At 53.5% G+C, this 57,010-nt stretch carries 52 protein-coding genes and 1 pseudogene (2 of these 53 only partly in view); 24 read left to right on the top strand and 29 right to left on the bottom strand.

Annotated features, from left to right (window positions below):
• Positions 1-86, bottom strand: partial view of a Holliday junction branch migration DNA helicase RuvB gene (gene ruvB, locus H3L93_RS08630; protein ID WP_003794064.1) — the beginning only. The gene continues 946 nt to the left of window position 1, outside the view; the window shows 86 of its 1,032 coding nt (coding positions 1-86); it begins with the start codon at positions 84-86; its stop codon lies beyond the left edge, outside the window.
• A gap of 101 nt (positions 87-187) precedes the next feature.
• Positions 188-2,650, bottom strand: a complete 2,463-nt coding sequence (dnaX, locus tag H3L93_RS08625) for a DNA polymerase III subunit gamma/tau (protein ID WP_003794065.1) — start codon at positions 2,648-2,650, stop codon at positions 188-190.
• Positions 2,651-3,018: 368 nt separating this feature from the next.
• Between dnaX and H3L93_RS08620 the strand changes: the two genes are divergently transcribed.
• Positions 3,019-3,306 carry an SPOR domain-containing protein gene (locus tag H3L93_RS08620; RefSeq protein WP_040558118.1) on the top strand — a complete coding sequence of 96 codons (288 nt, stop codon included), beginning with the start codon at positions 3,019-3,021 and terminating at the stop codon, positions 3,304-3,306.
• Positions 3,307-3,660: 354 nt separating this feature from the next.
• Here the strand turns inward: H3L93_RS08620 and xth are convergent, their stop codons facing one another.
• From xth to H3L93_RS08600, 4 genes are all read right to left on the bottom strand, one after another.
• A complete protein-coding gene (gene xth, locus H3L93_RS08615) occupies positions 3,661-4,428 on the bottom strand; it encodes an exodeoxyribonuclease III (protein ID WP_003794069.1) in 768 nt (255 codons plus the stop codon).
• Positions 4,429-4,523: 95 nt separating this feature from the next.
• The gene (locus H3L93_RS08610; protein WP_003794071.1) at positions 4,524-5,198 is read right to left on the bottom strand and encodes a YiaD family glycine zipper/OmpA-like lipoprotein; all 675 of its coding nucleotides are present in this window, start codon (positions 5,196-5,198) and stop codon (positions 4,524-4,526) included.
• 191 nt (positions 5,199-5,389) lie between these two features.
• Positions 5,390-6,607: a multidrug effflux MFS transporter gene (locus tag H3L93_RS08605; RefSeq protein WP_003794076.1), complete on the bottom strand. Its 1,218-nt coding sequence runs from the start codon at positions 6,605-6,607 to the stop codon at positions 5,390-5,392.
• 165 nt (positions 6,608-6,772) lie between these two features.
• A complete protein-coding gene (locus H3L93_RS08600) occupies positions 6,773-7,207 on the bottom strand; it encodes a peroxiredoxin (protein ID WP_003794079.1) in 435 nt (144 codons plus the stop codon).
• A gap of 28 nt (positions 7,208-7,235) precedes the next feature.
• Between H3L93_RS08600 and H3L93_RS08595 the strand changes: the two genes are divergently transcribed.
• On the top strand, positions 7,236-7,391 hold the full coding sequence (locus tag H3L93_RS08595; RefSeq protein ID WP_155802951.1) for a hypothetical protein: 156 nt from the start codon (positions 7,236-7,238) through the stop codon (positions 7,389-7,391).
• A 4-nt stretch (positions 7,392-7,395) separates the two neighbouring features.
• Here H3L93_RS08595 and H3L93_RS08590 read toward each other — a convergent pair whose 3' ends face one another.
• Both H3L93_RS08590 and H3L93_RS08585 read right to left on the bottom strand, forming a co-directional pair.
• On the bottom strand, positions 7,396-8,670 hold the full coding sequence (locus tag H3L93_RS08590) for a PilT/PilU family type 4a pilus ATPase (protein ID WP_003794084.1): 1,275 nt from the start codon (positions 8,668-8,670) through the stop codon (positions 7,396-7,398).
• A 19-nt stretch (positions 8,671-8,689) separates the two neighbouring features.
• A complete protein-coding gene (locus H3L93_RS08585; RefSeq protein ID WP_050755560.1) occupies positions 8,690-9,730 on the bottom strand; it encodes a type IV pilus twitching motility protein PilT in 1,041 nt (346 codons plus the stop codon).
• Positions 9,731-10,026: 296 nt separating this feature from the next.
• Here H3L93_RS08585 and H3L93_RS08580 point away from each other — a divergent pair, with 296 nt between their 5' ends.
• The 3 genes from H3L93_RS08580 to H3L93_RS08570 all read left to right on the top strand — a co-directional run bounded on the left by H3L93_RS08580 (position 10,027) and on the right by H3L93_RS08570 (position 12,111).
• The gene (locus tag H3L93_RS08580; RefSeq protein ID WP_003794088.1) at positions 10,027-10,329 is read left to right on the top strand and encodes a LapA family protein; all 303 of its coding nucleotides are present in this window, start codon (positions 10,027-10,029) and stop codon (positions 10,327-10,329) included.
• 8 nt (positions 10,330-10,337) lie between these two features.
• Positions 10,338-11,510, top strand: a complete 1,173-nt coding sequence (gene lapB, locus H3L93_RS08575) for a lipopolysaccharide assembly protein LapB (protein WP_003794090.1) — start codon at positions 10,338-10,340, stop codon at positions 11,508-11,510.
• Positions 11,511-11,577: 67 nt separating this feature from the next.
• The gene (locus tag H3L93_RS08570; protein ID WP_003794091.1) at positions 11,578-12,111 is read left to right on the top strand and encodes a DUF3465 domain-containing protein; all 534 of its coding nucleotides are present in this window, start codon (positions 11,578-11,580) and stop codon (positions 12,109-12,111) included.
• Positions 12,112-12,185: 74 nt separating this feature from the next.
• Here H3L93_RS08570 and H3L93_RS08565 read toward each other — a convergent pair whose 3' ends face one another.
• Positions 12,186-12,494 carry a hypothetical protein gene (locus H3L93_RS08565; RefSeq protein WP_003794093.1) on the bottom strand — a complete coding sequence of 103 codons (309 nt, stop codon included), beginning with the start codon at positions 12,492-12,494 and terminating at the stop codon, positions 12,186-12,188.
• A gap of 87 nt (positions 12,495-12,581) precedes the next feature.
• On the opposite strand from H3L93_RS08565, the gene rsgA reads away from it, so the two are divergent.
• Positions 12,582-13,448: a ribosome small subunit-dependent GTPase A gene (gene rsgA / locus H3L93_RS08560; RefSeq protein WP_003794095.1), complete on the top strand. Its 867-nt coding sequence runs from the start codon at positions 12,582-12,584 to the stop codon at positions 13,446-13,448.
• 234 nt (positions 13,449-13,682) lie between these two features.
• On the opposite strand, the gene gltX is transcribed toward rsgA, so the two are convergent.
• The 3 genes from gltX to trmA form a co-directional block, all read right to left on the bottom strand.
• A complete protein-coding gene (gltX, locus tag H3L93_RS08555; RefSeq protein WP_003794097.1) occupies positions 13,683-15,086 on the bottom strand; it encodes a glutamate--tRNA ligase in 1,404 nt (467 codons plus the stop codon).
• 263 nt (positions 15,087-15,349) lie between these two features.
• The gene (locus tag H3L93_RS08550; RefSeq protein WP_003794102.1) at positions 15,350-15,973 is read right to left on the bottom strand and encodes a Smr/MutS family protein; all 624 of its coding nucleotides are present in this window, start codon (positions 15,971-15,973) and stop codon (positions 15,350-15,352) included.
• Between the two features lie 168 nt (positions 15,974-16,141).
• The gene (trmA, locus tag H3L93_RS08545; RefSeq protein WP_003794103.1) at positions 16,142-17,227 is read right to left on the bottom strand and encodes a tRNA (uridine(54)-C5)-methyltransferase TrmA; all 1,086 of its coding nucleotides are present in this window, start codon (positions 17,225-17,227) and stop codon (positions 16,142-16,144) included.
• A gap of 299 nt (positions 17,228-17,526) precedes the next feature.
• On the opposite strand from trmA, the gene H3L93_RS08540 reads away from it, so the two are divergent.
• Positions 17,527-19,125, top strand: coding sequence for an L-lactate permease (locus tag H3L93_RS08540; protein ID WP_003794107.1), 1,599 nt, complete (start codon positions 17,527-17,529; stop codon positions 19,123-19,125).
• A 211-nt stretch (positions 19,126-19,336) separates the two neighbouring features.
• Here H3L93_RS08540 and H3L93_RS08535 read toward each other — a convergent pair whose 3' ends face one another.
• The gene (locus tag H3L93_RS08535) at positions 19,337-19,561 is read right to left on the bottom strand and encodes a hexameric tyrosine-coordinated heme protein (RefSeq protein ID WP_003794109.1); all 225 of its coding nucleotides are present in this window, start codon (positions 19,559-19,561) and stop codon (positions 19,337-19,339) included.
• Positions 19,562-19,751: 190 nt separating this feature from the next.
• Here H3L93_RS08535 and hrpA point away from each other — a divergent pair, with 190 nt between their 5' ends.
• The 7 genes and pseudogenes from hrpA to H3L93_RS08490 all read left to right on the top strand — a co-directional run bounded on the left by hrpA (position 19,752) and on the right by H3L93_RS08490 (position 29,500).
• A complete protein-coding gene (hrpA, locus tag H3L93_RS08530) occupies positions 19,752-21,146 on the top strand; it encodes an ATP-dependent RNA helicase HrpA (protein WP_003794110.1) in 1,395 nt (464 codons plus the stop codon).
• 70 nt (positions 21,147-21,216) lie between these two features.
• The gene (locus H3L93_RS08525; RefSeq protein WP_003794113.1) at positions 21,217-21,822 is read left to right on the top strand and encodes a hypothetical protein; all 606 of its coding nucleotides are present in this window, start codon (positions 21,217-21,219) and stop codon (positions 21,820-21,822) included.
• 83 nt (positions 21,823-21,905) lie between these two features.
• Positions 21,906-23,873: pseudogene (locus H3L93_RS13500) on the top strand (GNAT family N-acetyltransferase); the annotation flags it as partial.
• 114 nt (positions 23,874-23,987) lie between these two features.
• Entirely contained in the window at positions 23,988-26,138 is a 2,151-nt protein-coding gene (locus H3L93_RS13495) for a GNAT family N-acetyltransferase (RefSeq protein WP_425484986.1), read from the top strand.
• Positions 26,139-26,243: 105 nt separating this feature from the next.
• Positions 26,244-27,989: an AAA family ATPase gene (locus H3L93_RS08500; RefSeq protein ID WP_155802955.1), complete on the top strand. Its 1,746-nt coding sequence runs from the start codon at positions 26,244-26,246 to the stop codon at positions 27,987-27,989.
• A gap of 56 nt (positions 27,990-28,045) precedes the next feature.
• Positions 28,046-28,897, top strand: a complete 852-nt coding sequence (locus H3L93_RS08495; RefSeq protein ID WP_081446079.1) for a DNA adenine methylase — start codon at positions 28,046-28,048, stop codon at positions 28,895-28,897.
• Between the two features lie 210 nt (positions 28,898-29,107).
• The gene (locus H3L93_RS08490) at positions 29,108-29,500 is read left to right on the top strand and encodes an SWIM zinc finger family protein (RefSeq protein ID WP_003794123.1); all 393 of its coding nucleotides are present in this window, start codon (positions 29,108-29,110) and stop codon (positions 29,498-29,500) included.
• Between the two features lie 2 nt (positions 29,501-29,502).
• Here H3L93_RS08490 and H3L93_RS08485 read toward each other — a convergent pair whose 3' ends face one another.
• Positions 29,503-30,156 (bottom strand): IS1595 family transposase, encoded by a 654-nt coding sequence (locus H3L93_RS08485; RefSeq protein WP_003794124.1) that lies wholly within the window; start codon positions 30,154-30,156, stop codon positions 29,503-29,505.
• Positions 30,157-30,248: 92 nt separating this feature from the next.
• Here H3L93_RS08485 and H3L93_RS08480 point away from each other — a divergent pair, with 92 nt between their 5' ends.
• The 4 genes from H3L93_RS08480 to groL all read left to right on the top strand — a co-directional run bounded on the left by H3L93_RS08480 (position 30,249) and on the right by groL (position 33,662).
• Complete coding sequence (locus H3L93_RS08480) at positions 30,249-30,554, top strand: MGMT family protein (protein ID WP_003794126.1); 306 nt, start codon at positions 30,249-30,251, stop codon at positions 30,552-30,554.
• Between the two features lie 103 nt (positions 30,555-30,657).
• A complete protein-coding gene (mutM, locus tag H3L93_RS08475) occupies positions 30,658-31,476 on the top strand; it encodes a bifunctional DNA-formamidopyrimidine glycosylase/DNA-(apurinic or apyrimidinic site) lyase (RefSeq protein WP_040558122.1) in 819 nt (272 codons plus the stop codon).
• Between the two features lie 196 nt (positions 31,477-31,672).
• Positions 31,673-31,960 (top strand): co-chaperone GroES, encoded by a 288-nt coding sequence (locus H3L93_RS08470; RefSeq protein ID WP_003794132.1) that lies wholly within the window; start codon positions 31,673-31,675, stop codon positions 31,958-31,960.
• A gap of 58 nt (positions 31,961-32,018) precedes the next feature.
• Positions 32,019-33,662 carry a chaperonin GroEL gene (groL, locus tag H3L93_RS08465; protein WP_003794134.1) on the top strand — a complete coding sequence of 548 codons (1,644 nt, stop codon included), beginning with the start codon at positions 32,019-32,021 and terminating at the stop codon, positions 33,660-33,662.
• A gap of 208 nt (positions 33,663-33,870) precedes the next feature.
• Here the strand turns inward: groL and leuS are convergent, their stop codons facing one another.
• Positions 33,871-36,504 (bottom strand): leucine--tRNA ligase, encoded by a 2,634-nt coding sequence (gene leuS, locus H3L93_RS08460; RefSeq protein ID WP_003794136.1) that lies wholly within the window; start codon positions 36,502-36,504, stop codon positions 33,871-33,873.
• A gap of 174 nt (positions 36,505-36,678) precedes the next feature.
• Here leuS and H3L93_RS08455 point away from each other — a divergent pair, with 174 nt between their 5' ends.
• Positions 36,679-36,828 carry a hypothetical protein gene (locus H3L93_RS08455; protein WP_003794139.1) on the top strand — a complete coding sequence of 50 codons (150 nt, stop codon included), beginning with the start codon at positions 36,679-36,681 and terminating at the stop codon, positions 36,826-36,828.
• A gap of 76 nt (positions 36,829-36,904) precedes the next feature.
• On the opposite strand, the gene H3L93_RS08450 is transcribed toward H3L93_RS08455, so the two are convergent.
• From H3L93_RS08450 to H3L93_RS08430, 5 genes are all read right to left on the bottom strand, one after another.
• A complete protein-coding gene (locus H3L93_RS08450) occupies positions 36,905-37,402 on the bottom strand; it encodes a cupin domain-containing protein (protein WP_003794141.1) in 498 nt (165 codons plus the stop codon).
• A 223-nt stretch (positions 37,403-37,625) separates the two neighbouring features.
• The gene (locus H3L93_RS08445; protein WP_040558315.1) at positions 37,626-38,621 is read right to left on the bottom strand and encodes an SPFH domain-containing protein; all 996 of its coding nucleotides are present in this window, start codon (positions 38,619-38,621) and stop codon (positions 37,626-37,628) included.
• Positions 38,622-38,851: 230 nt separating this feature from the next.
• Positions 38,852-39,238 (bottom strand): hypothetical protein, encoded by a 387-nt coding sequence (locus H3L93_RS08440; RefSeq protein WP_003794146.1) that lies wholly within the window; start codon positions 39,236-39,238, stop codon positions 38,852-38,854.
• A 2-nt stretch (positions 39,239-39,240) separates the two neighbouring features.
• Complete coding sequence (locus H3L93_RS08435) at positions 39,241-39,645, bottom strand: DUF350 domain-containing protein (RefSeq protein WP_040558124.1); 405 nt, start codon at positions 39,643-39,645, stop codon at positions 39,241-39,243.
• Between the two features lie 90 nt (positions 39,646-39,735).
• Entirely contained in the window at positions 39,736-39,987 is a 252-nt protein-coding gene (locus H3L93_RS08430; RefSeq protein ID WP_040558317.1) for a putative hemolysin, read from the bottom strand.
• Positions 39,988-40,155: 168 nt separating this feature from the next.
• On the opposite strand from H3L93_RS08430, the gene metG reads away from it, so the two are divergent.
• Positions 40,156-42,222 carry a methionine--tRNA ligase gene (metG, locus tag H3L93_RS08425; RefSeq protein ID WP_003794152.1) on the top strand — a complete coding sequence of 689 codons (2,067 nt, stop codon included), beginning with the start codon at positions 40,156-40,158 and terminating at the stop codon, positions 42,220-42,222.
• Positions 42,223-42,386: 164 nt separating this feature from the next.
• Here the strand turns inward: metG and H3L93_RS13020 are convergent, their stop codons facing one another.
• The 3 genes from H3L93_RS13020 to scpC form a co-directional block, all read right to left on the bottom strand.
• Positions 42,387-43,097, bottom strand: coding sequence for an energy transducer TonB (locus H3L93_RS13020; protein ID WP_003794154.1), 711 nt, complete (start codon positions 43,095-43,097; stop codon positions 42,387-42,389).
• Between the two features lie 114 nt (positions 43,098-43,211).
• On the bottom strand, positions 43,212-43,505 hold the full coding sequence (locus H3L93_RS08415) for a TonB family protein (RefSeq protein WP_003794157.1): 294 nt from the start codon (positions 43,503-43,505) through the stop codon (positions 43,212-43,214).
• A gap of 274 nt (positions 43,506-43,779) precedes the next feature.
• Positions 43,780-45,303: a succinyl-CoA:acetate CoA-transferase ScpC gene (gene scpC, locus H3L93_RS08410; RefSeq protein WP_003794158.1), complete on the bottom strand. Its 1,524-nt coding sequence runs from the start codon at positions 45,301-45,303 to the stop codon at positions 43,780-43,782.
• 705 nt (positions 45,304-46,008) lie between these two features.
• Here scpC and H3L93_RS08405 point away from each other — a divergent pair.
• Together H3L93_RS08405 and H3L93_RS08400 are read left to right on the top strand one after the other, a co-directional pair.
• Positions 46,009-46,536, top strand: coding sequence for a redoxin family protein (locus H3L93_RS08405; protein ID WP_003794163.1), 528 nt, complete (start codon positions 46,009-46,011; stop codon positions 46,534-46,536).
• On the top strand, positions 46,533-46,733 hold the full coding sequence (locus tag H3L93_RS08400; RefSeq protein WP_003794165.1) for a hypothetical protein: 201 nt from the start codon (positions 46,533-46,535) through the stop codon (positions 46,731-46,733). The genes H3L93_RS08405 and H3L93_RS08400 overlap by 4 nt, the downstream gene beginning before the upstream one ends.
• 100 nt (positions 46,734-46,833) lie before the next feature.
• Here the strand turns inward: H3L93_RS08400 and H3L93_RS08395 are convergent, their stop codons facing one another.
• Positions 46,834-47,136, bottom strand: a complete 303-nt coding sequence (locus H3L93_RS08395; RefSeq protein WP_003794169.1) for a hypothetical protein — start codon at positions 47,134-47,136, stop codon at positions 46,834-46,836.
• Between the two features lie 322 nt (positions 47,137-47,458).
• Between H3L93_RS08395 and H3L93_RS08390 the strand changes: the two genes are divergently transcribed.
• Both H3L93_RS08390 and H3L93_RS08385 read left to right on the top strand, forming a co-directional pair.
• Positions 47,459-49,756: a Tex family protein gene (locus H3L93_RS08390; RefSeq protein WP_003794173.1), complete on the top strand. Its 2,298-nt coding sequence runs from the start codon at positions 47,459-47,461 to the stop codon at positions 49,754-49,756.
• An 86-nt stretch (positions 49,757-49,842) separates the two neighbouring features.
• Positions 49,843-50,262: a S24 family peptidase gene (locus tag H3L93_RS08385; protein WP_003794176.1), complete on the top strand. Its 420-nt coding sequence runs from the start codon at positions 49,843-49,845 to the stop codon at positions 50,260-50,262.
• A 70-nt stretch (positions 50,263-50,332) separates the two neighbouring features.
• On the opposite strand, the gene H3L93_RS08380 is transcribed toward H3L93_RS08385, so the two are convergent.
• From H3L93_RS08380 to H3L93_RS13170, 5 genes are all read right to left on the bottom strand, one after another.
• On the bottom strand, positions 50,333-50,938 hold the full coding sequence (locus H3L93_RS08380; protein WP_003794178.1) for a biliverdin-producing heme oxygenase: 606 nt from the start codon (positions 50,936-50,938) through the stop codon (positions 50,333-50,335).
• Positions 50,939-51,031: 93 nt separating this feature from the next.
• Positions 51,032-53,359, bottom strand: a complete 2,328-nt coding sequence (locus tag H3L93_RS08375) for a TonB-dependent hemoglobin/transferrin/lactoferrin family receptor (RefSeq protein ID WP_003794179.1) — start codon at positions 53,357-53,359, stop codon at positions 51,032-51,034.
• Between the two features lie 238 nt (positions 53,360-53,597).
• The gene (gene purF, locus H3L93_RS08370; protein ID WP_040558125.1) at positions 53,598-55,130 is read right to left on the bottom strand and encodes an amidophosphoribosyltransferase; all 1,533 of its coding nucleotides are present in this window, start codon (positions 55,128-55,130) and stop codon (positions 53,598-53,600) included.
• Positions 55,131-55,570: 440 nt separating this feature from the next.
• Positions 55,571-56,350 (bottom strand): CvpA family protein, encoded by a 780-nt coding sequence (locus tag H3L93_RS08365; protein WP_003794187.1) that lies wholly within the window; start codon positions 56,348-56,350, stop codon positions 55,571-55,573.
• A 38-nt stretch (positions 56,351-56,388) separates the two neighbouring features.
• Positions 56,389-57,010, bottom strand: the 3' portion of a protein-coding gene (locus H3L93_RS13170) for an SPOR domain-containing protein (RefSeq protein ID WP_246314019.1). Its footprint extends 317 nt past the window's final position; the window shows 622 of its 939 coding nt (coding positions 318-939); the start codon falls outside the window, past its right edge; it ends in the stop codon at positions 56,389-56,391.

The following is a 57,010-nucleotide window of genomic DNA, read 5'->3' as shown; positions in this document are numbered from 1 at the left end:
TCTAGCTGCTCTTCTTGGGCGGAGAGGTTTTGCGCGGCGATGAGGCGGGGTTGGGTGCTGGTGGTAAGGTTGTCGGTTTGGAGCATGGTGTTTTTTGGTTTGGATGATGTGGCGGCTTGAGATGTTGGGGCAGCCTGAAAATGATGATGGTGCTTCGTAAGAAAGCCGTTATTCGTTTTCAGGCTGCCTATATTGACGCATTCAGCGCGATGCTTTCCGCATCCCATGTTGCGCCGAAGTGTTGCTGGATGGCTTGCACGGCGGGGTCTTGTTCCATCAGGCTTTGGGCTTGGGCGCGGTTTTCGGCGGCGATGCGGCTGCGGTGCATGGCGGGTGTTTCCCAGCCGTTGCCCTCGGCGAAGGGTTGGGTTTGGATGTGGATGGGGAGTTGGTAGGCTTCGCTTAATGCGCTGGCGATGCGGTTAAAGTATTCTTTTTTGGTGGTGTTTTTGGTTTTCTCAGAAACGATGGCTAGGTGCAATTCACCGTCTTGGTAGGCAACCCACGCGGTGTGATCCAGCAGCATACGGGCGGCGGAGATTTGGTTGCTGATGCGCTCGGCGATGGCTGCCCAGTTTTCGGCGGCAAAAGGGGGGTAGGGGGTGTGGGCTTCGGGTTGGGTTTCGTTGGGGGTTTCGGTTTTCAGGCTGCCTGAATGGTTGGTTTGGGCTACGCGGGGGGTGGTTTTTTTTGAGGTGGATTTTTTGGGGGCGGGTTGGGGGGCAATGGGTGGAGTGGGAGTATCGGGTTGGGCTTCGCTGAAAGGTGCTTCGTTCGTTTTCAGGCTGCCTGAAACGGTGGCGGCGTGTGCTTCGCTGGCGTGGGTGGCAACGGTTTTCAGGCTGCCTACGGGGGAAGCGGGTGTGGCTGGTGTGGTTTCTGCTTTCGCAGTCATGCGCTCGTTAGCAGGGGCGGAGTGAGTGGCTTGCGGTTCGGGCGCGGTGGTTTCGTTGGAATGGGGTGCGCTGTTGGTGGCTTTGTCTGCATTCGCTTCGCTGATGGTTTCGCCCATGTTGGCGGATGCGTTTGCGTTGGTTTCGTTGGCGGTTTCTACCGTTGGCGTTGGCTCCAAAGCGGTACCCAAAGTTGTAGCCAAACCAGCCGCATCCGTTTTCAGGCTGCCTGAAAAGGTTTGGGCTGCTGGCGCGATTTCTGTCGCTGGCTGACTGGCTGGCGCAACGGTTGGCGTAACAGTAGGCACAACGGCTTGCGGTTCAACGGCTTCCGTTGCATCCGCATGGTTTTCATTCGCTTGAGCTGCGTTGGGTTGCGCTTCATCCACACCTGCGTTTTTCAGGCTGCCTGAAACGGTTTGAACTGTTGGCGCGATTTCTGCCGCTGGCTGACTGGCTGGCGCAACAGTTGTCGTAACAGTAGATGAAGCAGTTGATGTAACGGCTGGCGGTTCAACGGCTTCCGTTGCATTCGCATGGTTTTCACGCGCTTGGATTACGCTGGATTGTGCTTCATTCACGCCTACGCTTTTCAGGCTGCCTATGGGCGGCGCGGCAGGCTCGTGCATTTGCGTGTTTTCAATCACGGCGTTGGCGGGCACATCCTCCGCCGCAAACGGCGCAAAGGCGAGCATCCGCAGCAGCGTCATCACAAAGCCTGCGTATTCATCGGGCGCAAGCGGCAGGTCTTGTTTGCCGTGCAGGGCGCATTGGTAGTAAAGCTGGATTTGCTCGCTGTTAAACGCGCGGGCAAGGGCGTGCAGGCGGTCGTGTTCGGGGTCGTCTGCGGCGATGGCGGTGGGCACGGTTTGCAGCAGCGCGATGCGTTGCAACAGCAGGGCCAGCTCGGCTAACACGCTATCAAAGCCGAGCGATTGGCTGTGCATTTCGCTGGCTTTGGCAATCAACGCCGCGCCGTTTTTTTGCGACAAAATTTCTAGTAATTCAAACAGATAGCGATTGTCTACCGCGCCTATCATATTGCGCACATCGGCTTCTTGCACGCTGCCCGAGCCCATGGCGATGGCTTGGTCCAGCAGGCTGAGGGCATCGCGCATAGAGCCTTGCGCGGCGCGCCCCAGCAGAGTGAGTGCGGCGGGCTCGTAGGCGATGTGTTCCGCGTTTAAAACGTGCGCCAAATGGTCGGACACTTGCTGCGCGGTCATATTGCGTAAAACTAATTGTAAACAACGACTTAGCACCGTAATCGGCACTTTATGCGGGTCGGTGGTGGCAAGGATAAATTTGACGTGTTCGGGCGGCTCTTCCAGCGTTTTCAGCATGGCGTTAAACGCGGATTTGGACAGCATGTGCACTTCGTCAATGATGTAAACCTTGTATTTGCCTGCCGTGGGCGCGTATTGGGCGTTTTCCAGCACTTCGCGGATGTTGTCTATGCCCGTGTTGCTGGCGGCATCAATTTCCAGCAAGTCCACAAATCGTCCCGCATCAATGGCTTGGCAGGTGGCGCAATGTCCGCAAGGCTCGCCGTGTTGCGCATTTTCGCAGTTCAGGCTTTTGGCGAGAATGCGGGCGATGGTGGTTTTGCCTACGCCGCGCGTGCCTGTGAGCAAGTAGGCATGGTGTAAACGCCCGTTGGCAAGGGCGTTTTGCAGGGCTTTGACAACGTGTTGTTGCCCCACGAGGTCGGCGAAGGTTTTGGGTCGCCATTTGCGGGCGAGAACTTGGTAGGTCATGGCTGGAAAGTTTGTTAAGAAAATGGGGCGAATTTTAGCATATTTGGCAGCCTGAAAATTTGGCACACTTGGTAGGATGGTTACAAAAAAGGGCAGTTTGTGCGTGGCGTTGGCGGTTGCGATGGTTTTCAGGCTGCCTTATGCGTTGGATTAAAATTGTTGTTTTTTCAATTGGTTAAAATATTTACACAGTTCGTGTAATGAAACAAGATGCTTTTCAGGCTGCCTTAGCAGGCGGGCGCGGTGGCGTGGGGGAATGTAAAGATACGTTAGTTTTTACACGAGTTGGCACGGCAAATGCTACCAGTTTGGTAACTAGATTCTTTATCCTAGACCGATTTCTTGCCCTGTGGCACAAGGAGACTGTGATGAAAAAATTATGCTTAGCTTTGGTTTTGCTTACTGGCATCAGCAGCGCGTGGGCAGCAGGTTCTGCGGTGCAATTGGGCACGTTTAGAGAGTCGGATTACGCGCAAAGGATGGTGGCGAACGCGGCTTTGGCGGGCGTGCCTGCTTCGGTGAAAGAGACCAAATCTGCGGACGGCACACCAATGTATCACGTGCGCACGCCGCGCATGGAACGGCAGCAGGCGGAGCAAACGGTGGAGCGTTTGCGCAAAAACCAGATTGATGATTGCTTGATTTTGGATAATTGAGCTGACTTTTGATGGGGTTTCAGGCTGCTTGTTTGTGAGAGTTCGAGTGGTCTGAAATTTTTAGTGGGACAGGGTGATGCCTGTCCTTTTTTTTGTTTGGGGCGGGGTGGCTTATGTTTTGTGAATAGGCAGCCTGAAAACCAATCTGTCCGATAAAAAACCGTTTGGCTTAACACCAAACGGTTTTGTGTTTTCAGGCTGCCTTGGATGATTTGAGGCAGCCTGAAACGCAATGCACAATGGAGCGTCGGCGGTTTGACGACATGTTAATCAACCAGCGCAGCTTAATTTAACGCGCCATTTGGCGACGAGCTGTCGCCGTTCCATTTTCAGGCTGCCTTTGTGCGCCGCCACTCAATCCCACTCCGCCACCACAGGCGCGTGGTCGCTGGGGCGTTCTTGGGCGCGGGCTTCGCTGTCGATGTTCACGCTGCGCAGGCTGTCGCGCAGGGCGGGACTAATCAGCAAGTGGTCAATGCGCAGCCCCAAGCCTTTGGCGAACATCGCGCCGCGATAATCCCACCATGTGTAGTGCGCGCCGGTGGGGTAAATGTGCCGTAATGCGTCATGTAGCCCGAGGTTGAGCAGGTTGGCGAACCATTGCCGTTCTTCGCCGGAACAGAGGATTTTTTCGTGCCAGCGTTGCGGGTCGTACACATCGTCGTCGGCAGGGGCGATGTTGAAGTCGCCCAGCAGCACGAGCTTGGGGTGTTGGGCGAGCTGGTCGCGCACATATTCGGTGAGCGCGGCAAACCATTGGCGTTTATAGGCGAATTTGGGGCTGTCGAGCGCTTCGCCGTTTACGCAGTAAACATTGATTACGCGGATGTCGTTGATGGTGGCGGCAATCACGCGTTGCTGCGGGTCGTCGGGCAGCGCGGGCAGCCCTGTTTGCACGTCTTGCAACGGGTGGCGGCTGATGATGGCGACGCCGTTGTAGGTTTTTTGCCCTGCCCATGCGGTGTGCCAGCCCATCATGCGAAAGGCGGCGGCGGGGTATTTGTCTTGTTCCAGTTTCAGCTCTTGCAGCACCAATATATCGGGCTGGTGGGCGGCGAGCCAGTCGCTTACTTGCGGCAGGCGCACGTTGAGCGAATTAACGTTCCATGTGGCGATTTTCATGCGATGTTCCGTGGTTACGATGTTTTGACAACATTTAGGCAGCCTGAAAACGAGAAAACGGTTTTCAGGCTGCCTGTTGCGTTGTTTACCAATGGTTATGCGCCTGCGGCTCGTGCGGCGTTTTGGTCGGGGTTAATCAGAATTTCTACGCGGCGGTTTTGGGCGCGGCCTGCTTCGGTGCTGTTATCGGCAACGGGTTGGCGCGAGCCTTGTCCTGACACGCTCATGCGGTTAGCTGCCACGCCGTGTTGGTTCAGGTAGTTGGCAACGGATTGGGCGCGGTTGTACGACAAGGGGTTGTTGATGGCATCGTTGCCTGTGTTATCGGTGTGTCCCACGATGGTGATGGTGGTGTCGGTGTAGGTTGCCAGCGTTTGCGCGGCTTGGCTCAACGAGTTTTGCGCTTGGGCGGAAAGCGTGGCGCTGTTGGTGGCGAAGGTTACGGCGGCGGGCATGGTTAATTTAATTTGGTCGCCTTGACGATCCACGGCAACGCCTGAGCCTTGCAGTTGTTCACGCAATTTTTTCTCTTGGTAATCCATGTAACCGCCTACGCCAGCGCCTACTGCGCCGCAAGCCAAGGCAGAATTGCGCGCGCCTTTGCCGCCGTGGGTTAATGCGCCCACGATGCCGCAGGTGGCTGCGCCGCCCAAGCCGTAAAGCGCGGTTTTGCTGATTTTGTTTTGCCCTGTGGTGGCATCGGTTACGCAGCCGCTCAATGCGAGCGCGGCGGTGAGGGCGGCAAGTGTGGTGGTTTTCATCAGTTTCATGTGCGTTTCCTTTAATCAAAGGTGGATGGGATGGCCGGGCCTGGTTTCAGGCTGCCTGAGAGGTAGCCGCGCAATATACCGATGTTTCGGGGATAAGGCCAGTTGCCTTAACGAGAAATTACTTTGAAACGCGGGTTTTTTTCGCTTGGGGCGGCTTGAAATGGCTTGCCAAGGTAGCCTGAAAATCGGTTTCAGGCTGCCTTCCCCCACATTTGGCTGCGCGAAAACAGCAGCAGCAACACCAAGCCTATGCTGGTGGCGGCGAGCATCGTGCCTGTCATCACCAACGCCGTGCCGTTGTGCAAAAAGGCAACCGAAAAGCCCGCCAGCGAGCCAATCAGCGATTGCGTTGCCGATAGCGCGGCGTTGGCACTGCCTGCGATTTCGGGCTTGAAGTTGCTCATAAACAGGGCTTGGGTGTTGGCGGCGATTAAACCTTGCGTGCCCACCGACACCATCACCAGCGGAATCAACAATGCCAGCGGCGGCTGTTTGAACCACAACACGCTGGCAACAAGGGCAATATTGGCGCAGCCTTGCAGCGCGATGCCGACTTTCAGCAAATCGCGGCTGTGCCAATCGCGGCGCAAGCCAAACGCGGTCAGCCGATTGCACAGCATCATGGTTACGATGTTGCAGCCAAACACCCAAGCGTATTGATGCGAGCTTAGGTTGTATAACTTCATGTAAACAAAGGGCGATTCGCTTAAAAACGCCATCATGGATGAAAACGAAGCGGCTTGGTAAAACAAAAAACCAAGCGCGGGCAGCGTGGCGAACACTTGGCGATAGCGGCTGCCGATTTGTTTAACGTGCGACAGGCGCAGCGGCTCGGCGGATTTGTGTTTGGGCAAAAAGCGAAACAGCAGCGCGAACACGATGCTGGCATAGACAAACAAAAAGGCGAAAATGCTGCGCCAGCCCGTGAGCGATTGCAACGCCGAGCCGAGCATGGGCGCAACCAGCGGTGCCAGCATCAAAATGATGCCGATAAGGGTGAACATTTGCGCCGCTTCTTTGCCTTGATAATTATCGCGCACCAACGCGCCCACCACCACGGCAGACATCCCGCCGCCCAAGGCTTGCACCATGCGCAACGCCATCAGCTGCTCGGCATTTTGCACAAAAATCAGCCCCGCGCAGCCAATCAGAAAAATGGTTAAGCCAAACAGGGCGATGTTGCGCCGGCCTTTGATGTCGGACAGCGAGCCGCCGAGCAATTGCCCTGCGGCAACGCCAAACATAAATGTGCTGAGGCTTTTTTCAATTTGATGGATGTCGGCTTGCAGCGCGGTGGCGATGTTGGGCAGCGAGGGCAAGTAGGCATCAATAGACAGCGGCATGATGGCGATAAGCATCGCCATCAGGAATGCCATTTGTTTGGTGGAGAGGGGGCGGGCTGTTTGCATGGTGTGAACACGTGATTAAGATGAGGCAGCCTGAAAACGGGAAAACGGGTTTTCAGGCTGCCTATAAGGTAGTTGTTAAACGGAGCGGATTATACGCTTGGGGTGGGGAAAGCTCAAACGGGAGAACGGGTTAGCGGTTGCGCGTTGGACAATCGAGCCGCGTCGCTAGCCGTTTTTTACCGCCGCCAGCACGGCTTCGGCGTGCCCTGCCACTTTCACTTTGCGCCATTCGTGCACGATATTGCCTGCGCTGTCTAACACGAAGGTGCTGCGTTCAATGCCCATGTGTTCTTTGCCGTAGAGCTTTTTCAGTTTCAACACGTCGAATTGCCGGCACACGGTTTCATCGGTATCGCTGAGCAAGGCAAAGGCGAAGCCTTGTTTGGCGCAGAAGTTTTGGTGGGTTTTCACGCTGTCGCGCGAGATACCGACCACGGTGTAGCCCAAGGCTTGAAATTCGGGCAGCAGGCGGTTGAAATCCAAGCCTTCGGTGGTGCAGCCTGCGGTGTGGTCTTTGGGATAGAAATACACAACGAGCGGCAGATGCGCTTGGCTGTGGAAAATATCGCCGTTGGATGAGGGGAGGGAGAAATGGGGCATGGTAAGCTTTCGTGTACGGAGTGATGGATTGGGGTTGCGCCGCGCGGCGTTTCAGGCTGCCGTTGGCAGAATGCGCGGGGCGGACGATAAACGAACGGGCAAAAAACAAACGGGCAAAGCTGCCGCAAACAAATTTTCAGGCTGCCTCAATCGATTAAGGCAGCCTGAAACGCAGTTTATTTAACCGGTTACAAGATGTTCAAATCCGAAACGCGGTCATACATTTGCCCTGGTTCTTTGCCTTCTTCCCACAGGGTGATTTTCAGGCGCAAGTCACTGGCGGATTCGGCTTGGCGCAAGGCTTCGTCTAATGTGATGCGCCCTGCGGTGTAGAGTTTGAACAAGTCTTGGTCAAACGTTTGCATGCCCTCGGATTGCGAGCGTTCAATCAGGCGCAGCATCTCAATCAGCTCGCCTTTCATCATGTAGTCCGCCATCGCGGGCGAGTTAATCAGCAAGTCCACAATCGCGGTACGACCGCCTTCAATCAAACGCGCCAAACGTTGCCCGATGATGCCCACCACGTTGAGCGACAAGTCCAGCAGCACTTGTTTGTGTTGCTCTTCGGGGTAGAAGTTCATAATCCGCTCCACCGCTTGCACGGCGTTGTTGGCGTGGATGGTGAAGAATACCAAGTGCCCCGTTTGCGCCAGCTGCAAGGCGTATTCCATGGTGTGTTCGTTACGCACCTCGCCTACGCAGACTACGTCCGGGGCTTGACGCATCGCAGATTGCACCGCCATAGACCAAGAGTTGGTGTCAATGCCCAATTCACGTTGGGTAAAAATGCTTTTGATTGGCGTGTGGATGTATTCCACAGGGTCTTCAATGGTAACGATATGACCTGCGGCGTGTTTGTTGCGCCAGTCTAGCATCGCCGCCATGGAAGTGGATTTACCCGAACCTGTTGCGCCCGCCAAAATAATCAGACCGCGCGGTTGCATGGCAAGTTCTTTTAAGCCTTGTGGCAGTTTCAAATCGTCCACCGTTAAGATTTTGGTGGTGATGCGCCGCCAAACCATGCCAACGTGTCCTTGCTCATGATACGCATTTACACGATAGCGCACGCCTGTGGCGGAAGTAACCGAATAGTTCAGCTCCAATTCTTCTTCAAAGCGGATGCGCTGCTCATCGCTCATGGTGGAATACACCAAAACTTCGGTGTCTTGCGGCGTGAGCGGTTTGAGCGGAACGGGGGTCAGCTCGCCGTTGATTTTGAATGAGGGCGGGAAGTTCACGCTGATGAAAATATCGGAAGCCAAGCGTTTTTCGCATTCGGCAGACATTTTTTCCAGCAAGGGATGCAAACCGGGTTTTTCTTTTTTCGCCATCACGCTGGCAACGGTTTTTTCAGGCTGCCCTTTGGGCGCGGCTTTGGGGGCTTGCGGTTTCACTTGGTAATCGTTCACAAAGTCTTCCAACAGGTTGGTTAAGCCGGCGGTGGGGTTGTTTTGTTCTGACATGGTGGTCTCCCTTTGTTTGTTACACAATCATATCGGGGTTTTGCGCTTTGGCGCGGGCATCGGCAAGCGACACGATATTGCGGCGCACCAAGTCTTGCAAACATTGGTCAAGCGTTTGCATGCCGAAGTTTTGCCCCGTTTGGATGGATGATTGCATTTGGGCAATTTTGTTCTCGCGAATCAAGTTACGAATCGCGGGGGTGGAAATCATGATTTCATGCGCGGCGACACGGCCTTTGCCGTCTTTGGTTTTCAGCAGCGTTTGCGCGATAACGGCGCGTAATGATTCAGACAACATAGAACGCACCATCTCTTTTTCGGCTGCGGGGAACACGTCGATAATACGGTCGATGGTTTTGGCGGCGGAGGTGGTGTGCAAGGTGCCAAACACCAAGTGCCCCGTTTCGGCGGCAGTCAATGCCAAGCCGATGGTTTCGGGGTCGCGCATCTCGCCCACCAGAATAATATCGGGGTCTTCACGCAGGGCGGAGCGCAGGGCGTTGGCGAAGCTGTGGGTGTGTTCGCCCAATTCGCGTTGGTTCACAAGGCATTTTTTGGATTGGTGCACAAACTCGATGGGGTCTTCAATGGTGAGGATGTGGGCGGAATATTTTTCGTTCACATAGTCCATCATGGCGGCAAGGGTGGTGGATTTGCCCGAACCTGTTGGCCCTGTTACCAACACCAAACCGCGTGGGTTGTCGGCGATTTTTTGGAAAATGCGCGGGGCTTTGAGCTCTTCCAAGGTTAAAACTTTGCTGGGAATGGTACGCAACACGGCGGCGGGCCCGCGGTTGGTGTTAAACGCGTTCACACGGAAGCGGGCGATGTTGGGCAGTTCAAACGAAAAGTCGGTTTCCAAATTTTGTTGGTAGTTTTTGCGTTGCAAGTCGTTCATGATGGAGCTAATCATTGTGCCGACTTCGTCTGCGTTCATTTCGGGCAGGTTGATGCGGCGGATGTCGCCGTTCACGCGAATCATGGGGGGCAGACCTGCGGAGATGTGTAAGTCTGATGCTTTGTTTTTCACGCCAAATGCGAGAAGGTCGGTAATCTGCATAGCTGTGCTCATAATGATGCCTTTGCAAAAGTGGATTGAATTAAGCCCCGTATTCTAAATAATTTTCAGGCTGCCTGAAAGCAAATGTTAAGAAAGGTTGGGATTTTGTTGTATTTCAGGCTGCCTTTGTTTACGTTTGGGATGATGTTTTGGATGATGGTTTGAATGCGGGGTAATGAAAGGCAGTATCACAAGGCGGTCAAATCGTTTACACTTACGCCCCATATCAGGCTCTGCCTATTTTCAGGCTGCCTTTTTATTTTTGCGACCTATTTTTGAAACAACAGGGAACTGTGATGAAACTGTTTTACACGATAATCAAACTTGCGATTTTGGCGGTGCTGCTGGTGTTTGCTTTGATTAACACGGCAAAAGTACCATTTTTCTATCTGCCCAGCGAGTCGCTTGAATTGCCGCTGATTGTGATTTTGTTCGGCGCGTTTGTGGCGGGCGCGCTGTTCGGCTTGTTTGCGCTGTTTGGGCGTTTAATCCATCTGCGTAACGAGAACGCGCGCTTGCGTGCCGAAGTGCAAAAGAATGCCCGTTTGACCACGCAAGACATTACCGCGCCCCAGCCGGTTAACGCAGCCAAAAAATAAGGCAAAACATGGAAAACGCTGACATTTGGTCAATACTTGTGCCGATTATTTTGCTGCCTGCGTTTTTTGCGATGGGCTGGTTTGCCGCGCGGATTGATATGAAAACCGTGCTGAAACAGGCAAAAACCGTGCCCGCAGGCTTTTACGCCAGCTTGGACGCGCTGGTGGATAAAAACACGGGGCGCGCGGCGCATAATCTTGCGGAAGTGATTGATCAACAACAAAATTCGTATGATTTGAATTTAACTTTGGGCAAGCTGTATCGCCAGCGCGGTGAAAACGATAAGGCGATTGCCATGCACAAGGCGTTGCTGGATTCACCCGACACGGTGGGCGACAAGCGCACGCGCGTGTTATACGAGCTGGGTTTGAACTACCAAAGCGCGGGCTTGGTGGACAGGGCCGAGCAAATTTTCTTGGAATTGCAGCAGGGCAATATGGCAAAGCAAGCCAACGAAGTGTTGCTCAATATTTATCAGCAAGACCGCGATTGGGAGCAAGCCATCGCCACCGCGCAGCTTTTGGCGCACGATGAGCAAACGTATCAATTTGAAATGGCGCAGTTTTATTGCGAAATCGCGCAGAGCGAATTGTTTAAATCGCAGTTTGAGCAGGCGCGTGCGCATATTCAGGCTGCCTTGTCTGCCAACAAAAAATGCACCCGTGCCAATATGATTTTGGGCGATATTGAGCAAAAGCAGGGCAACTTTCAGGCTGCCATTGATGCCTACACCGCGATTGAAAAGCAAAACCACGCTTATTTGAGCATGATAGGCGAGAAGCTGTATGACGCTTATGACGCGCTGGGCAAGGCGCAAGACGGCTTGGAAGTGCTGATTGGCTACGCCAAAATGTTCCCGCAGCTGGATTTGAACAGCGTGATTTACGAAAAATCGCTGCTGCTGTGGGGCGAGGAAAAAGCCAACCAAACGATGGTGGAGCTGGTGCGCATCAAGCCCGATTTGAACGGCATGTACCGCCTGCTGGGCTTGCAAATGAGCGATTTGAACCCGCAATGGAAAGCCGATGCCGATATGATGCGCACCGTGATTGGGCGACAGGTGCAGCGCAGCTGGATGTATCGCTGCCGCAACTGCCATTTTAAATCGCAAGTGTTTTTCTGGCACTGCCCCGCGTGCAACAAATGGGAAACGTTTACGCCGAACAAGATTGAGGTGTGATGGCGCATTATCGTTTTCAGGCTGCCTTGGTGGATAGGCAGCTTGAAAAGTATTTATAGGAAAGAGTATGTTTAAAAATAAACACAAATCCAAATACCAATGGGTTGTTTTGGTGTTGATTGTGTTGCTGGCGGTGGGCAAGCAATGGCTGGCGCACAGGCAAAGCCAACAGCCAAACGCGCCGCAAGTAAGCACAACGCAAAGCCAGCCGCAGCCAAGTAGGGATACGCAAAGGCAGCCTGAAAAAGCCGCGCCGCCCGCTGCCAACTTTGAACACATCTTGCAACAAGCCTATCAAAACCACCAAAGCAATCTGCAAATTCAAGGCAGCGGGCGCGTGATTAAAACCTTGCCCGATGACACGCAAGGCTCGCGCCATCAACGTTTTATTGTGAAACTCGCCAGCGGGCAAACGCTGCTGTTTGCTCACAATATAGACCTCGCGCCGAAAATTCGCGGCTTGAAAAAAGGCGACACCATCGCGTTTAACGGCGAATACGAATGGAGCGAGCAGGGCGGCGTGATTCATTGGACGCATAAAGACCCAAACGGTCGCCATGTTGATGGTTGGCTGGAACATAATGGGCAGCGGTATGAATAGCGCGACCAATGTTTTAGCTTCGTAACTCCGCTGCGCTTTTCAGGCTGCCTTAATCGCCAGAGGCAGCCTGAAACCTAAAATTCATCCCAATCATCAGGGCGATGTTTTGCCGCCGCCCAAATAAATGCGTAATAAACCATATAGAATGCAAACAGCACCGCCCCAATCGCCTTTGCTAACGAGGGGAAAATCAGATTGAGCGCATACAACGCGCAGCCTGCCGCTATGATGAGCAGCTGCACACGCAGCGATGGATAACGGAAAGTCATATCGTCAATATAGTCTTGCCGTTCAGATTGCTCGCGTAACCAGTTTTTTAATCCTTCCAGCATATTTCCCTCCTTAAATACGTTTTCAGGCTGCCTCTCGTATTTTACCCCCATTAGGCAGCCTTGCCCCTTTGTCCAAATCTTTGATTTGGGTATAAAGGGGTATATCGCAGCGCAACGCGCAAGATTGAAAGCCCATCCATGCCCGAAACCGCCCAAATCATCACCAGCTACGGCAGACGCTACATCGTCCGCACGCCAAACCAGCAAACCTACGAAGCCAGCACCCGCAGCAAGCGCACCGACTACGCCTGCGGCGATTGGGTGAACATCCAAATCATCAACGGCGAGCAAGCCGTGATTGAAAGCGTGTTGCCGCGCCAAAGCCTGCTGTATCGCCAAGATGCGTGGAAATCCAAACTCATCGCCGCCAACGTAACCCAGCTTTTGATTGTGGTTGCCGCCGAGCCCAGCCCCAGCGAAGCCCTGCTGCAACGCGCGCTAATCGCCGCCGAAGCCGCGCACATCCGCCCCGTGATTGTCATCAACAAAGCCGATTTGCCCAGCACCGCCGCGCTGCAAGCCAAATTGTCGTTTTACGAACAATTAGGTTATAAAATCATCACGTTAAGCGCGTTGGGCGACGTGCACAGCCTGCGCGAGCAACTGCGCGGCGAAACCAATATCTTGCTCGGGCAAAGCGGCATGGGCAAATCCACGCTCACCAACGCGCTGCTGGGCGAAACCCTTGCCCGCACGCAAACCATTTCCGCCGCGCTGGATTCGGGCAAACACACCACCACCCACGCGCAACTGTATGATTTGGATGAACACACTAAGCTGATTGACAGCCCAGGTTTGCAAGAATTTGGCTTACACCATTTGGCAGCGGCGGATTTGCTGGATTATTTCCCTGATTTGCGCCACCTGATTGGGCAATGCCGTTTTCACAACTGCACCCACCGCGCCGAGCCCAACTGCGCAGTGAAAGCGGCGGCGGAACGCGGCGACGTGTCGGCGGAGCGCGTGGCGTTGTTGCAAAAGATTACGGATGAATTGCTGCGCTGATGTGCGAAGCATAAAAGGCAGCCTGAAAACGTGATTGGGCGTTTGGCTGCCTTTGGACTTTTGCAAAGGGTTTGGCTTATTCAACGTGCCATTTGGCGACGAGCCGTCGCCGCTTCATTTTGCTGCGGGCGTTGTCTAGGCTTTCGTGTACCACAAAAAAGGCAGCCTGAAAACGAGCGTGAACCCGTTTTCAGGCTGCCTTTTGCGTGGCGGATGGGCGGGCGTGGGTTTACATCAAACCTCCGCCAGCCGCTTCAACACTTCCTCGCGTCCCAGCATGGCGAGCACCGCATCCACGCTGGGCGTTTTGGCGGTGCCGCACACGGCAAGGCGCAGCGGCATGCCCAGTTTGCCCATTTTGATGCCTTCGGCTTCGCAGAACGAGGCAAACAGCGCGTGGATGCCTTCTGCTGTCCATTCGCCTTCGGGCAGCGCGGCAAGCAGCGCGGCAAAGCGGCGCATGCGGGCGGGCGCATCGGCATCCCAATGCTTGGCAAGGTCGGCTTCGGCGGGCGTGGCTTTGGCGTAGAAATAGGCGCATTCGCTGGCGAGCGCGTTTAAGTCTTGGGCGCGGTCTTTGACAAAGGCGATGACGTCGGCGAGTTTCAGGCTGCCTGAAACGCGGATGCCTTGCTGAGCCAAGCGTGGGGCGACCAGATCGGCAAGGCGTTGGTTGTCGGCGGCTTTGATGTGTTCGCTGTTTATCCACATCAGTTTTTTGCTGTCCATGCGGCTGGGTGATGCGGATACGTCTTTTAAATCAAACCATTGCACGAATTGTTCTATGCTGAAAAATTCGTCGTCGCCGTGCGCCCAGCCCAGCCGCGCAAGGTAGTTCAACATGGCTTCGGGCAGGATGCCCATGTCGGCAAATTCGGTGATGGCAACGGTGTCGCCGCTGCGTTTGGAGATTTTTTTGCCTTGCTCGTTCAAAATCATGGGCAGGTGGGCGTACACGGGGGGCGTTGCGCCTAATGCTTTGAATATGTTGATTTGTTTGGGCGTGTTGTTTACATGGTCGTCGCCGCGAATCACGTGGGTGATGCCCATGTCAAAATCGTCCACCACCACGCAGAAGTTGTAGGTGGGCGTGCCGTCGGCGCGGGCGATGATGAGGTCGTCGAGCGCGGCGTTGGGGATGCTGATTTCGCCTTTTACGGCATCGTGCCAATGGGTTGCGCCGTCCAGCGGGTTTTTGAAGCGGACAACGGGTTGGATGTCGGCGGGGATGGGGGGCAGGGTTTTGCCTGCTTCGGGCCGCCAGCGGCGGTCGTAGGTGGCGGTGCCTTCGCGCTCGGCTTTTTCGCGCATGGCGGCGAGCTCTTCTTTGCTGCAATAGCAGTAATAGGCGTGTCCGCTGGCAAGCAGTTGTTGGATAAGCTCTTTATAGCGCGGGAAATTTTGGGTTTGGTAGACGATGTGGTCGCGGTTGTCGGCGTGTAAGCCTACCCAGTCCATGCCTTGCAGGATGATTTGCACGCTTTCGGCGGTGGAGCGTTCTAGGTCGGTGTCTTCAATGCGCAGCAAAAATTCGCCGCCGTGGTGTTTGGCAAACGCCCATGAATAAAGGGCGGTGCGCACGCCGCCGATGTGGAGGTAGCCTGTGGGGCTGGGGGCAAAACGGGTTTTGATGGTCATAATGGGCTTTCGTTGTGTGATGGGAAAGGGTGGGGATTTTACTGTTTTCAGGCTGCCTGAAAAAGGGGTTGGTTATAAGCAAGAGCACGCGTCTTGCCGCGTACCACGCTTGGGGCGGTGCTTTGTGGTAAGCATTTCAGGCTGCTTTGGGATGGTGTGAAAAATTTTAGCCTGTGGATGGGGGGGAGTGAGGCAGCCTGAAAACGAGCGAAGCGAGTTTCAGCGAAGCTAAAACGTGCCTTTAAAAATGTTTTCAGGCTGCCTCAATCCTCCGCCCACGGGTCGGGGCGGCGTTGGCGTTTTACCAAAATGCGTACCGCGCCATCGTTGCCTTTGTGCGGTTCGCAGTAGGCGAGCACGTCGGGGTGTGCCATCAGCCAGCGGCGCACAAGGTTTTTGAGCACGGGGGTGTAGCCCGATGAACCCAAGCCGCTGCCGTGGATGATTTCGCCGCACACGCCGCGCCGTTTCACAAATTCAATAAATTCGTTGAGCACTTGCTGGGCTTCTTCTTGCGTGTAGCCGTGCAAATCCACATCGGCGACCACTTCGTAATGCCCGTTTTGCAGGCGTTTGATGTCGTTTGCGCCTTGTCCGTTTTTGCTGAATGTGGCGGGGATTTCTAGCTGCACACCCTCGCCTACATAAAAATAGTTGTCTTCGCCCAAATCGGCGGGCTGCTGGCGCGGCTTGATGGTTTTGCGGCTGGCGGGGGCGATGTATTGATTGGCGTTTTTAATCGGGGTTACGTCTTTCATCAGCTCGCTGAAATTGACTTCGGCTTCTTGCGCGGCTTGCTGCTTGGCTTGCGCTTCGGCGGCGCGGCGGGCGGCGGTTTGCGCTTGGGCTTGTTTGTGCAGGGCTTTGAGTTGGTCTTGGTAGTTCATGGTGGGACTTTCGGGGGATGATTGGGGCAGCCTGAAAACGCAAATGGCGCGGCGATGGCTTGTTGCCAAATAGCATTGAGTTGTCGGCGAGCCGCCGACGTTCCATTGGGTGCGGATGCGCTTGCCAAGGCAGCCTGAAAATGGGATTTCAGGCTGCCTTTTTTAGTTTCAGGCTGCCTTTCGTGTAAGCATCACGCCGCTTTCAATATGCGGCGTAAACGGAAACTGGTCAAACAGCGCGGCGGCTTGGATGCGGTGCGTTTGCGTGAGCGTTTGCAAATTGGCGGCGAGCGTTTCGGGGTTGCACGACACATAAATAATGCGGTCAAACCGGGCAACCAGTTGCAGCGTGGCGTTGTCCACGCCTGCGCGCGGCGGGTCGATGAAAATGGTGGAAAAATCGTAATCCGCCAGCGCGATGCCGCTTTCGGCTAGGCGGCGAAAGGTGCGGCAGCCTGAAAACGCTTCGGTAAACTCTTCGGCGGATAGGCGGGCGATTTGGATGTTATCCACTTGATTATGCGCGATATTCCATTGCGCGGCGGCAACCGAGGTTTTGGACACTTCGGTTGCCAGCACGCGGCGAAAATGGCGCGATAAGGGCAGGGTGAAATTGCCGTTGCCGCAATAGAGTTCCAGCAGGTCGCCGCCTGCGCCTTGCGCTTGCTGGCACGCCCATGCCAGCATTTTTTGGCACACGATGGCGTTGGGCTGGGTGAAGCTGCCTTCGTATTGGCGATAGGCGTAGCTTTGCCCGTTTACGGTTAATCGTTCGGTTACAAAATCTTGGCTTAACACGATTTTTTGCCCTTTGCTGCGCCCGATGATGTGGATGCCTAAATCGCGGGCTAGGGCGCGGGCGGCGACTTGCCAGTCATCATCCAGCTTGCGGTGGTAAATCAGCGTTACCAGCATTTCGCCGCTGAGCGTGGCGAGAAATTCGCATTGGTAGAGCCGCGTTTGCAGCGCGGGGCAGCCTGAAAGGCGGTGGAGCAGGCGGGGCATCAGCGCGTTGATGCTACTGTGGACAGCCTGAAAATGGGTGAGCTTAATCAGCGAGGCGCTGGATGCTTTTTGCCCGTGGGCAAACATGGCGTAGCTGATTTGGTCGCTGTCGTGCCAAATGCGGAACTCGGCGCGCATGCGGTAGCCGCTTTCGGGCGATGGGAAAACTTGCGGCGCGGGCGCGGCAAAGGGTGCGAGTAGGGCGGCAAGGCGTTGGGTTTTTTCGGCAAGTTGGGCGGTGTAGGGCATGGCGATAAATGAACAGGTAAACAAAATAAGGCAGCCTGAAAATGGGCTGGGCTTGATGCGCGCGGGGATATGGATTTCAGGCTGCCTCAAATTATAAGCGTTAAACCATGTAAACAAAATGGGTGTGATAGTTAAAATCTTAACCTGTTTCGCCGATAAGTTTACAAAACTTGATGCGAAACATATTTTTTCGCCTGAAACAGGCGTAGCATCACACCCGCGGAACTTGCACCAAAAGTTTTTAGAGTTTTTTTAACCCACGCAGCTCAAAAAGCTGCATTTTTTAGGAGTATTTATCTATGTTCTCCCTAACGCATGACCCACTAGGCAGCATTTGGCTGTCGGCATTGGTGGCAGCGATTCCTATTGTATTGTTTTTGCTCGGTTTAACCGTGTTGAAACTCAAAGGCTTGCACGCTGCTTTGCTCACTTTGGTGGCAACGCTGGTGCTGTCGTTCTATCCGTTTAACCTGCCGTTTGCCGCCGCGTTTGCCGCTGTGGTATCGGGCTTTTGGGCAGGTTTTTGGCCCATTGGCTACATCATCATCATGGCGATGTGGCTTTACCGCTTAACCGTTGCCACAGGAAAAATTGAAGTTATCAAAGGCTCGCTCACCATGGTTTCCGCCGACCAACGCATCCAATTATTGCTGATTGGCTTCTGCTTTGGCGCGTTCTTGGAAGGCGCGGCGGGCTTTGGCGTGCCGATTGCCATTTGTAGCGTGATGCTGGCTGCGCTGGGCTTCAACCCTTTGCAAGCAGCGATGCTGTGTTTGGTGGCCAACGCGGCTGCTGGCGCGTGGGGTGCGATTGGTATTCCCGTGGCGATTGTGGATACGTTTAAGCTGGACGGCGTAACCGCGCTGGGCGTATCGCGCGCAACCAACACTACTTTGCCGATTGTGGCCGCCAGCGTGCCTTTCTTGCTGGTGTGGATTTTGGACGGCTTCAAAGGCATCAAAGAAACTTTGCCTGCGCTGTTGGTAACTTCTGTGGTGTTCACCGTATCGCAAATGGTGGTGAGCTACTTCTTGGGCCCTGAATTGGTGGACATCGTTCCCCCCTTGCTTTCTTTGGCTGCTTTGGCTGCTTTGTGTACCCAATGGAAACCGAAAAACATTTTCCGCTTGGTGGCAGAAGACGAGAGCAACAAAGCAAAATTCTCTACTGGGCAAATCGTGGATGCTTGGATGCCGTTTGTGTTGTTGAGCATCGCGGTGATTGTGTGGAGTATGCCGTTCTTTAAAGGGATGTTTATTAAAGACGGTGTGTTATCGTTTACCACGATTACTTTGGATGTGATGCCTGGTGAAGGCGAAGTGAAAGCCGCGCTGGATTTGGGCAAAGCCACAGGCACAGCGATTTTGGTGGCAACGCTGATTACCATCGGCATGAGCAGCAAAACCTTGTCGTTTGGCAAAGCGTTTGGCGTGTTAAAAGAAACGTTTAAATCGTTCCTCATCGCCATTATTACCATTTCCTGCATCTTAGCGATTGCCAAATTGATGACGTTTACAGGCATGACCAAAGTGTTGGGCGAAGCCATCGCCGAAACAGGCAAAATCTTCCCGTTGCTCTCTCCGATATTGGGCTGGGTGGGCGTGTTTATGACCGGCTCGGTGGTGAACAACAACACCTTGTTTGCGGGCGTGCAAAGCACGGTGGCAGGCAAGCTGGGCATTGACCCCAATATGCTGGTGAGCGCCAACACCGCCGGCGGCGCAATGGGCAAACTGGTATCGCCCCAATCCATCACCATCGCCACAGGCGCGCTGGGCAAAACAGGCGAAGAATCTGCCGTGCTGAAACTGGTGCTGCGATACAGCATCGCCTTGCTGGTGTTTGTGTGCGTGTGGACATTTATCCTGTCGCTGGTACTGGAAGCGGGAGCGCATTAACGCTGTAAACAAAAGCACTCTGGTAAACGGAGTGCTTTTTTTGCGGATGGATGAGGCAGCCTGAAAAGGGGTTGGCTATGGTTTCAGGCTGCCTTTAAATTTTAGATTTCAGGCTGCCTCAGGGTTTTTGCAAACGTTTTAGACGGCAAAGCAAGCATCCGAGGCAGCCTGAAACACAAAAAAGAGCCAAATCAATCGGCTCTTTTATTTTTTACTTCCAATAATTATTCGCCGCCGCAACGGTTTGGAAATGAATGGCAATCACTTGGGATACCAGCGTTAAGCTATCCGCATCGTTTTCGTAAACAGGGCGCAGTTTGCTGCGGATGTCGGGGTCGGGTTGCGTGTATTTCACGCCCATGCGTGCCAGCTTGATGGCAAGTTCGTAGCCTTCTTGCGGCGTGTCGGTGATGAGCGAAGTGATCCATGGTTCCATGATTTTCCCTTATGGTAGTGGGTTGAAAGGCGCGCATTGTAAATAATTGAACAAGGCTAGGCAAATGGCATACAAGGCAGCCTGAAAATGCTGTTCCTCCATCCCCAAAGGCAGCCTGAAATCCGTTTTTCAGGTTGCCTCTGCTATAATTGCGCCCCTTGTTTTTACTACAATTTCCACACGCCAAACCATGTCCCAACCCGATTTAGACCAAACCCTCTCCAAAGACCGCCACTTTCTCCAACGCGCTTTCAGGCAGCCTGAAAAATACGGCGGCATCGCCAGCGTAGAACGCAAATACCAAAAATCCCACGATATTTACTTAAAACGCCTTTCCGCGCTGCCCAAGCCCGAATTTGACAATACTCTCCCCGTCCACGAGCGTTTAAACGACATCAAAACTGCCATCGCCAGCCACCAAGTAACCATCATCTGCGGCGAAACAGGTTCGGGCAAAACCACGCAGTTGCCTAAAATCTGCCTGGAACTCGGGCGCGGGGCGGCGGGTTTGATCGGGCATACGCAGCCGCGCCGCCTTGCCGCGCGTTCGGTTGCCGAGCGCATTGCCGAAGAGCTGGGGCAGCCGATTGGGCAGGCGGTGGGCTACAAAGTACGGTTTAACGACCACACCTCGCGCGATGCCTGCGTCAAGCTGATGACCGACGGCATCCTACTGGCGGAAACGCAGACCGACCGTTATCTCGCCGCCTACGACACAATCATTATCGACGAAGCACATGAACGCAGCCTGAACATTGACTTCCTCTTGGGCTACCTAAAACAACTGCTGCCGCGCCGCCCCGATTTGAAAGTCATCATCACCTCGGCAACGATAGACGCAGAACGCTTCTCCCAACACTTCAACGGCGCGCCCGTGCTGGAAGTGAGCGGACGCACTTATCCCGTCGAAATCCTCTACCGCCCGCTGACCAGCAAAGACGAAGACGACGCAGAAGTGGAGCTGACCGACGCGATTGTCGATGCGGCGGACGAATTGGCGCGACACGGCGAAGGCGATATTTTGGTGTTCCTGCCGGGCGAACGCGAAATCCGCGAAGCCGCCGAAGCCCTGCGCAAATCCACGCTGCGCCGCAACGACGAAATCCTGCCCCTGTTCGCACGCCTGTCGCACGCCGAGCAGCACAAAATCTTCCACCCCTCAGGCGCGAAACGCCGCATCGTGTTAGCAACCAACGTCGCCGAAACTTCACTCACCGTGCCGGGCATCAAATACGTCATCGACACCGGCCTCGCGCGCGTCAAACGCTATTCCGCACGGGCAAAAGTGGAGCAGCTTCATGTCGAAAAAATCTCCCAAGCCGCCGCCCGCCAACGCTCCGGACGCTGCGGACGCGTCTCCGCAGGCGTGTGTATCCGGCTGTTTTCAGAAGAAGATTTCAACAGCCGCCCCGAATTTACCGACCCCGAAATCGTCCGCAGCAACTTGGCCGCCGTCATCCTGCGCATGGCAGCGTTGAAACTGGGCGATGTGGCGGTATTCCCGTTTTTAGAAATGCCCGATTCTCGGTATATCAATGATGGGTTTCAGGTGTTGCTGGAATTGGGGGCGGTGGAGGCCGTCTGAAAAACGTAGGTCGGGCATAAATACCCAACCTATCTGTTAGAAAATTAACAAAAATATATGGAATACAAACATGAGTGATTATGACTTTTTATGGGAAATGAGAGACCTTGGTTATAGCAGTGAAGAAATTATCGAAGCCGCAGCTTGTGGATATGCACCTTACGAGGCTATTTATTTAGAACCTTACGAGGCTATTTATTTAGATGATGATGGAAATACCCAAATTATTGATAATTTATTTGATGATATTAAAGATTGGGATACGAATGTTCAAGTCAGTTATGAAACAATTGAAGACGAAGAAACTGCTTATTTTAAAGAGCAAATATTTAATAGTTTAATTGAAAATGCAAAAGAATATTATTCACTTACAGGAAGATATTTACAAATTTGGGGAGAACTAGGTGAACTTTATGCTGAATTAGAATACGGATTAAAAAGACATAAGGACGTTAACCACGAAGGTTCTGATGGTTTCATTAACGGAAAACTGGTTGAAGTGAAAACCATATCCCCTTTAAAACAACATAACCAAGTAGTCGTGAAGAAAAAAGGAAGTTTTGAACAACTATTAATTGTGCGAATCAGTAAAAATTTTGAATTTAAAGCCAAATTAATTTCAAGAGATAAACTGAATGGGACGACTGGAAAATTCTTAAAAGGAAAAATTAAATAAAGAGTGGATTGGGCATTCATGCCCGACAAAAAAGCACCCTGCAATAAGGAAATGTCGAGCATAAATGCCCGACCTACAAAACTATGCAAAACACTAAAAATCAAGCACGCAGCTCAAGCATTCATACCCGACACAATCCGACAAACGATAAAACCGTTTCAGACGACCTTCAAAACGCTTCGGGCAATATCGTCGCCCCTCCCCGCTACCGCCTGACCAAACTCGGCGAACAAATGGCGCGCCTGCCTATCGACCCGAAAATCGCGCGCATTTTGCTGGCGGCGAAGAAGCACGACTGCATGGCGGAAATATTGGTGATTGCGTCCGCGCTGTCGATTCAAGACCCGCGCGAGCGGCCGTTGGAGGCGCGCGATGCCGCCGCCAAGGCGCACGAGCGTTTTACCGACAAGCAGTCCGATTTCCTTGCCTACCTGAACATTTGGGACAGCTTCCAGCGCGAGCGCGACAAAGGCTTGTCCAACAAGCAGTTAGTGCAGTGGTGCCGCCAATATTTCCTGTCGCACCTACGGATGCGCGAATGGCGCGAGCTGCACCACCAGCTTACCCAAACCGCGATTGAAATGGGTTTGACCACCAAGGAAGCCGCTTTCAGACGACCTCCCGAAGTCAGACAGCTCACGTCGTCTGAAAATGCGGGCGACCAAGACTTATCCGCCAAACTCAAACAAAAACAACTGGATAAGAAACAACACCGCACCCAAATCCGCGCCGCCAAAGAAGCGGGCTACGAACAAATCCACCGCGCCCTGCTCACCGGCCTCATCGCCAACGTCGGCATGAAATCGCCCGACGGCAACGACTACACCGGCGCGCGCGGCAGCCGTTTTCATCTGTTCCCCGCGTCAGCGTTGTTCAAATCCAAGCCCAAATGGGTGATGGCGGCGGAACTCACGGAAACCACGCGCCTTTACGCTCGCGATGTCGCCGCAATCCAGCCCGAATGGATAGAGCAGGAAGCCCCGCATCTGGTGCGTTACCACTATTTTGAACCGCATTGGGAACAGAAACGCGGCGAAGTCGTCGCCAGCGAGCGCGTAACGCTGTACGGGCTGACCGTGCTGCCGCGCCGCCCCGTCGCCTACGGCAGAATCGCCCCCGCCGAAGCCCGTGAAATCTTTATCCGCAGCGCATTGGTCGCCCAAGAAATGGGCAGTTTCAACGCGCCGTTTTTCGTACACAACCAAAAACTGATCCGCGAAGTCGCCGAGTTGGAACACAAATCGCGCCGTCAAGATGTGTTGGTGGACGATGAGATTTTGTTTGAGTTTTACGATGCGCGTTTGCCTAAAACCGTATTTAAAAGCGGCGGCGAGATGTTTGGGCAGCCTGAAAATACCCAAAGGCCGTCTGAAACCGCCGCCCAAACCAGTAACCCCGTTCCCTCTCCTGCTCGCGGTAGAGGGTTAGGGTGGGGGCAAACGCCTGATACACAAGCAAATTTTGCTTCTTCCGAAACAGCACCCCCACCCCAACCCTCCCCCGCGCGAGCGCAGGAGAGGGGGCAAGTTGCCGCATCCGTAGGTCGGATTCTTGAATCCGACATTTCCGCAGCATCAAAAGTTTTGTCGGATAAAAGTATCCGACCTACACGCGTTTCAGACGGCCTTTCAGGCAGCCTGAAAACCAGCGAAGCCAAAACAACCACCCCCTTCCGCCCCGACCATCTGCGCGTCCGCAACCTTACCCCCCGCGCCCTTACCGCCGCCGACCTAGACGCGCTCTACGCCCTGTGCCAAAGCCAGCCCGACTACTACCGCCACTTGGGCGAGCCGCTCACGCGCGACAAACTCACCCGCAGCCTTGCCGCCCTGCCGCCCGATGCCCGCCGCGAAAACAAACACTTCATCGGCTTCTGGCAGCAAGGCAGCCTGAAAGCCGCGTTGGAAATCATCTTCGCCTACCCCGATAAAGAAACCGTGTTACTCGGTCTGCTGATGGTGGACAAATCCGCCCAAGGCGCAGGCATCGGCACTGCCATCGCGCAAAAACTCGCGGCAGTTGCGGTGGAGATGGGCTACCGCGAAATCATTCTAAGCTACGCCGAAGGCAACGCCCAAAGCCGCGCCTTCTGGCTGAAAAACGGCTACCAAGAAACAGGCGAAACCGACGAACCCGAACAAGACGGCGAAGCCCGCCTGATTGCCATGTCGCGCCGTTTGTCCAAATCACAAAGGCAGCCTGAAAACCGTTCAGACGGCCTTTCAGGCAGCCTGAAACCCCATATTTGCCCCGCCATAACTAGTGATGCCACCGCCGTTGCCGAATTATTCCGCCGCGCCGTCAAACACATTCCAAACAGCCATTACAGCGAACAGGAAAAAAGCGCGTGGCTGCAAGGCGCGGACAATGCCGATTTCTGGCAAAAACGCATTGACGGCGGTAATGTCCGCGTGGCCACGCACAACGGGCGCGTGCTCGGTTTTATTGAATACCAGCCCGAACAAAGCCACCTAAACTGTCTCTTTACCGACCCGAGCCACCAGCGGCAAGGTATTGCCACCGCGCTGCTGGCTGCCGTTTTGCCATCGGCAGACAGCGGCAAAACCATAACGGTAGACGCATCCAAAGCCGCATTGGCATTTTTCCAAAAACAAGGCTTTGTGCGGCAACACGAAAACCAAATCCCGCGCAACGGCTTGGTTTTGACCAATTACCGCATGGTTCGTCAGGCAAACCATGCCCAAAAGCAGCCTGAAACCGTAGGTCGGATTCTTGAATCCGACAAAACTTTTGACGCTGCACAAACGTCAGATACGAGTATCCGACCTACACGCCTTTCAGGCAGCCTGAAACCCCAAACGCCGTCTGAAAAACCCCTCGCCGATATCCGCACCTTCGCCGCCTGGCTCAAAACCGCCGAGCGCGACAACCCGCGCCTGCTGTTCCTCAGCCGCGACGACCTTATGCAGCACGCCGCCGCGCACATCACCGAAGAACAATTCCCCAAACACTGGCAAACCGCAGACGGCAAATTCAAACTCAGCTACCGCTTCGAGCCGCACCACCCGCTCGACGGCGTTACCCTCACCCTGCCGCTCACCGTGCTCAACCGCATCAGCCCCGCCGCCCTCGAATGGCTCGTACCCGGCATGATACGTGAAAAAATCCAGTTGCAAATCAAAGCGCTGCCCAAGCAAATCCGCCGAATCTGCGTGCCCGTGCCCGAATTCATCACCCAATTTTTAAGCCAAAACCCCGACCGCAACGCCCCCATCCTGCCCCAACTCGCCCAAGCCATCGCCAAAACCGCAGGCGACATCCGCATACTCGAGCAAATCAACCAAGACGAATGGGCCGCGTTCAGACTGCCCGAACACTGCTATTTCAACCTCCGCATCATCGACGACGGCGGGCAAGAATTAGCCATGGGTCGCGATTTAATCCAAATCCAACAACAGCTTGGCAAAGCCGCCGCCACCACCTTCCGCGACAACACCCAAGAATTCGAGCGCGACAACGTTACCGCATGGGACATCGGCACCCTGCCCGAATCCATCAAATTCGCCCGCGGCAAACAACAGCTCACCGGCTACCTCGGCCTGCAAAAAGAAAAAGACGGCCGCATCGCCCTGCGCCTGTTCGACACGTCTGCCGCAGCCGAACAAGCCCACAGATTAGGCGTGATCGAACTCATGAAACTACAACTAAAAGAACAAGTTAAAGACCTGAACAAAGGCATCCAAGGCTTCACCCAAGCCGCCATGCTGCTCAAACACATCAACGCCGACACCCTGCGCGACGACCTCACCCAAGCCGTCTGCGACCGCGCCTTTATCGGCGAAGACGAACTACCGCGCAACGAAAAAGCCTTCAAAGAACAAATCAAACGCGCCCGCAGCCGCCTGCCCGCCGTCAAAGAAGCCCTCAGCCGCTACCTGCAGGAAACCGCCGCCGCCTATGCCGAACTGAACGGCAAACTCGGCAAACACCCGCTCACCCACCTCATGCGCCAACGCCTGCAAACCCTGCTCGCCGCCGGCTTCGCCACCCGCACCCCGTGGGCACAATGGCCGCGCCTCCCCATCTACCTCAAAGCCATGACCCTGCGCCTCGAAAAATACAGCGGCAACCCCGCCCGCGACGCAGCCCGCGAAGCCGACATACAGGAATTGGAACAAATGTGGCAGGATAAGGTACAATCACTTTTGAAACAAAACCAACCCGTTTCAGACGACCTCGCCGCGTTTAAATGGATGATTGAAGAATTGAGGGTATCGCTGTTCGCGCAGGAATTGAAGACGCCGTATCCGGTGTCGGTGAAGCGGTTGTGGAAGGAGTGGGAGGGGGTAAAATAAATGGGTACTAACTAGCAAGCATCACGTATGTATAAGCATAATTTAGTGTAAAATCTAGAAACATTTATTTTTGTATTATTATTATTATATCTAAGGCAGCCCAATATGATTAAACGCATTACCTTTACACAATATCGACGTTTAAAAGCACCTCTAGAATTAGAATTTTGCAATCACATCAATATTATTTCAGGATTAAATGGTACGTGTAAATCATCAATCCTATATCTTATCAGCAATGCATTTCAAGCAGAAAAGTCTACTAATACGCAATTAGTTCCTAAAAGCGAGTTGAATGTAATCAACAATATTTCTGCTCAAGTTAATGCAAAAATCGAAATGTTAACAAAAGGTGATAAGGAATACAACGACCCTGCCCCTGGACAGCGTGGTGAATTATTTAAAGTATATTATAGCGATGGACAGTCTATTGGATTTAGAAGACATAATAAGAGTTCGGACGATACTCACTCACGCTTTCGGCTCATTCCTCAATATTCACCTTCTCAAAACCAAAGTCTTCCAACCTTACGTACAGTTTATTTAAGTTTGGCTAGATTGCTACCTTTTGGGGAAATGAAGAACGATATTCCTGTCAAAGGGGTAAGAAAAGAGTTGCCTGAAGAATATAATGCAATTTTTTATCAATTGGTCCAACATATAACTGGCATCAAAATAACTGAATCAACCCCTCAGATTATCGCAAATATTAAAACTCGAACTGAATATTTGACCGATACTGAAGGCATCGACTCCAATACAGCATCAGTTGGTGAAGATAATGCGATTATTATCTTAAAAAATCTAGTACTCCTTCGCTATTACTACGAAAACGCCCCAAATTTACATAGTGTCGAACAACCTGCATCCATTTTATTAATTGATGAAATGGATGCAACGCTTCATCCTGCTATGCAGCTACGCCTCCTAAATCTCTTAAAAGAATATTCAGAAAACTATAAAATTCAAATTTTTTTTACTACGCATAGTCTATATTTGTTAGAGAAAGCATTACTTCCTGCTTATCGTGACAAAATAAAATTGAACTATCTCACTCACCAAGGCGACCATGTAACCTTATTGCCTAAACCATCTATCCAAAAAATTGAAAGACACTTGCAAGAAATTCAAAATGTTAGTTATAGCGAACCACCTAAAATACCTGTCTTCACTGAAGATACGGAAGCACGAGTCATTCTCCAATCAATTTTTGGCTATTTCAGCAGTAGATGTAAATATTTTAAAAATTTGAGAGATAAATTTCATTTTGTAAATGCCAGCATTGGTTGTGAAATATTAAAAGGGATTTTTCAAGACCAATATTTAGATCAAAATACTATGAATGCTATTTGTATCTTAGATGGTGATAACACCGGACAGAAAAAAACAAAGCATAATATCATCATTCTACCTGGTGGAAAGAGTCCAGAACAGTTAATATTTGATTATTATGATGAATTAGCGAATGAACCAAATTTTGAAATGTATCAGAGTCAAAACTTTTGGAATACTGATACCGCATTGAGCAATGGATTAACTAAACAACGCTATCTTACATCAATTAAACCGCAAATATTAGATATTGAAGAAACTATTGAAGAATTAAAAGAAAGTAGTGAATCTGCATCAGGGATAAGAAGGGAGCGAAATAAAAAAATCTTCAACAATAATCTTGAAGAATTTAAAATAGTTTTCGATTTTTGGTTGGATAACCATTACACAGAAATGGAACAATTCTACCGGGACTTGCGCTATTGTTTCCGTCAAGTAGCATTGTTGCACAAATTAGATCCAGAGCTTTGGCCGAGAAGTGCTTGTTTAAGTGAAAATAGAATACCGGACAATTCTTAATGATACTGACTTTTTTAGTTTATTATTAAGAATAAAAAAATTATTGAGTAAAAAATATGGCAGGCAACCCAAAACCCTTAACACCTTTACGCTATCCTGGCGGTAAAGGGGCTTTTGCTCCTTTTGTAAAATCAGTCATTGAAACAAATCATCTCAAAGGCGGTCATTATATGGAACCGTTTGCAGGTGGAGCAGGAGTAGCATTGGATTTACTCTTCAACGGCTATGTTTCCGATATCCATATTAATGATGCAGATTTGGCCATCTATCACTTTTGGCATGCTATCGTTACTAATACAGATGATTTTCTAGCACTACTACAACAAGCTCCCTTAACTATTGAAGAATGGGAAAAGCAAAAGTTAATTTTAAAATATCCTGAAAATTATTCTAGTTTAGAACATGGTTTTGCAACTTTCTATTTGAATCGCACCAATCACTCTGGTATTTTAAAAGCGGGCGTAATTGGTGGCAAAGCCCAAAATGGTACATACAAATTGGATGCTCGGTTTAATAAAGTCCGTTTATCTAGCCTAATTAAACGTATTGCTAATTATGCCAATAATATTCATGTGTATAACCTTGATGCGCTTGAACTATTAGGTAAAGCAGACAAAATATTACCTTCCCCTGCTTTAATCTATCTTGACCCACCTTACTATATTAAAGGTCATCGTTTGTACCGTAATTTCTATAATCACGATGACCACGTTCAGATTTGTGATGCTTTAGGTACAATTAAAACACCTTGGATTGTTTCATATGATAATTGTAATGAGATTAAGTCTATTTATAAAAATTATTATCAAGAAGAATACATCTTATCCTACTGCGCATATAAAAGAATTAAGGGTTCCGAAGTCATGATTTATGGAAAAAATGTATTGAGACCTAACAGCAAGTTGTAGTCTACATATGATTATGTGTGCGCTTTAGGTACATATTCCAGCGGTCTTCCAAACTACTCCCCCTTTCCACCTAAACCAAAGGTCGTCTGAAACCCATTTTTCAGACGACCTTTTGCCACTTCGCAAAACAAGAATTCCCACCACCCTCTCCCCAAACGTCGTCTGAACCAGTAAACTTCTCATGTTTCAACAACTTCTTGGAAGCAAACCATGTCCGGTATCTACCTACCCCGCCTATTTCCGCCCCACATCGCCGAACGCGGACTGCTGTATTTTCAGCAGGGCAAGGTTCGCGATGTCCAAAAAACTTCCGCCGGGCGTTATCGGGCGGAGATGTGCGGTTCGGAAAACTATTCGGTATGGCTGAAGCTGGATAGTGATTTGTACATTAAGGACGGGGGCTGCGATTGTCCTTATGGCTGGGCGTGCAAGCATATGGCGGCGTTGTGGTATGCGGTGCGCGCTCAAACGCTGGATAAACAAGCTGACGAATCCGGCGTGCAGCAGCCTGAAATCATTCTCTTTGTATCGTGCTCTAACACCAAAGGCTACCTGAAAACCATTTTTCAGGTAGCCTTTCTATTAGGGGCTGACGTAGATTAGCCCTAAATTCCACACCACTCCCGCAAGATTTTTAGCTGTCGGGACGGTGTGCCGAAGTTAAACCGAAATTCGCATTCTTTCAAGAACAGCGGGAAGGATTTGCGATCAATTCCGTTGTATTTGCGCAAGACGCGTTTTGCCTGATTCCAAAAGTTCTCAATGCCGTTAATGTGGTTCTGACGGTCAGCAAACTCCTTGGAATGGTTGATGCGGTAATGGATGAAACCGCTCACGTCCAACTTGTCGTAACTGCTCAGACTATCGGTATAAACAATACTGTCCGGCATGATTTTCTTTTTGATGGCAGGGAGTAACGTTTCGGACTTGGCATTATCCACCACAACGGTATAGACCCGTCCGTTGCGTTTCAGAATGCCAAAGACAACCACGTTGCCTGCCGCACCGCGACCACGTCTGCCTTTACGCCGTTCGCCGAAATAGCTTTCGTCCAATTTGACAGGACCCTCAAAAACCTCATCGGCAACTAAGGCCAGATAATGGCTGATAACCATACGAATTTTGCGGTAGAACAGAATGGCGGAGTTGGGCTGAATGCCCAAAATATCGGCAGCTGAACGGGCGGTAACTTCGAGTACAAAAAATTGAAGCAATTTCTTTTGAATACTCTTTTTTAGTTTACAATGGGTTATCTTCATTTTTGCAGTCTAACATGACTGCTTATCTAGTATAGCCCCTTATAAAATTTAACAAATAATGCAAGTTCATAGCTTGTGTTCCAACTTTATCTATGCACCCCAAAAACCACCACCTAGCTTACGAAATCCTCTCCGCCGTCTCAGAAATCCCCTTTGGCAAAGTCGCCACCTACGGCCAAATCGCCCGCCTAATCGGCAGGGACAAAAACGCCCGTTTGGTCGGCAGCGTGCTGCGCCATGCGGCGGACTACGGCAACTACCCCTGCCATCGCGTGGTCAATGCCGCAGGGCGGCTGGTGCCGGGTTGGGCGGCGCAGGCAGATTTGCTGCGTGATGAAGGGGTGGAATTGAAAGACGAAACCCATATCTGTTTGAAACGGTATCAGTGGGATTGCTAATCCATGCCAGCAGCCAAAGGCAGCCTGAAAACTCAAAACACCGTTTTCAGGCTGCCTTTCCCTTATAATCCCGCTTCCCAAAACCACCACGCCGAGCCCTACCATGCCCGAACTTCCTGAAGTGGAAACCACTTTGCGCGGCATCGCGCCGCACATCATCAACCAAACCGTCTGTGCCGTAACCGTCCGCCAGCCCAAGCTGCGCTGGCAAATCCCGCCCGCGCTGCCTGAAATCCTGCGCGGGTTGGTGGTGCGCGAATGCCGCCGCCGCGCCAAATATCTGCTGGTTCGTTTTGACACAGGCGTGCTGCTGATACATCTGGGCATGTCGGGCAGCCTGCGGGTTTGGCAGGGCAACGCGCCCGCTGCGGGCAAGCACGACCATGTGGACATCGCGTTTGCCAATGGCACGCTGCTGCGCTACCACGATCCGCGCCGCTTTGGTGCGATTTTGTGGCTGGCGGGCGTGGCGGAACATCATGATTTATTGAAAGATTTAGGTGTGGAGCCGTTAAGCGATGATTTTACGGCAGATTATTTGTTCCAAGCCCTGCAAAAGCGCGGCTGCCCCGTCAAAACCGCGCTGATGAACAACAAAATCGTCGTTGGCGTGGGCAATATCTATGCTAACGAAAGCCTGTTTCAGGCTGCCATTGCGCCGCAACGCGCTGCCAAATCGTTAAGAAAAACCGAATGTGCGGCTTTAACCGCCGCCGTCAAACAAATCCTGCGCCGCGCGATTGAGACTGGCGGCAGCACCTTGCGCGATTTTGTGAACAGCGAAGGCAAAAGCGGCTATTTCCAGCAGGAATACAAAGTGTACGGCAAAACCGACCAACCCTGCGCCCACTGCGGCACGCCGATTGTTAAAACTGTTATCGGACAACGCGGCACGTTTTATTGTCCAACGTGCCAGCGGTAGAGGTTTGCAAGATGGCTGAATAACAACGCAAAATATATTTTCAGGCTGCCTCAGCATCCATAGGCAGCCTGAAATCTATTTGGCGGGCGAAAAATTTTCCATTTGCCCCTTGAATTACTCAAATCCCGCCATTATGTAGGGAAGCGTTGTGGCGCGTGCCACCTTTGTTTTTAACCCCATAATCAGGAGATAACACATGAAAATCCGTCCTTTACACGACCGCGTAGTCATCAAACGCTTGGAAGCGGAAGAGAAAACCGCATCGGGCATTATTCTTGCACCCTCTGCGGCTGAAAAACCCGATATGGGCGAAGTGGTTGCCGTGGGCGAAGGCAAAATCGGCAAAGACGGCAACCGCCGCGCTTTGGACGTTAAAGTGGGCGACAAAGTGATTTTTGGCAAATACAGTGGTCAAACCGTGAAAGCCGACGGCGTGGAATTGTTGGTGATGCGCGAAGAAGACATCTTCGGCATCGTGGAATAATTCAGGCAGCCTGAAAACACATTTTTCATTGTAAAACATCTATTTAAGGAATATTAAAATGGCAGCAAAAGAAGTTCAATTCGGCACAGAAGTGCGTCAAAAAATGGTAAACGGCGTGAACGTATTGGCAAACGCCGTGCGCGTAACGCTTGGCCCCAAAGGGCGCAATGTGGTGCTTGACCGTTCGTTCGGTGGTCCACACATTACCAAAGACGGTGTTTCCGTAGCCAAAGAAATTGAATTGAAAGACAAATTTGAAAACATGGGCGCGCAAATGGTAAAAGAAGTTGCGTCCAAAACCAACGACGTGGCGGGCGACGGCACCACCACCGCCACAGTGTTGGCGCAATCCATCGTTGCCGAGGGCATGAAATACGTTACCGCAGGCATGAACCCCACCGATTTGAAACGCGGCATTGACAAAGCGGTTGCGGCGCTGGTGGGCGAGTTGGCAAACATTGCCAAACCTTGCGAAACCTATGAGCAAATTGCGCAAGTGGGCTCTATTTCGGCAAACTCTGACGAGCAAGTGGGCAAAATTATCGCCGATGCGATGCAGGAAGTGGGCAAAGAAGGCGTGATTACCGTGGAAGACGGCAAATCGTTGGAAAACGAGTTGGAAGTGGTAAAAGGCATGCAGTTTGACCGTGGCTACTTGTCGCCTTACTTTGTGAACGATTTGGAAAAACAAATCGCAGGCTTGGACAATCCTTTTGTGTTGTTGTTTGATAAAAAAATCAGCAACATCCGCGACTTGCTGCCTGTGTTGGAACAAGTGGCCAAAACCAGCCGCCCCTTGTTGATTATTGCCGAAGACGTTGAAGGCGAAGCATTGGCAACCTTGGTGGTGAACAGCATTCGCGGTATTTTGAAAACCGTTGCCGTGAAAGCCCCTGGTTTCGGCGACCGCCGCAAAGCCATGTTGCAAGACATCGCCATTTTGACTGGCGGTACGGTGATTGCCGAAGAAATCGGTTTGACTTTGGAACAAACCACTTTGGAACACTTGGGGCAAGCCAAACGCATTGAAATCAGCAAAGAAAACACCACCATTATTGACGGCTACGGCGAAAAAGCGGCGGTTGATGCGCGTGTGAACGAAATCCGCAAACAAATTGAAACCGCAACCAGCGATTACGATAAAGAAAAATTGCAAGAGCGTGTAGCAAAATTGGCTGGCGGCGTGGCGGTGATTAAAGTGGGCGCGGCGACCGAAGTGGAAATGAAAGAGAAAAAAGACCGCGTGGACGACGCTTTGCACGCCACCCGCGCTGCGGTGGAAGAAGGCGTGGTAGCTGGCGGCGGTGTGGCTCTGTTGCGCGCACGCTCTGCGGTGAAAGCGGTGGAAACCGCCAATGCCGACCAAGAAGCGGGCGTGAAAATCGTGTTACGCGCGATTGAATCTCCGCTGCGCCAAATCGTTGCCAACGCAGGCGGCGAGCCTAGCGTGGTGGTGAACAAAGTGTTGGAAGGCGAGGGCAACTTCGGCTTCAACGCGGGCAACGACACCTACGGCGACATGATTGCCATGGGCGTGCTGGACCCTGCCAAAGTAACGCGCTCTGCCTTGCAACACGCCGCATCCATCGCGGGCCTGATGCTGACCACCGAGTGCATGGTTGCCGACATCCCCGAAGACAAACCCGCTGCTATGCCTGATATGGGCGGCATGGGTGGTATGGGCGGCATGGGTGGTTTCTAAATCCGCCGTGAGTGAGCACCACGCGCTTTGTTGAATAAACAAGCGTAAAAGGCAGCCTGAAAACCGGGAAACTGGTTTTCAGGCTGCCTTTTTGCGCAGGCGGGTTGGGCTTTTCCACCGTTGGGCTATTCACAACGCATAAATGCAAACAAAGGCAGCCTGAAAACGCATCATCCCGTTTTCAGGCTGCCTATTATTCATACTCCAATCAGACCACAATGTTCACCAAGCGTTTGGGCACGACAATCACTTTCTTCGGCGTTTTGCCTTCCATAAACTTGATTGCGCCCGCGCTGGCCAAGGCGGCGGCTTTGATGTCGTCTTCCGAGGCATCGGCGGCAACGAGGATTTTGTCGCGCAGCTTGCCGTTTACTTGCACCATCAGCTCTATCTCGGTTTGCACCAGCGCGGCGGGGTCGGGCTGCAACCATGCTTGTTGCCACAGCGTGCTGCCTGCGTTGAGTTCTGCCCACAAGGTTTCGCAGATGTGCGGCACGATGGGCGAGAGCAGGATAACGGCGGCTTCCAGCACTTCGCGGGCAACGGCTTTGCCTGCATCGCTGGCGGTGTCGGTTTTGTCGTATTGGTTCAGCAGCTCCATCACGGCGGCGATGGCGGTGTTGAACTGCTGGCGGCGGTCGTAATCGTCGGTTACTTTGGCGATGGTGCTGTGCAGTTTGAAGCGCAAGTCTTTCAGGCTGCCTGAAAGCGCGTTTTGGCTACCTGCGAACTTGCTTGCCGCCGCGCCGCCTTGTTGCACAAAATCATACACCGTGCGCCAGAGGCGGTTCAAAAAGCGGTGCGCGCCTGCCACGCCGCTGTCGCTCCATTCCAGCGATTGCTCGGGCGGGCTGGCAAACATCATAAACAGCCGCGCGGTGTCTGCGCCGTATGCGTCAATAATCGCTTGCGGGTCCACGCCGTTGTTTTTGGATTTAGACATTTTTTCCACGCCGCCAATGATAACGGGCTGCCCATCGGCATCCAGCACGGCTGATAGCGGTCTGCCTTTTTCATCGGTTTGCACGGTTACATCGGCGGGGTTGAACCACGTTTTTTTGCCTTCCGCGTTTTCGCGGTAATAGGTTGCCGCCAGCACCATGCCTTGCGTGAGCAGTTGTTTAAACGGCTCGCGCACGGGCACAATGCCTTCATCGTTCATCAGCTTGGTGAAGAAGCGGGCATAGAGCAGGTGCAAAATGGCGTGTTCAATGCCGCCGATGTATTGGTCAACCTGTTGCCAATACGCCGCCGCTTCGGGCGCGACCATGCCGCCGTCAAACCGGGGCGACATATAACGGAACTGATACCAGCTCGATTCCATAAACGTATCCATGGTGTCGGTTTCGCGCCGCGCCGCGCCGCCGCAGCTGGGGCATTGGGTTTGGTAGAACTCGGGCATTTTGGCCAGCGGCGAGCCTGCGCCATCGGGGACAACGTTTTCAGGCAGCACCACGGGCAAATCTTGCTCGGGCACGGGCACATCGCCGCATTGTTCGCAGTGGATGATGGGAATCGGGCAGCCCCAATAGCGTTGGCGAGAAATGCCCCAGTCGCGCAGGCGATATTGCGTTTTTGGCTCGCCCGCGCCTGTGGCTTGCAATTTTGCGCCGATGGCATCAAAGGCAGCCTGAAAATCCAAACCGTTAAATTCGCCGCTGTTGATGAGTGTGCCGTTTTCTTTGTCGGCATACCAATCTTGCCATGTTTGCGCGTCAAAGGCGTTGTCGCCCACGGCAATCACTTGCTTCATCGGCAAACCATAGGCGTGGGCAAAGGCAAAATCGCGCTCATCGTGCGCAGGTACAGCCATCACCGCGCCATCGCCGTAGCCCCACAATACATAATTCGCCACCCACACTTCCAGTTTCTCGCCGTTGAGCGGATTGATGACGAAACGCCCCGTGGGCATGCCTTTTTTCTCCATCGTCGCCATATCGGCTTCGGCAACGCTGCCTGCCTTGCATTCGGCGATGAACGCTTGCAATTCGGGCTGATTGGCGGCGGCTGCGGTGGCCAGCGGATGCTCGGCGGCAACGGCAACATAGGTTGCGCCCATCAGTGTGTCGGGGCGCGTGGTGTATACCTGCAAAAACTGCGCGTCGTCGCCGTTTAGGCCTGTTTTGCTGTCGTCGGCAACGGCAAAGCGCACCGTCATGCCGCGCGATTTGCCAATCCAGTTGCGCTGCATGGTTTTGACTTGCTCGGGCCAGTCCAAGCCGTCCAAATCGTTCAAAAGCTGCTCGGCGTAATCGGTGATTTTGAAGTAATACATCGGGATTTCGCGCTTTTCCACCAGCGCGCCCGAACGCCAGCCGCGTCCGTCGATGACTTGCTCATTCGCCAGCACGGTTTGGTCAATCGGGTCCCAGTTCACCGTGCCGAGCTTGCGGTACACGATGCCTTTTTTGAACAGTTTGGTGAACAGCAGCTGCTCCCAGCGGTAATATTCGGGGCGGCAAGTGGCGATTTCGCGCTCCCAATCCAAGGCGAAGCCCAGCGATTTGAGCTGTTGTTTCATGTATTCAATGTTGGAATACGTCCACGCGGCGGGGGCAACGTTGTTGTTAATCGCGGCGTTTTCGGCGGGCATGCCGAATGCGTCCCAGCCCATCGGCTGCAACACGTTGTAGCCTTGCATTTTTTTGAAGCGGCTGCGCACATCGCCAATGGTGTAGTTGCGAACGTGCCCCATGTGTAGCTTGCCGCTGGGGTAGGGGAACATGGATAGGCAGTAGAATTTGGGTTTGCTGGGGTCTTCGGTTACGTTAAACGCGCGTTGCGTTGCCCATTTTTGCTGGGCGGCGGGCTCAATGAGCGAGGGTTGATAGTGTTCTTGCATGGTGGTTTCGCTTGTGTGGGTTGCAAAAAATGAAAACCGCGATTATAGCGGTTTTGGGGTTTTCAGGCTGCCTATATTGGCAGGGAAGGTGCATCGGTTTGCGCGTGGTTGTCTTGCTTTTCAGGCTGCCGCCCCCATTTGCGCCATCTGATTTATTTTTTAGGAGACACGATAATGAACGAAAACCAAGATTTGCCGACTGCGGGCGATGATTTTGACGATTTAGACAACCTGTTTGCCCGGTTTGACGGCATGGCGGTGGATGGCGGGGTGGATGCGGCAAACGAGGAAGATGATTGCGCGGGCGGGGCGTGCAAGATTTGAGGCAGCCTGAAAGCCAATTCATCCAGCAAAAAACCGTTTGGTAGAACACCAAACGGTTTTGCTTTTTCAGGCTGCCTTATTTCGGCGCGGCTTGGCTGGGCAGCTGCCCGATAAAGTTAATGAACACCAGCGGTTTTTTGCCGGTGTTTTTCAGCGCGTGCGATTGGCCCGGGCGGGCAATGGTTACATCGCCTGCGGCAACGGGGGTTTCTTTGCCATTGCCGTCCACAAACGTGCCTTTGCCTTGCACGATTAAATACACGTCTTCGTTGTTGGTGTGTTTGTGCAGGCCGACGGATGCGCCGGGTAGCAGCGTGAGCCAGCCGATTTCGCGGATGGCATCTTGGTCGTCGGTTTGGTGGCGCGTGTAGGCAAATTTGCCGAGCAATTCGCCTTCGCCGCCTGCGGCTTTGCTGCGGTTCCAAGTTTGCATTTCGGCTTTTTTGTATACCTGCACGCTGCGGTCAACGGGGGTTTTGCTCGGTTCGTTGGCAGCGGGTTGGTTGCCGTGCGCGCCGGCGGTTGCGCTTGCCAAGCAGGCGGCGGCGATGAGAGCGGATGCGATTTTGTTCATGATGGTTCCTTAGGTTTACGGGATAAACAATTAAAACGCGTTTTTAGGCTGCATCAGCGGTTGCGGCAGCCTGAAAACGGTTAAGCGACAAACGGCGCAAATTATGCCCCATTTCGCGCGCGAACGCCAAACGTAAACCGCGCCGTTCGCACGCGCAAAAAGGCAGCCTGAAAACGGGCGCGGCGCAAACCTGCGCTCAATCCGTTTTCAGGCTGCCGATTGCTTAGCCAATCAGCTGCTTCAACACTTCCGCCTTGGCAGAATCATAATCCGCCTGCGAAATCAAGCCATTATCCAGCATGGTTTTCAGCTGCGTGAGCTTGGCTTGATGATCTTGCGCTGCAGCGGACGACACGGCTTGCGGTTGCGCGCCTGCCATTGCCCCTGCCATCGCTTGCCCAAACGCCACGCCTGCGCCCATGCCCACGCCCATGCCCGCCATGCCGCCTTCGTTTTGCGCTGCCATTGGGATGGCGGTGGCGGTTTGGTATTGCGTGTAGCGCGACATATCGCCGATGACATTCATGCTCATGCGTGCATCCAGCGCTTGTTGCACGTTTTCAGGCAGCGTGATGCTTTCCACGGTAAAGTTTTCCAACGCCAAGCCCAATTTGGCGAATTCGGGTTTGAGCAATTCGGTCATTTTTTGCGACAGCAAAACTTGGTTTGCCGCCATATCCAAAAACGGCACACCCGATGTGCCAAACGCCGCGGCAAGCTGGGTCATGGCGATGTTTTTGAGCTGGGCTTCAAGCTGCTCGCCCGTATAGCTTTCCACCACGCCCGAAATTTCTTTGAAAAACTGCGCGGGGTCGGCGATGCGGTAGGAATACATACCAAACGAGCGCAGTTGCACCACGCCAAAATCGGCATCGCGCACGGTTACAGGCTGCGCTGTGCCCCAGCGTTTGCCAATTTGCTGGCGCGTGTTGAAAAAGTAAACATCGGATTTAAAAGGCGATTGGAACAGCTTGTCCCAGTTTTTCAGGTTGGTTAAAACGGGCAGCGTTTGCGTGTTGAGCGTGTAGCGACCTGCGGAAAACACATCGGCGGTTTTGCCTTCGTCCACAAACAACGCCATTTGGCTTTCGCGCACGGTTAGGCTTGCGCCGTTTTGAATTTCTTGGTCGGCAATGGGAAAACGCCACACCAGCGTGTGCTCATCGGGGCTTTCCCATTGGATAACATCAATAAACTGCTTGCGGATAAAGCTCATAATCATGGTTTTTTCCTTTGGTTTGGGGGGTGGGGGAGGGCGGATTTTAAGCGGAAGCCGTTAATCTGTAAAAAGAATTTGCAGCGCCAAAGGCAGCCTGAAAAGCGGGTTTGCCAGCGCGCGCGTTGCGCTGCCGTCGGATTTGTTTCAATTTTGGATTGGGGCGGCAAAGCCGTGCAAGGCGCATCATGTTTGTTTCAGGCTGCCTTACGAGGCGGATCGGATGCGGCGGGCTAATACTGCACCCCCAGCAACACAAACCCATAAGCAAACCACAGCCAAATCGCAAATGAAATCATCCATTTGCCGCTGTTGCCATGCCGTTTGCGGTAGCCTGAAAACAGGCACACGGCAATAATCAGCAATACGGTAAACGTGGGGATAATCAGGCTTGCCCACTCGGCAAGATGGGGCAAGTAGGCAAACCAGCCGATTGTGCCGCCCATCAGCCACAGCAGCACAGGCGCGAGCAGTATTTCAAGCGCAAAATCGGCGCGTAACGCCCCACCCGCAATCAGCATCAACAGCACCAGCGTTGCAATATGCGGCAGCAGCAGGGCGTTGAGCCACGTTTTGGCTTCGCTGAAACGTGCTTCGCTCGTTTTCAGGCTGCCCCGCATGGTTAGCCATCCACCAAACACGCCGCGTTCAGCACGCCGATTGCCAGCGACAAGGCGCAATACAACGCGCCCACGGCGATGTTGTTCTGCTGCAATTCGCGCCCCGCATCGGGAATCAGCCGCGTGGTGGCGAAATACGCGCCAATCTGCACAACCGCCGCGCCCGCGCCCCACAACACGAAATCCAAAATATTCAGGCTGTGCGTCATCGCCGAAGCCAGCGCAAGGCAAAATCCCACCAGCGCGCCGCCAAACGACAACGCGCACGCCACATTGCCTTGCTTAATCAAATGCAGCTCGCGCGCAGGCGTAGTCAGCAGATAAGTGAACGAAAACAACACCGCCATCGCCACGCTGGCGAGCATATAGCCGATGTATAACAGATAGTTAGCAATAGAAAGCGACATGGTTTGCATCCTGTGTGAACGATGGCGGGATTATGCCATATATAAGGCAGCCTGAAACCCGCTTAACCCGTTTTCAGGCTGCCTTGGGCGTTATTCGTGATACCGGCGGAACAGCGCCCATTCATACACTTCCTTGCCGTCGGGGAACACGCACACGCCGTATTCGTTGCCGCCCTCATCCTTGCGGATAACCGATTTGCCGCCTTGTTGCACGCAAAACACCGAAGCGGGATTGGGCGTGCCGAGGGGCGGTTCTTGGTTGACAGCCTTTTGCGGCGATGTTGCACCCGCACACGCCGCCAACAGCGCCGTCGCCGATAAAAAGAAAAAACCGTTTTTCATTATGAAACCTTTTTCGCGGTTAAACAAAGCGCGGATTGTAATCGGTTTCAGCCCTTGGGCATAAAAAGGCGGCGCGCGCCAAACGGCAGCCCACAGCGCAAGGCAGCCCGAGCCGATTTTCGTTATAATCCGTCTCTTTTCCCCATCCATCACCGGAAACGCAAAATCATGACTTCAAAACGCAAAATTCTCGTCACCTCCGCGCTGCCCTATGCCAACGGCGCCATCCACCTCGGGCACATGGTGGAACACATCCAAACCGACATCTGGGTGCGCTTTCAAAAATCGCGCGGACACGAATGCTACTACTGCTGCGCCGACGACACCCACGGCACGCCCATCATGCTTGCCGCCGAAAAACAAGGCATCACGCCCGAGCAGCTCATCGCCAAAACCCACGGCGAACACCTTGCCGATTTCACAGGCTTTGGCATCGGCTACGACAACTACTACTCCACCCATTCACCCGAAAACCAAACCCTATCCGAGCAAATCTACCGCAGCCTGAAAGCCAACGGCAAAATCATCAGCAAAACCATCAACCAGCTTTTTGACCCCGAAAAGCAAATGTTCCTGCCCGACCGCTTTGTGAAAGGCGAATGCCCCAAATGCCACGCCCAAGACCAATACGGTGACAACTGCGAAGTATGCGGCACCACCTACGCCCCCACCGAGCTGATTAAGCCCTATTCTGCCGTATCAGGCGCAACGCCCGTGATGAAAGAAACCGAACATTTCTTTTTTAAATTAAGCGATTGCGGCGACTACCTAAAACAATGGACAGCAGGCGAAACCAACGGACGCGCCCATTTGCAGCCCGAAGCGCTCAACAAAATGAACGAATGGCTCAAAGAAGGCGAGCTTTCCGATTGGGACATCAGCCGCGATGCGCCGTATTTCGGCTTCCAAATCCCCGATGCGCCGAACAAATATTTTTATGTGTGGTTGGATGCGCCCGTGGGTTATATGGCTTCGTTCCAAAACCTATGCGCGCGCAAAGGGCTGGATTTTAACGAATTTTTTGGCAAAGACAGCCAAACCGAGCTGTATCACTTTATCGGCAAAGATATTTTGTATTTCCACGCGCTGTTTTGGACAGCCATGCTGGAATACAGCGGGCACCGCGCCCCCAGCGGCATTTTCGCGCACGGCTTTTTAACCGTGGACGGGCAAAAAATGTCCAAATCACGCGGCACGTTTATTACCGCGCGCTCCTACTTGGAACAAGGGCTGAACCCCGAATGGATGCGCTACTACATCGCGGCGAAACTCAACAGCAAAATTGAAGACATCGATTTGAATTTGCAAGACTTTATCGCCCGCGTAAACAGCGATTTGGTGGGCAAATATGTAAACATTGCCGCCCGCGCCGCTGGCTTTATCCACAAACGGTTTTCAGGCTGCCTCAAAGACGTATCGGGCAGCGAAATCGTGAAGCACCTTGCCGCCGAAAGCGAGCGCATCGCCTCGCTGTATGAAGAGCGCGAATACGGCAAAGCCTTGCGCGAAATCATGATTTTGGCGGATGTGGTCAATGAATATGTGGACGAAAATAAGCCGTGGGAGCTTGCCAAGCTGGAAGGCGCGGACAGCCGTTTGCACAAAGTGTGCAGCGAATTGATTAACGCATTCAAAATCTTAACGGTTTATTTGTCGCCCGTTTTGCCGCGCGTTGCCGAGCAAGCCGCCGAATTTTTGGGCTTGGAAAAACTGGTGTGGGCGGATGCCAGCCGCACGCTATCGGAAAACCATGTGATTAAGCCGTATCAACATTTAATGCAACGTGTAGAGGAAAAACAAGTGAACGATTTGATTGAAGCGAATAAACAAAATATCCAAGCCGCCGCTCAAACGCAGCTTGAAAACCAAGGGCAGCCTGAAAACGGCTACGCGCCTGTTGCGCCACAATGCAGCTTTGATGATTTTATGAAAGTGGATATGCGCGTGGCGAAGGTGTTGAACTGCGAAGCGGTGGAAGGCAGCAGCAAGCTGTTGAAATTTAGCCTAGATTTTGGCTTTGAGCAGCGCACGATTTTCTCGGGCATCGCCGCCAGCTATCCCAACCCCGCTGAATTGAACGGCACAATGGTGATTGCGATTGCCAACTTTGCCCCGCGCAAAATGGCGAAATTTGGCGTGTCCGAAGGGATGATTTTGAGCGCGGCGGATAAGGATGGGAAGCTGAAATTGCTGACTGTGCACGAGGGGGCGAATGCGGGGGATAAGGTGGGTTGATGAACAGCGGTTGTTTTGCCTAGCCATCAAGGCAGCCTGAAAACGGGATTTATTGGTTTTCAGGCTGCTTTTTGTTTACGGGATGAGGCAGCCTGAAAATGGTTTGTGCTTTGTGGTTGAATTGGGATGCAGCTTTAACCATGCGTCTCGTGCCGACGGGGCACTTACTTTTCTTTGCTTCGCCAAAGAAAAGTAAGCAAAAGAAAGGCGACCTCGACGTGCAGGTTCGCTGTGCGAACTTCCCTCACTCCGCATCCTTTTTTCGGCGCGTGCGAACTAGCCGTGCTGCGCACGTCGTCGGACAAGCGCACGCTTTTTCCCGAAAAAAGAATGCTGCGTTCGGCTGAACGTAGGGGAGAGGGTGGTAGCATTAAACAGTTGTGAAGCGTTAGGCAGCCTGAAAGCGAATCTATCCAGTAAAAAAACCGTTTGGCAGAATACCAAGCGGTTTTGTGTTTTTCAGGCTGCCTTTTTATGCAGGGGCAAAGCAGGGCAGGGCGGCTGTCTGCGCCTGCGCGCTTATCACTCCAATTCAAATTTATAAAAATGGGGAAAAACGTGGTGGCGACCCGTTTGCCGTCGCGCGAGGCAGCCTGAAAACGATATTGGCGCACGGCGGCAACGGCGGCTTCGTCCAACAGCGGCGAACCGCTGGATTCCGCAACTTCCACCAAGCGGATGCGGTTATTCGGCGCAACCTGCACGCGCAGTTTCACGCGCCCTTCTATGCCGTTTTCTTGGGCTAGGGGCGGATAGACGGGCATAACGGTTTTTATCGCCCGCCCTTCGGCATTTTTAGCCGCGCGCGCTTTGGCATCGGCGGAGGGGGCAATCAGCGCGAGGCTGGTAATCAGGCAAAACAGTAAACGGCGCATGGCGGGCAATTCCTAGGGCGTGTTGACAATCAACATGTTGGCGGTTTTCCCGTCCTAATCCAAAAGAAAGGTGAAGCTGGTGTCAAATTCGGTGGGCATGGGCTTGCCACCGCGCTAGGCAGCCTGAAACTTGGCTTCGCGCACGGCGCGGCGGGCGGCGCGGTCTAACGCCAGCGAACCGCTGGATTCAACCAACTTCACATGGCACACGCTGCCATCGGGCGCAACCTGCACGCGCAGTTTTACGATGCCTTGCTCGTTTTTGAGCCTAGCGTGTTCGGGGTTGGGCGGGTTGGGCAGTTCTATGTAGCCACCGTCCACATAGGTGTTGGCGCACGCGCAGGCGGCAGCCTGAAACGGGGTGATTAGGGCGCAGCAGGCGATAAGACTGAATAGATAATTGCGCATGGTTGAGTGTTTTTCAAAATGGGGGGTAAGTCAAAAATGGTTGATTGGCGTGGGGCGGCAGCCTGAAATGATTGCAAACGGATAGGCAGCCTGAAAACTTTGCCAAGCCTAAAATGGAACCGGAAATAGTAGCCTCCGTCATTCCCGCGCAGGCGGGAATCTTGTTTGATATTCAGAAATAATTGTAAAAACAATCAGTTGTTTAAAACTAACCAAGATTCCCGCCTGCGCGGGAATGACGGCAGTTGTTTTTCAGGCTGCCTCAATCGCGGCGTTATTTCAGCCGCATATCGCCCGTTTCCACAAAGCGTTGATGCCACGATAGGGCTTCGTTTAACAAATGTGGTGTATGCAAGCCGCCGCCTGATTGCTCGGCGCGGTTGTAGTAGTCGCGCAGCATATCGCGGTAGTCGGGGTGGGCGCAGTGGTCGATAATCAGGCGGGCGCGTTGGCGGGGCGATTTGCCGCGCAAATCCGCCATGCCTTGCTCGGTTACAATAAACATCACGTCGTGTTCGGTGTGGTCGTGGTGGGAAACCATGGGCACGATGCAAGAAATCGCGCCGTCTTTGGCAACGGAGGGGCTGACGAAGAACGAGTAATACGCATTGCGGGCAAAATCGCCTGAGCCGCCGATGCCGTTCATCATGCGCGTGCCCATGATGTGCGTGGAGTTCACGTTGCCATAAATATCGGCTTCTATCATGGCGTTCATGCCGATAACGCCTAGGCGGCGAATTAGCTCGGGGCTGTTGGTGATTTCTTGCGCTCGCAGGATGATTCTGCTGCGCAGAAAGTCAATGTTGTCGTTAAAGCGTTGCAGCGCGTCGGGGCTAAACGAGAGGGCGGTAGCGGATGCGCTCGCCATTTTGCCCGAGAGCAGCAAATCCAGCATGCCATCTTGCAGCACTTCGGTGAAGCCTGTGATGTTTTCAAAGCGGCTGTGTTGCAAGTCTGCCAGCACGGCATTGGCGACGTTGCCCACGCCCGATTGCAGCGGCAATAGGTTTTCAGGCAGTCTGCCGTGTTTGACTTCATGTTCAAAAAATTCAATGATTTGCGCGGCGATGCGTTGCGAGATGGCATCGGGTTCGGCGAATTTGCTGTTGCGGTCGGGCGCGTCGGTGAACACGATGGCGACGATTTTGTCTAAATCGCAATCAATGTAATGGCTGCCGATGCGGTCGTTGGGGTTGAGCAGCAGCAAGGGGTGGCGGTGGGGCGGCGTGCCGATGTCGGCAAACACGTCGTGCATGGTTTCCAGCTTGGCGTGTTGCTGCGTGTTCACTTCCAAGATGATTTTTTGCGCGGATTTCACCCATTGGTTGTCCGGGCCCACGCTCATGGAGGGGATGAGTTTGCCCTCTTCGGTGATGCCGACCACTTCGATAATCGCCACGTCCATCGCGCCGAAGAAGCCGAAGCGCACTTGCTGCTCAATTTGCGAAAGGTGAATATCGGTGTAGGCGATTTTGCCGGCGTTGATGTCGTTGCGCAGCGTGGGGTCGGATTGGAACGGGCTGCGCAGTTTCAGGCTGCCTGATGCAGCGAGCACGCCATCGCACTCGGGCGCGGTGGATGCGCCGGTTATCACGCTGATTTGGAAGGGTTTGCCCTCGGCATGGATGGCTTGGGCGCGCTCGGCAATCGCCGTGGGCAGGGCTTTGGGGTAGCCTGCGCCGGTGAAACCGCTCATGCCCACGAGCATGCCGTCTTGCACAAATTCGGCGGCTTCGTTGGCGGTCATAATTTTTTCGCGCAAGGCAGTGTGGCGGATGCGTTCAAGGGCGAGGGTCATGGGTGAGACTCCTATCGGTTGGGGTTCAGAACCTGCTTAAAGCCTCCGACACGGTTGCCGCTAACGTATTCTGGCTGTGCGGCTGTGTTGCAAAACTTGACAATAGTCCCGCTATTGCCTGTGTTTTGCGCCTTGCCGCACAGCCAGACTGCATCAGCGGACAACTCGCGCGGAGACTTTAAACAGGTTCTTAGGCATGAGACAGCCTGAAAAAGGGGGAAGGGGCGTTTCAGGCTGCCTTAGGGTCTGTTGACAATCAACGTTTTGGCGGATTTTGCGCCCTAAAACGGCATCTACTGCGTTGAAAATACTCGCCTATGGATGGCATAGGCTCGCATTTTCGCCTTGTATCTGCCGTTTTATGACGCAAAATCCGCTGCAAAAGTTGAATGTCAACAGACCCTAGCGTGTGCGCGAGGGTTACTCCGCCCGCGCCGTGAATACGATGTCATGAGACGATTTGCGGCAGCCTGAAAACATTTTTCGTTTAGAATCTGTATTCACTATTTGCATAGGCAGATTTGATGACATAAAAGCGCGGATACAAGGCAAAAAGCACAGCAAGGTTCAAGGTTGGACACCTTGCGCGCATTTTTAACGCAGTAGCCGCGTTTTTAGGGCATAAAAGATGCCTATGGAAATAATGAATACAGATTCTTACAATTATGTTCGCTTTTTAACGATATTTCACATTTTAATCAAGCCATGCGAAAAAAAATTATTACTTGGGCAAAGCAAGCCACACAAATGCTGCTGTTGCTGCTTGCCATCAGCCTTGCCGTGGATGCGCTGCGTGCGCCCAAATTGCCAATTCAGGCTGCCCAAACCGCGCTGCCGATTGTGCCACGCTCGCCCGATGCCGCGCCGCTTACCACCACGCTGCAAGCCGCCAGCCAAAATCAAACTCTGCTGCTGTATATCTGGGGCGCATGGTGCGGCATTTGTAAACACACCTCGCCCGTTATCCAACGCCTGCACGATGGCGGCACACCCGTGCTTAGCGTGGCATTGCGCTCGGGCAGCGACGACGATATTCGCGCCTATTTGCAACAGCAAGGCTACACCTTCCCCGCCGTGAACGATGACAACGGCGCATGGTCGCAACAATGGGGCGTGAAAGTTACGCCTACCATCGTGTTGATTAAAAACGGCAAAGTGCTGCACAGCACCACAGGGCTGGCAAGCTATTGGACGCTGAAAACGCGGATTGCGCTGGTAAATGCGCTGCATTGATAGGCGGTAGAGATGTTTTCAGGCTGCCTGAACCCGATAGGCAGCCTGAAAAAACAAAACCGCTTGGCGTTGTGCCAAACGGTTTTTTACTGGGTAGATTAGTTTTCAGGCTGCCTCAACCCGCCGCCCACAAAAAAGCCACCTTTCCCACCAAAGGCAGCCTTGCCCCTTTGTCCAAATCTTTGATTTGGGTATAAGTGAGCATCTAAATCTTTGATTTAGCTATGCGAACTTATGCAAAGCCAAAGGGGTAGTCCGCCGCGCAATGCGCAAGGTAGAAAATACCCATCTCCCCAATCAAATCGCCCGCGCCATTTTCGGCTTGCCCACCGTTTGCAACGCCCAACGAATATCCGCAAAACACACGCTGTCATCATGCGACAACACTTTGTTTTTAGCATGGCTGATATACGCCAAATTATATTGCAGCAGCAAATCCACCGCCCGCTCCTTGCCCTGCGCGATGCTGCATTGCATCAGGCTTTTGATGTTCGCCGAGATTTCATCGGCAGGCGCATCCGATGAACGCAAAGCCTGCATCACAGAAGCCAAGTTCACACGGGTAACAGTGGTTTGAAAATAATAATTGCCAGATTGCATGATAATTTAGCCTAATAAGAATAGTTGTTCTAATTTGTTTTGTTAATACGATGCTGAAACCAAAGCAACCAGCGTGCCAATTTTAAAAAACGCAGTTTTATTGCAGAAAAACGGCAAACCAAACCAACGCATCCGCAGCTGTTTTTTGGGTTAGATTTGTTAGAATTCGTCTTTTATTGATTTGCCCACAGCGTTTTGCTGTCGGCATAGGCAGCCTGAAAAGCCGTTTCAACTGTTTTCAGGCTGCCTATTGCCGTTATAATCGCCCCTTTTTTGGCAGCCTGAAACCATACAACCCATTATTTAACAAGAGATTCCAACCATGAACATCACCCAACTCCTCGCCACCGAACTCTCCGCCACCCCCGCCCAAATCACCGCCGCCGTCGCGCTGCTGGACGAAGGCGCGACCGTGCCCTTTATCGCCCGCTACCGCAAAGAAGCCACGGGTGGGCTGGACGACACCCAGCTGCGCACGCTGCAAGAGCGGCTCACCTACCTGCGCGAATTGCAGGAGCGCAAAGCCACCGTGCTTAAATCCATAGACGAGCAAGGCAAGCTCACGCCCGAGCTGCAAAGCGCGATTGAAGCGGCGGACAACAAAACCGCGCTGGAAGATTTGTACCTGCCCTACAAGCCCAAACGCCGCACCAAAGCGCAAATCGCCCGCGAACACGGTTTGCAAGATTTGGCAGACAGCATTTTTAGACAGCCTGAAAACGACCCCGAAGCCCTTGCCGCGCCGTTTGTCAGCGAACAAGTGCCCGATGTCAAAGCCGCGCTGGACGGTGCGCGCGCCATTTTGATGGAGCAGTTTGCCGAAGATGCCGAACTGATTGGGCAGCTGCGCGACAAACTGTGGCGCGAAGCCGAAGTGCACGCGCAAGTGGTTGCGGACAAAGAAGCGGACGGCGAAAAATTCAAAGACTATTTTGACTACCGCGAACGCATCGCCCAAATGCCCAGCCACCGCGCCCTTGCTGTTTTGCGTGGGCGCAACGAAGGCGTGTTGCACGCCGCGCTCAAATACCAGCCCGATGAAACGCCGATTACCGAGCAGTCCGAATACGAGCAAATTATCGCCGAGCATTTCCAAATCCGTTCGGAAAACAAATTCTTGCGCGACACCGTGCGCCTTGCGTGGCGCGCCAAAATCTTCCTGTCGCTGGAACTGGAAGCCTTTGCGCGGCTGAAAGAAGAAGCCGATGCCGATGCGATTACCGTGTTTGCCAAAAATCTTAAAGATTTACTGCTCGCCGCGCCAGCGGGCCGCCTGCCCACATTGGGTTTAGACCCCGGCTACCGCAACGGCGTGAAATGCGCGGTGGTGGACGACACGGGCAAGCTGGCGGACACCGCGATTGTTTACCTGCACCAGCCCGATGCCATGCTGGCGCGGCTGGCGCAAATGATTGAGCGCAACGGCGTGAAACTCATCGCCATCGGCAACGGCACCGCCAGCCGCGAAACCGACAAAATCGCCGCCGAACTGCTACAAAGGCAGCCTGAAATACGCAAAATCACCGTTTCCGAAGCGGGCGCGTCCGTGTATTCCGCCTCCGAACTCGCCGCCCGCGAGTTCCCCGATTTGGACGTATCCCTGCGCGGCGCGGTGTCCATTGCCCGCCGATTGCAAGACCCGCTGGCGGAACTGGTCAAAATCGACCCCAAATCCATCGGCGTGGGGCAATACCAGCACGATGTAAACCAAAGCAAGCTCGCCAAATCGCTGGACGCGGTGGTGGAAGACTGCGTGAACGCCGTCGGCGTGGACGTGAACACCGCCTCCGCCTCGCTGCTCGCCCGCATTTCGGGGCTGAACAGCACGCTGGCGCACAATATCGTTGCCTATCGCGATGAAAACGGCGCGTTTGACAGCCGCAAGCAACTGTTGAAAGTGCCGCGCCTTGGCGAAAAAACCTTTGAGCAGGCGGCAGGCTTTTTGCGCATCAACGGCGGCAGCGAACCGTTGGACGCATCAGCCGTCCACCCCGAAGCCTATCCCGTGGTCGCCAAAATGCTGGCAAAACAAGGCATCACCGCCGCCGAGCTGATTGGCAACCGCAGCCAAATCGCCCAAATTCAGGCTGCCGACTTTATTGACGAACGCTTCGGCTTGCCCACCGTGCGAGACATTCTGGCGGAATTGGAAAAACCAGGGCGCGACCCGCGCGGCGAGTTCCAAACCGCCGCCTTCGCCGAAGGCGTGCACGACATGAACGACCTGCAAGTTGGCATGGTGCTGGAAGGCGTGGTGAGCAACGTTGCCAACTTCGGCGCATTCGTGGACATCGGCGTGCATCAAGACGGGCTGGTGCACATCTCCGCGCTCGCCGACCGCTTCGTGCAAGACCCGCGCGACGTGGTAAAAGCGGGCGACGTGGTCAAAGTGAAAGTGCTGGAAGTGGACGTGCCGCGCAAACGCATCGCGCTCACCATGCGGCTGAATGATGAGGCAGGCGCGGAAAAACGCGGCAGGCAGCCTGAAAATGAAAGTAGCCGCAACCCGCGTAGCCCAAGCAACGGCAACCGAGGCAGCCTGAAAAACGGCAAGGCACAACGGGAACGCGCTCCGCAAAATAGCGCGATGGCAGATGCGTTGGCGAAGTTGAAAAGGTAGGCAGAGGCAGCCTGAAAACGCCAAAGGCAGCCTGAAAATGGTTTTCAGGCTGCCTCCACCCATTCATTCCACCGAAAGACAATTCCATGAACGCTACCGACTTTATCCCAGCCCACCTAATCTCCGACACGCCGCCCGATGGTTCACCACCGCCTAAAAAAGGTCATACTGCTCCCTTGTTGCTCAGCAAGGAGTTGTTCAATGAACTCGGCATTGCCGATGCCCAAACTTGTGGCATCGTTATCGGCTACGGCGAAGCTATGAAACCCACTATCAGCGGCAAATGCGAGCTGCTGGTTGATTTGTCTGATAACAAATTAGCCGAGGGCAATATTTATGTGCTGGAAATTGGCAGCCGAGCCCTTATCCGTCGTGTGAAGCTGCTGCTGCGCCAAATCATTCTCGCTTGCGACAATCCTAACTATCCCGACATGGTGGTTGAAGGCGAAGACCTGTCTCGTTTAAAAGTGATTGGGCGCGTGCGCTATATCGGACAGCGGGTATAAGCAGAGACACCAAAGGCAGCCTGAAAACGCTTCAAACCCGTTTTCAGGCTGCCTTATTGCTGCTTAAATCTTACGCCACTTCAAAAATCTCCCGCAGCAACACTTTATAAAACGCAAACGCTTCCAGCGCGCCTTTGAGCGCGGTTTCTTGTTCTTCCGCGTTCAGCGGCAGTTGGTTGAATTTGCCGACAAACGCGCGCCAGTGTTTGCCGCGCCCGTCCATGTGCGGGGCAAGGTGGCGTGCGCCGTGGCTTTCGTTGTAGCCCAGATTGTTTTGTGCGTCTTTAAACAAAAACGCTGCGCCCAAGTTTGAGCCTTCGGCGCAATAGAGCCAGCCGATGGCTTCTGCGCCTTGCGGGGCGGGGATGGCGGCGCGGATGTGGGCTTCTTGTGCGTTGAGGTCGCGCAAATCGGTGATGACGTCGTCGTAGCGGGCGAGTGCAGCCAAGCCGTCAATGTGTTGGTTTAGCGTTGGATTTTTATATACGTCGTCCACAATTTTGTGGAACACGGCTTGCAGTTGCAAGAAGCGGGTGTAGTTTTCGGGCGTGCTAAATGGTTGAACTGACATCACTAAATCGTCCACGCTTTGATGCGTGGCGCGGGTGTTGGCTTTTAGAAATGCTGCCAATTCGCGTGGCTCGTGTTGTTCTGGGTGATGGTGGTGGTGAGACATGGTTTTTTTCCTTTGTAGTGGGGTTGAAAGGGTTTTCAGGCTGCCTAAATGGGGTTTAGGCTATTTGAGGCAGCCTGAAAACGGTAAAACGGGTTAAAACTTGTATTCCAGCGATACGGAATAATTGCGCCCTGGGGCATAGAAGCGCGCCAAGCCTTTGCCGTCTTTATCCACCGAGCCTGTGGTGCTGCGGATGTTGATGCTGCGGAAGCTGTCCCAAGTGGCATAGCGGCGGTTGGTTAAGTTATAAACGCCTGCGCGGAGGGTAAGGTTTTTGGTGGGGCGAACATAGCCAAACACGTCCAGCACCACTGCGGAGCGGTTTAAATAGGGGAAGGTTTCTTTGCTTTCCACCGCTTCAACGTGGCGTTTGCTGCAATAGGTGTAGGTTTCGCCTGTCCACCAATCTTCTTCGGTTTCATAGGCCAGGCAGGTTTCTTTTTGCTCGTGGTGCAGGATTTTCGCGTCTTTGGCTTTTTTCGCGCCCATATAGGTTAAGCGCGAGAAAATCCCCCAGCGCTGCTCGGGATGCTCGTAGTCCAAGCCAATCACGGCTTTGATGGGTTGCAAGGGCAGTTGGCTTAATCCGTTGTTGAGCCTGCCTTTGCTGTATCCCAAGCTGCCCATTAGCGAGAAGCCTTTGGGCAGTTTCAGGCTGCCTGAAAACTCCAAGCCGCTGATGCGCGCTTTATCCACGTTCACCATTTGTTGATAAAGCTGCATCCGCCCGTTTTCAATCGGTGCGTTTTCCTGTTCAAAAATGAAGTTTTTATAACGGGTGTGATACGCGCTCAAATCCATTTTGCCAAAGCGACCGTTGCCCGATAGCGTGATGGTTTGATTCAGGCTGCGTTCGGCTTTCAAATTGGGGTTGGCAAGCCAGTTGCCAGCGGGGTGTTTGTAGGTGAAATACATTTCCGAAGCGGTGGGGATGCGGTAGCCCGTGGTTACTTGGTAGTTCAACCGCCAAGCATCGTTCATGCGCCATTGCGTATCCACAAAGCCGTTCCAAGCGCGAAACGAGCCGGGCGCGGGGATGGTGGTTTCGCACGCGTTGCAGGTTTCGTTTAACGCTTGCGGGTTTAGGCGCGTGTGGTCGTACCGCACGCCGATTTGGTTGGAAAAGCGGTCGTTCCATTGGATGCTGTCTAACAGCGAAAAGCCAAACTGCCGCGTTTGCACGGGATGCTGAATGGTGCTTTTCACGTTATACACTTTGCCGTCAAGGTAATAAGAATCGCTGTTGATGTTTTTGAAATCGCGCTTGCTCACAAACGTTTTAAACGACAATTGGTGCGTGCCGCCCCATTGGAACGGCTTGCCGTCCAAGCTCAGGCTCAAACGGTGGAACGTGGTTTTCATGCGGCGGTCGTATACCTCGTCCAAATCTTTTTTGCTGTAATCCAACGGGAAATCGGGCTTGCTCCAATCGCGCGGATACGAGCCTTTGTCGCTCACCGAAGCCAAATCGGTTTTTTGGTAGTCAAATTCGGTTTTCACCAAGCTCAAATAGCGGGCGGGCGCAAATTCGTGATACAGATGCAGATTGCGGCGGTAGTTGATGTCGTCTGCCTCGCGCCAACTGCTTTCTTGCAGATTGTAAGACAGCTCGTTCACGCGGTTGTGCCCTTGCTGCCCGTTAAACGCCACGCCCACACGCTGGTTATCGGTCAATTGCCAATTAAATTTGCTCAAAAAGCTGTGGTATTTGTGTCTGGCAGGGTCGGGAATGCCGCGCGCGCTGCCGATGGTATCTTCGCCTTTGCCTGAGCTTTTGGTTTCGTGTCCCCGGCGTTGGGAATACAGCAGCATAAAGTCGGCGCGTTCGTTGCCGGTTGCCAAGCCCACGGTATTTGCCCATTCGCGGTTTTTGGACGCATAGCCGCTTCTAATCAAGCCGCCAAACCGGTTGTCGTCTTGCAGCAGATTGCCCGCGTCCAGCGTGCGATAGTTCACGCCGCCGCCCAATGCGCCGCTGCCCATGCTGAACGAATTGGCGCCTTTTTCCACATCAATGCCGCGCACCAGTTCGGTGTCGATGCTCATGCGCGAATTGTTGAAATTGCCATAGCGCGCATACAGCGAGTTTTCTTCGGAATCGGGCAGCGATACGCCGTCAATGCTCACGCCCACGCGGTTGCCTTCCACGCCGCGCATGGCAAAGCCTTTGCTGTGGCGCGTTCCGCTTTGGCTCACGCCCACATCGGGCGAATAGCGCACCAAATCGTTGTTGTCGCGGATGAGCTCGCGGTCGATGTCTTCGCGTTTTTTGTGTTCGGCGGTGTTTTGCTTGGCAAGCCGTTTGCCGCTCACTTGTATGTTTTGCAGGGTTTGCTCGGCAGGAGCGGAAACTGCCTGCGCCGAATATGCAGACAATACGGCAAGCAGGCAGATTTTGAGGGTTGGTTGGATATTTCTCATGGGGTTTCTTTGAATAAGAATTATTATTAAAAACGCGGATTGTAAAAAGAACGGAATAAGATGTAAAGATGGGTTAAAAGCGGAATTAAATAAGAATTTGTATCAAAAAGGAAAAAAGTGCGGGATGGGCTGGGCAATGGCGGGAAGAGGGCGATGCGGTTGCGATGGGCATCGCCCAAATAAAACCAATCAGGCAGCCTGAAAACGGTTTCAGGCTGCCTGATTGATGATAGGGGCTTTACTCTTCGCTGTTGTCCACGCTCACGTTGTAATCAATCGGCGTGGGCTGCGGTTGGTTTTCAGGCTGCTTTTTGTGGCCGGACAGGCGTTTGAGATAGGCTTCGTCGATGTCGCCCGTGATGTATTCGCCGTTGAAGCAGGAGGAATCCAAGCCTTCGATTTTGGGATTGAGCCTGCGGATGATGGCTTCCAGCCCGGCCAAATCTTGGAACACGCAGGCATCGGCATTGATTTCGCGGGCGATTTCGGCGGCGGTGCGGTTGTGGGCGATAAGTTCCTCGCACGTGGGCATGTCGATGCCGTACACGTTGGGGTAGCGCACTTCGGGGGCGGCGGAGGCGATGTAGATTTTGTTTGCGCCGCTTTCGCGCACCATGTCCACGATTTCGCGGCTGGTGGTGCCGCGCACGATGCTGTCGTCCACCAATAGCACGTTGCGCCCTTTGAATTCGCTGGGGATAGTGTTGAGCTTTTGCCGCACGGATTTTTTGCGCGTGGCTTGGCCGGGCATGATGAAGGTGCGCCCGATGTAGCGGTTTTTAATCAGCCCTTCGCGGTAGGGTTTGCCCAGCGCGCGGGCAAGTTCCAATGCGCTGGGGCGGCTGGTGTCGGGGATGGGCATCACGACATCAATGGCGTTGATGTTGATTTCGCGTTTGATTTTTTCAGCCAGCAGCACGCCCATGTCCACGCGGGCTTGGTACACGGACACGCCGTCCATGATGGTGTCGGGGCGGGCGAAATAAACGTATTCAAACAGGCAGGGGTTTAGGCGCGGGTGTTCGGCGCATTGGCGGGTGTGCAGCGTGCCGTCGAATTCGATGAACACGGCTTCGCCTGCTTGGATGTCGCGCTCAAAGTGGTACGACAAGCCGCCGAATACCACGTTTTCGGAGGCAACCGCCCATGAGGTTTTGCCGTTTTTTTCTTGCTTGCCCAGCACCAGCGGGCGGATGCCGTTGGGGTCGCGGAAGGCGAGCATGCCGTAGCCCGCTATCATGGCAACGATGGCATACGCGCCGCGCACGCGTTTGTGCACTCGGGCGACGGCATCAAAGATGTTGTTTACAGTGAGATGCAGCGGGTCGGCGTTTTGGCTGACGGCTTGGCGCAGCTCGTGGGCGAACACGTTGAGCAGGACTTCGCTGTCAGATTGGGTGTTTACATGGCGCAGGTATTGGGTATAGACCTCTTGGTGCAGCTCGGCGGTGTTGGTGAGATTGCCGTTGTGTGCCAACACGATGCCAAAGGGGGAGCTGACGTAAAAGGGCTGGGCTTCGGCGGGGCTGCCTGCGTTGCCTGCGGTGGGATAACGAACGTGGGCGATGCCGGCGTTGCCGTGCAAATCGCGCATGTGGCGGGTGCGGAACACTTCGCGCACCATGCCTTTGCCTTTGTGCATATGAAAATAGCTGTTTTGCGTGGTTACGATGCCGGCCGCGTCTTGCCCGCGGTGTTGCAGCATTTGCAAGCCGTCATACAAAAGTTGGTTTACGGGTTCGTGTGATACAAGTCCTAATACGCCGCACATGGGGGTCTCCGTGGAGTGGGGTTGAGATGGGGTTGGGTTTTTTGCGATGAAGGCTGTGATGAGGCAGCCTGAAACAGGTTTTGCACTTGGCAAGCGGGTAGGGCGGGCGGATGGGTTTTCAGGCTGCCTTTGGGCGGGCGAACCGGCTTGTTTCAGCCATCACGCGATAGCAATCAGGCAGCCTGAAAACGCTTTGCCGGTTAGCTTGAAGCCGTTGCCCAACCCGGCAGCCAATGGAGCGGCGGGGGCTTGTCGCCAAATGGTTTATGAAACAGAGTATGGCTGATTGACCAAGATATCGGCGGCTGCCGACGCGCCGACATTCCCATGCCTGCCGTGATGCTTTCGCGCCGTTTCAGGCTGCCTACTCTACCGCCGCCCAAAATTTAAGGACTACCCGCATCCCGCGCACCTTGCCGATGCGCCAAATGCCGATAGCCCTAAGGGGATTGCTTTGCGTTGGATTTATTTTTGCCGGCACGTTTTTTCGCGCCGTCTTTGGGGTTTTTCAGGCTGCCTGCATCATGGTTTTTGTCGCTTTTATCCTTTTTCAGGCTGCCTTTGCCGTCCGCGTTTGATTCGGCTGCATGGGCGCGATGGGCTTTGGTGCTGTTTACGCCGTTGCCCGCGCCATTTACGTTCGCGCCATTTGCACCGTTGCCCGCTGCCCCGTTTGCCCCGCCGTTTCCTGCTTTGGGCAATGCTCCCAAGGGGAGCGCGGTATCCGTGTGGTCAAAATTGACCTGTTTGGCTAGGAATTCGGGCAGATAGGGCGTGCCCATCAGCGCGATGCTTTCAAAAAACGGCGCGCTGATGGAATCGCGCCATTCGCTGCTTTTGGGCAAATCGCTAAACGCGCACAGCAACACCGTGATGCTCACCACCAACACGCCTTTCAGGCTGCCTAACGCCGCGCCGCCAATGCGGTTGAGTGTGGATAAATGCGCTTTTTTAATCACCAAATCAAACACTTGGTGCGTAAACGCCAACATCAAACGCGCGGCAAAATAAGTCGCCACAAACGCGCACACTACCGCCAACTCGCGCGGCTGCATGGAGGAAAACATAAAATTGGACACATCCACCGCCAAAAAACGCGCAATCGCCAACGCCACCAGCCAGCCCACAAACGAAAACACTTCGCCCATCAGCCCGCGCATGGCAGAAAGCACGATGCAGAAGAGGATGGTGCCGAATGCGAAGAGGTCAAAAGTGGTCATGGCGATGCTTTGCGGTTGTTAGGGCGATTGTTTCGCGGCTATTTTTGTTCCAGCACGATGCCGCCCAAGCCGCGCGCTTTCAATTTGCCGGCGGCGATTTCGGCTTCCGATTTGTTGGGGAAAGAGCCTGTTTTCAAGCGATAGACTTTGCCTTTGTCGGTAACGACTTCTTCGATGGACGAAGAATAGTTCAGCCCTTTCATTTTCTGCTGCGCGGCTTTGGCAGCGGCGATGTCGCGGTAGGCGCCCACTTGCACGCTGGCGCGTTTTTCTCTGTTGTCTTTGCTGGCTACGGCTTTCTCTGGCTGCTTGGGCACGGTTTTGTTGGCGGCTTTGTCGTCGGCTTTTTTCGGCGCGGCTTTGGCTTGTGCGGCACGTTCGGCAGCGGCTTTTTGCTGTGCCAACAGTTTGGCGCGTTCGGCGCGGCGGGCTTCATCGGCAGCGGCTTTTTGCTCGGCGGCGCGTTCCAACGCGGCTTTTTGTTTGGCGGCGCGTTCGGCTTCGGCTTTGGCAACCACTTCTTGCGCTTGTTTGCGGCGGACTTCGTCGGCGCGGGCTTTGGCGATGCGTTCTTGCTCGGCGCGGGCGCGGGCTTCGGCGCGTTCTTGGCGGGCTTCGGCACGTTTGCGGGCGGCTTCTTCGCGCGCTTGTTGTTGCTCT

This window comes from Kingella oralis, from assembly GCF_014054985.1.
GTDB classification, from domain to species: domain Bacteria; phylum Pseudomonadota; class Gammaproteobacteria; order Burkholderiales; family Neisseriaceae; genus Kingella_B; species Kingella_B oralis.
This window is presented reverse-complemented; position numbering and strand designations above follow the sequence as displayed.

Excerpts from the sequence above, each read along its gene's own strand:
- H3L93_RS13495 (WP_425484986.1), top strand. The coding sequence starts at position 23,988 with ATGTCGCGCCGTTTGTCCAAATCACAAAGGCAGCCTGAAAACCGTTCA.
- trmA (WP_003794103.1), bottom strand. The coding sequence starts at position 17,227 with ATGCCCTACACCGCCCAACTTGCCGAAAAAACCCAACGCCTTGCCGCC.
- H3L93_RS08565 (WP_003794093.1), bottom strand. The coding sequence starts at position 12,494 with ATGGGGGTAAAATACGAGAGGCAGCCTGAAAACGTATTTAAGGAGGGA.
- H3L93_RS08485 (WP_003794124.1), bottom strand. The coding sequence starts at position 30,156 with ATGAAGATAACCCATTGTAAACTAAAAAAGAGTATTCAAAAGAAATTG.
- leuS (WP_003794136.1), bottom strand. The coding sequence starts at position 36,504 with ATGCAAGAACACTATCAACCCTCGCTCATTGAGCCCGCCGCCCAGCAA.
- H3L93_RS08385 (WP_003794176.1), top strand. The coding sequence starts at position 49,843 with ATGAACGCTACCGACTTTATCCCAGCCCACCTAATCTCCGACACGCCG.
- rsgA (WP_003794095.1), top strand. The coding sequence starts at position 12,582 with ATGCCCGAAACCGCCCAAATCATCACCAGCTACGGCAGACGCTACATC.
- H3L93_RS08490 (WP_003794123.1), top strand. The coding sequence starts at position 29,108 with ATGTCCGGTATCTACCTACCCCGCCTATTTCCGCCCCACATCGCCGAA.
- H3L93_RS08600 (WP_003794079.1), bottom strand. The coding sequence starts at position 7,207 with ATGCCCCATTTCTCCCTCCCCTCATCCAACGGCGATATTTTCCACAGC.
- H3L93_RS08480 (WP_003794126.1), top strand. The coding sequence starts at position 30,249 with ATGCACCCCAAAAACCACCACCTAGCTTACGAAATCCTCTCCGCCGTC.
- H3L93_RS08570 (WP_003794091.1), top strand. The coding sequence starts at position 11,578 with ATGTTTAAAAATAAACACAAATCCAAATACCAATGGGTTGTTTTGGTG.
- H3L93_RS08590 (WP_003794084.1), bottom strand. The coding sequence starts at position 8,670 with ATGTCAGAACAAAACAACCCCACCGCCGGCTTAACCAACCTGTTGGAA.
- H3L93_RS08395 (WP_003794169.1), bottom strand. The coding sequence starts at position 47,136 with ATGCAATCTGGCAATTATTATTTTCAAACCACTGTTACCCGTGTGAAC.
- xth (WP_003794069.1), bottom strand. The coding sequence starts at position 4,428 with ATGAAAATCGCCACATGGAACGTTAATTCGCTCAACGTGCGCCTGCCG.
- scpC (WP_003794158.1), bottom strand. The coding sequence starts at position 45,303 with ATGACCCTCGCCCTTGAACGCATCCGCCACACTGCCTTGCGCGAAAAA.
- H3L93_RS08470 (WP_003794132.1), top strand. The coding sequence starts at position 31,673 with ATGAAAATCCGTCCTTTACACGACCGCGTAGTCATCAAACGCTTGGAA.
- H3L93_RS13020 (WP_003794154.1), bottom strand. The coding sequence starts at position 43,097 with ATGCGCCGTTTACTGTTTTGCCTGATTACCAGCCTCGCGCTGATTGCC.
- H3L93_RS08405 (WP_003794163.1), top strand. The coding sequence starts at position 46,009 with ATGCGAAAAAAAATTATTACTTGGGCAAAGCAAGCCACACAAATGCTG.
- H3L93_RS08435 (WP_040558124.1), bottom strand. The coding sequence starts at position 39,645 with ATGTCGCTTTCTATTGCTAACTATCTGTTATACATCGGCTATATGCTC.
- H3L93_RS08455 (WP_003794139.1), top strand. The coding sequence starts at position 36,679 with ATGAACGAAAACCAAGATTTGCCGACTGCGGGCGATGATTTTGACGAT.
- H3L93_RS08620 (WP_040558118.1), top strand. The coding sequence starts at position 3,019 with ATGAAAAAATTATGCTTAGCTTTGGTTTTGCTTACTGGCATCAGCAGC.
- H3L93_RS08610 (WP_003794071.1), bottom strand. The coding sequence starts at position 5,198 with ATGAAACTGATGAAAACCACCACACTTGCCGCCCTCACCGCCGCGCTC.
- purF (WP_040558125.1), bottom strand. The coding sequence starts at position 55,130 with ATGTGCGGCGTATTAGGACTTGTATCACACGAACCCGTAAACCAACTT.
- groL (WP_003794134.1), top strand. The coding sequence starts at position 32,019 with ATGGCAGCAAAAGAAGTTCAATTCGGCACAGAAGTGCGTCAAAAAATG.
- metG (WP_003794152.1), top strand. The coding sequence starts at position 40,156 with ATGACTTCAAAACGCAAAATTCTCGTCACCTCCGCGCTGCCCTATGCC.
- H3L93_RS08500 (WP_155802955.1), top strand. The coding sequence starts at position 26,244 with ATGATTAAACGCATTACCTTTACACAATATCGACGTTTAAAAGCACCT.
- mutM (WP_040558122.1), top strand. The coding sequence starts at position 30,658 with ATGCCCGAACTTCCTGAAGTGGAAACCACTTTGCGCGGCATCGCGCCG.
- H3L93_RS08550 (WP_003794102.1), bottom strand. The coding sequence starts at position 15,973 with ATGAACTACCAAGACCAACTCAAAGCCCTGCACAAACAAGCCCAAGCG.
- hrpA (WP_003794110.1), top strand. The coding sequence starts at position 19,752 with ATGTCCCAACCCGATTTAGACCAAACCCTCTCCAAAGACCGCCACTTT.
- H3L93_RS08450 (WP_003794141.1), bottom strand. The coding sequence starts at position 37,402 with ATGAACAAAATCGCATCCGCTCTCATCGCCGCCGCCTGCTTGGCAAGC.
- H3L93_RS08540 (WP_003794107.1), top strand. The coding sequence starts at position 17,527 with ATGTTCTCCCTAACGCATGACCCACTAGGCAGCATTTGGCTGTCGGCA.
- H3L93_RS08375 (WP_003794179.1), bottom strand. The coding sequence starts at position 53,359 with ATGAGAAATATCCAACCAACCCTCAAAATCTGCCTGCTTGCCGTATTG.
- H3L93_RS08585 (WP_050755560.1), bottom strand. The coding sequence starts at position 9,730 with ATGCAGATTACCGACCTTCTCGCATTTGGCGTGAAAAACAAAGCATCA.
- H3L93_RS08580 (WP_003794088.1), top strand. The coding sequence starts at position 10,027 with ATGAAACTGTTTTACACGATAATCAAACTTGCGATTTTGGCGGTGCTG.
- dnaX (WP_003794065.1), bottom strand. The coding sequence starts at position 2,650 with ATGACCTACCAAGTTCTCGCCCGCAAATGGCGACCCAAAACCTTCGCC.
- H3L93_RS08365 (WP_003794187.1), bottom strand. The coding sequence starts at position 56,350 with ATGACCACTTTTGACCTCTTCGCATTCGGCACCATCCTCTTCTGCATC.
- H3L93_RS08415 (WP_003794157.1), bottom strand. The coding sequence starts at position 43,505 with ATGCGCAATTATCTATTCAGTCTTATCGCCTGCTGCGCCCTAATCACC.
- gltX (WP_003794097.1), bottom strand. The coding sequence starts at position 15,086 with ATGACCATCAAAACCCGTTTTGCCCCCAGCCCCACAGGCTACCTCCAC.
- lapB (WP_003794090.1), top strand. The coding sequence starts at position 10,338 with ATGGAAAACGCTGACATTTGGTCAATACTTGTGCCGATTATTTTGCTG.
- H3L93_RS08440 (WP_003794146.1), bottom strand. The coding sequence starts at position 39,238 with ATGCGGGGCAGCCTGAAAACGAGCGAAGCACGTTTCAGCGAAGCCAAA.
- H3L93_RS08535 (WP_003794109.1), bottom strand. The coding sequence starts at position 19,561 with ATGGAACCATGGATCACTTCGCTCATCACCGACACGCCGCAAGAAGGC.
- H3L93_RS08390 (WP_003794173.1), top strand. The coding sequence starts at position 47,459 with ATGAACATCACCCAACTCCTCGCCACCGAACTCTCCGCCACCCCCGCC.
- H3L93_RS08430 (WP_040558317.1), bottom strand. The coding sequence starts at position 39,987 with ATGAAAAACGGTTTTTTCTTTTTATCGGCGACGGCGCTGTTGGCGGCG.
- H3L93_RS08380 (WP_003794178.1), bottom strand. The coding sequence starts at position 50,938 with ATGTCTCACCACCACCATCACCCAGAACAACACGAGCCACGCGAATTG.
- H3L93_RS08605 (WP_003794076.1), bottom strand. The coding sequence starts at position 6,607 with ATGCAAACAGCCCGCCCCCTCTCCACCAAACAAATGGCATTCCTGATG.
- H3L93_RS08495 (WP_081446079.1), top strand. The coding sequence starts at position 28,046 with ATGGCAGGCAACCCAAAACCCTTAACACCTTTACGCTATCCTGGCGGT.
- H3L93_RS08525 (WP_003794113.1), top strand. The coding sequence starts at position 21,217 with ATGAGTGATTATGACTTTTTATGGGAAATGAGAGACCTTGGTTATAGC.